Annotated in this window: 54 protein-coding genes (2 of these 54 cut by a window edge); 18 read left to right on the top strand and 36 right to left on the bottom strand. The window is 58.8% G+C overall.

Annotated features, from left to right (window positions below; genetic code table 11):
- From glmS to rpmH, 21 genes are all read right to left on the bottom strand, one after another.
- Positions 1-1,670 carry the 5' portion of a glutamine--fructose-6-phosphate transaminase (isomerizing) gene (gene glmS / locus IH404_RS00775; protein WP_005792598.1) on the bottom strand. The gene continues 163 nt to the left of window position 1, outside the view, so only the first 1,670 of its 1,833 coding nucleotides appear in the window; it begins with the start codon at positions 1,668-1,670; the stop codon falls past the left edge of the window.
- Between the two features lie 10 nt (positions 1,671-1,680).
- Positions 1,681-2,448, bottom strand: a complete 768-nt coding sequence (locus tag IH404_RS00780) for a DeoR family transcriptional regulator (RefSeq protein ID WP_065886690.1) — start codon at positions 2,446-2,448, stop codon at positions 1,681-1,683.
- A gap of 168 nt (positions 2,449-2,616) precedes the next feature.
- Positions 2,617-3,984, bottom strand: a complete 1,368-nt coding sequence (glmU, locus tag IH404_RS00785; RefSeq protein ID WP_005792600.1) for a bifunctional UDP-N-acetylglucosamine diphosphorylase/glucosamine-1-phosphate N-acetyltransferase GlmU — start codon at positions 3,982-3,984, stop codon at positions 2,617-2,619.
- Between the two features lie 123 nt (positions 3,985-4,107).
- Positions 4,108-4,524, bottom strand: a complete 417-nt coding sequence (locus IH404_RS00790; protein WP_005792601.1) for a F0F1 ATP synthase subunit epsilon — start codon at positions 4,522-4,524, stop codon at positions 4,108-4,110.
- Positions 4,525-4,568: 44 nt separating this feature from the next.
- Positions 4,569-5,945: a F0F1 ATP synthase subunit beta gene (gene atpD, locus IH404_RS00795; protein WP_003195827.1), complete on the bottom strand. Its 1,377-nt coding sequence runs from the start codon at positions 5,943-5,945 to the stop codon at positions 4,569-4,571.
- 27 nt (positions 5,946-5,972) lie between these two features.
- Entirely contained in the window at positions 5,973-6,833 is an 861-nt protein-coding gene (gene atpG, locus IH404_RS00800) for a F0F1 ATP synthase subunit gamma (protein WP_005792602.1), read from the bottom strand.
- Between the two features lie 50 nt (positions 6,834-6,883).
- Positions 6,884-8,428: a F0F1 ATP synthase subunit alpha gene (gene atpA, locus IH404_RS00805; RefSeq protein ID WP_003195831.1), complete on the bottom strand. Its 1,545-nt coding sequence runs from the start codon at positions 8,426-8,428 to the stop codon at positions 6,884-6,886.
- Between the two features lie 21 nt (positions 8,429-8,449).
- Positions 8,450-8,986 (bottom strand): F0F1 ATP synthase subunit delta, encoded by a 537-nt coding sequence (locus tag IH404_RS00810; protein WP_003195833.1) that lies wholly within the window; start codon positions 8,984-8,986, stop codon positions 8,450-8,452.
- 12 nt (positions 8,987-8,998) lie between these two features.
- Positions 8,999-9,469 carry a F0F1 ATP synthase subunit B gene (locus IH404_RS00815; protein ID WP_003195835.1) on the bottom strand — a complete coding sequence of 157 codons (471 nt, stop codon included), beginning with the start codon at positions 9,467-9,469 and terminating at the stop codon, positions 8,999-9,001.
- Between the two features lie 56 nt (positions 9,470-9,525).
- Positions 9,526-9,783, bottom strand: a complete 258-nt coding sequence (gene atpE, locus IH404_RS00820) for a F0F1 ATP synthase subunit C (RefSeq protein ID WP_002555987.1) — start codon at positions 9,781-9,783, stop codon at positions 9,526-9,528.
- Positions 9,784-9,916: 133 nt separating this feature from the next.
- Positions 9,917-10,786 carry a F0F1 ATP synthase subunit A gene (gene atpB / locus IH404_RS00825; RefSeq protein ID WP_003195886.1) on the bottom strand — a complete coding sequence of 290 codons (870 nt, stop codon included), beginning with the start codon at positions 10,784-10,786 and terminating at the stop codon, positions 9,917-9,919.
- Positions 10,787-10,802: 16 nt separating this feature from the next.
- Positions 10,803-11,210, bottom strand: a complete 408-nt coding sequence (locus IH404_RS00830) for a F0F1 ATP synthase subunit I (RefSeq protein WP_010565865.1) — start codon at positions 11,208-11,210, stop codon at positions 10,803-10,805.
- 148 nt (positions 11,211-11,358) lie between these two features.
- The gene (locus IH404_RS00835; protein ID WP_005792604.1) at positions 11,359-12,231 is read right to left on the bottom strand and encodes a ParB/RepB/Spo0J family partition protein; all 873 of its coding nucleotides are present in this window, start codon (positions 12,229-12,231) and stop codon (positions 11,359-11,361) included.
- A gap of 9 nt (positions 12,232-12,240) precedes the next feature.
- Positions 12,241-13,038: a ParA family protein gene (locus IH404_RS00840; protein WP_005792605.1), complete on the bottom strand. Its 798-nt coding sequence runs from the start codon at positions 13,036-13,038 to the stop codon at positions 12,241-12,243.
- A gap of 18 nt (positions 13,039-13,056) precedes the next feature.
- Positions 13,057-13,701 (bottom strand): 16S rRNA (guanine(527)-N(7))-methyltransferase RsmG, encoded by a 645-nt coding sequence (gene rsmG / locus IH404_RS00845; protein ID WP_005792606.1) that lies wholly within the window; start codon positions 13,699-13,701, stop codon positions 13,057-13,059.
- The gene (gene mnmG / locus IH404_RS00850) at positions 13,698-15,590 is read right to left on the bottom strand and encodes a tRNA uridine-5-carboxymethylaminomethyl(34) synthesis enzyme MnmG (protein ID WP_194439648.1); all 1,893 of its coding nucleotides are present in this window, start codon (positions 15,588-15,590) and stop codon (positions 13,698-13,700) included. Before mnmG ends, rsmG begins: the two co-directional genes overlap by 4 nt.
- A 550-nt stretch (positions 15,591-16,140) precedes the next feature.
- A complete protein-coding gene (gene mnmE, locus IH404_RS00855; protein WP_005792608.1) occupies positions 16,141-17,511 on the bottom strand; it encodes a tRNA uridine-5-carboxymethylaminomethyl(34) synthesis GTPase MnmE in 1,371 nt (456 codons plus the stop codon).
- Between the two features lie 79 nt (positions 17,512-17,590).
- The gene (gene yidC / locus IH404_RS00860; protein ID WP_005792609.1) at positions 17,591-19,273 is read right to left on the bottom strand and encodes a membrane protein insertase YidC; all 1,683 of its coding nucleotides are present in this window, start codon (positions 19,271-19,273) and stop codon (positions 17,591-17,593) included.
- A gap of 2 nt (positions 19,274-19,275) precedes the next feature.
- Complete coding sequence (gene yidD, locus IH404_RS00865) at positions 19,276-19,521, bottom strand: membrane protein insertion efficiency factor YidD (RefSeq protein ID WP_019816912.1); 246 nt, start codon at positions 19,519-19,521, stop codon at positions 19,276-19,278.
- Positions 19,514-19,918, bottom strand: a complete 405-nt coding sequence (gene rnpA, locus IH404_RS00870) for a ribonuclease P protein component (protein WP_003177079.1) — start codon at positions 19,916-19,918, stop codon at positions 19,514-19,516. Before rnpA ends, yidD begins: the two co-directional genes overlap by 8 nt.
- A gap of 16 nt (positions 19,919-19,934) precedes the next feature.
- On the bottom strand, positions 19,935-20,069 hold the full coding sequence (gene rpmH, locus IH404_RS00875) for a 50S ribosomal protein L34 (protein ID WP_003213577.1): 135 nt from the start codon (positions 20,067-20,069) through the stop codon (positions 19,935-19,937).
- A gap of 575 nt (positions 20,070-20,644) precedes the next feature.
- Between rpmH and dnaA the strand changes: the two genes are divergently transcribed.
- Genes dnaA through gyrB form a run of 4 tightly spaced genes read left to right on the top strand, consistent with a single transcriptional unit; the run spans position 20,645 to position 26,850 of the window.
- Entirely contained in the window at positions 20,645-22,162 is a 1,518-nt protein-coding gene (gene dnaA, locus IH404_RS00880; protein ID WP_005783344.1) for a chromosomal replication initiator protein DnaA, read from the top strand.
- A gap of 38 nt (positions 22,163-22,200) precedes the next feature.
- Entirely contained in the window at positions 22,201-23,304 is a 1,104-nt protein-coding gene (dnaN, locus tag IH404_RS00885) for a DNA polymerase III subunit beta (RefSeq protein WP_005783345.1), read from the top strand.
- A gap of 20 nt (positions 23,305-23,324) precedes the next feature.
- Positions 23,325-24,428, top strand: a complete 1,104-nt coding sequence (gene recF, locus IH404_RS00890) for a DNA replication/repair protein RecF (protein WP_032878606.1) — start codon at positions 23,325-23,327, stop codon at positions 24,426-24,428.
- Positions 24,429-24,432: 4 nt separating this feature from the next.
- Positions 24,433-26,850 carry a DNA topoisomerase (ATP-hydrolyzing) subunit B gene (gyrB, locus tag IH404_RS00895; protein ID WP_005783347.1) on the top strand — a complete coding sequence of 806 codons (2,418 nt, stop codon included), beginning with the start codon at positions 24,433-24,435 and terminating at the stop codon, positions 26,848-26,850.
- 104 nt (positions 26,851-26,954) lie between these two features.
- On the opposite strand, the gene IH404_RS00900 is transcribed toward gyrB, so the two are convergent.
- Positions 26,955-27,677, bottom strand: a complete 723-nt coding sequence (locus tag IH404_RS00900) for a response regulator transcription factor (RefSeq protein ID WP_005783372.1) — start codon at positions 27,675-27,677, stop codon at positions 26,955-26,957.
- 372 nt (positions 27,678-28,049) lie between these two features.
- Here IH404_RS00900 and IH404_RS00905 point away from each other — a divergent pair, with 372 nt between their 5' ends.
- Positions 28,050-30,329: a CHASE2 domain-containing protein gene (locus IH404_RS00905; protein ID WP_194440638.1), complete on the top strand. Its 2,280-nt coding sequence runs from the start codon at positions 28,050-28,052 to the stop codon at positions 30,327-30,329.
- A gap of 179 nt (positions 30,330-30,508) precedes the next feature.
- Here IH404_RS00905 and IH404_RS00910 read toward each other — a convergent pair whose 3' ends face one another.
- From IH404_RS00910 to glyQ, 4 genes are all read right to left on the bottom strand, one after another.
- Positions 30,509-31,279, bottom strand: a complete 771-nt coding sequence (locus tag IH404_RS00910; RefSeq protein WP_122732741.1) for a lysophospholipid acyltransferase family protein — start codon at positions 31,277-31,279, stop codon at positions 30,509-30,511.
- Between the two features lie 82 nt (positions 31,280-31,361).
- Positions 31,362-31,901, bottom strand: coding sequence for a D-glycero-beta-D-manno-heptose 1,7-bisphosphate 7-phosphatase (gene gmhB / locus IH404_RS00915; protein WP_186559191.1), 540 nt, complete (start codon positions 31,899-31,901; stop codon positions 31,362-31,364).
- Positions 31,901-33,955, bottom strand: coding sequence for a glycine--tRNA ligase subunit beta (gene glyS / locus IH404_RS00920; RefSeq protein ID WP_194439650.1), 2,055 nt, complete (start codon positions 33,953-33,955; stop codon positions 31,901-31,903). The genes gmhB and glyS overlap by 1 nt, the downstream gene beginning before the upstream one ends.
- Positions 33,952-34,905, bottom strand: a complete 954-nt coding sequence (glyQ, locus tag IH404_RS00925; RefSeq protein ID WP_003187265.1) for a glycine--tRNA ligase subunit alpha — start codon at positions 34,903-34,905, stop codon at positions 33,952-33,954. The genes glyS and glyQ overlap by 4 nt, the downstream gene beginning before the upstream one ends.
- Positions 34,906-34,986: 81 nt before the next feature.
- Between glyQ and tag the strand changes: the two genes are divergently transcribed.
- The gene (gene tag / locus IH404_RS00930) at positions 34,987-35,544 is read left to right on the top strand and encodes a DNA-3-methyladenine glycosylase I (protein WP_005783377.1); all 558 of its coding nucleotides are present in this window, start codon (positions 34,987-34,989) and stop codon (positions 35,542-35,544) included.
- A gap of 40 nt (positions 35,545-35,584) precedes the next feature.
- Positions 35,585-36,472, top strand: coding sequence for a lysophospholipid acyltransferase (locus tag IH404_RS00935; protein WP_005783378.1), 888 nt, complete (start codon positions 35,585-35,587; stop codon positions 36,470-36,472).
- 134 nt (positions 36,473-36,606) lie between these two features.
- On the opposite strand, the gene IH404_RS00940 is transcribed toward IH404_RS00935, so the two are convergent.
- The 5 genes from IH404_RS00940 to def all read right to left on the bottom strand — a co-directional run bounded on the left by IH404_RS00940 (position 36,607) and on the right by def (position 41,169).
- The gene (locus IH404_RS00940) at positions 36,607-36,918 is read right to left on the bottom strand and encodes a tetratricopeptide repeat protein (protein ID WP_005783379.1); all 312 of its coding nucleotides are present in this window, start codon (positions 36,916-36,918) and stop codon (positions 36,607-36,609) included.
- Between the two features lie 18 nt (positions 36,919-36,936).
- Positions 36,937-38,310 carry a Trk system potassium transporter TrkA gene (gene trkA / locus IH404_RS00945; RefSeq protein ID WP_005783380.1) on the bottom strand — a complete coding sequence of 458 codons (1,374 nt, stop codon included), beginning with the start codon at positions 38,308-38,310 and terminating at the stop codon, positions 36,937-36,939.
- Positions 38,311-38,332: 22 nt separating this feature from the next.
- Positions 38,333-39,643: a 16S rRNA (cytosine(967)-C(5))-methyltransferase RsmB gene (rsmB, locus tag IH404_RS00950; protein WP_005783381.1), complete on the bottom strand. Its 1,311-nt coding sequence runs from the start codon at positions 39,641-39,643 to the stop codon at positions 38,333-38,335.
- Positions 39,640-40,593, bottom strand: coding sequence for a methionyl-tRNA formyltransferase (gene fmt, locus IH404_RS00955; RefSeq protein ID WP_194439652.1), 954 nt, complete (start codon positions 40,591-40,593; stop codon positions 39,640-39,642). The genes rsmB and fmt overlap by 4 nt, the downstream gene beginning before the upstream one ends.
- Positions 40,594-40,662: 69 nt before the next feature.
- Complete coding sequence (gene def / locus IH404_RS00960; protein ID WP_005783383.1) at positions 40,663-41,169, bottom strand: peptide deformylase; 507 nt, start codon at positions 41,167-41,169, stop codon at positions 40,663-40,665.
- Between the two features lie 135 nt (positions 41,170-41,304).
- Between def and IH404_RS00965 the strand changes: the two genes are divergently transcribed.
- The 3 genes from IH404_RS00965 to IH404_RS00975 all read left to right on the top strand — a co-directional run bounded on the left by IH404_RS00965 (position 41,305) and on the right by IH404_RS00975 (position 43,880).
- Positions 41,305-42,081: a peptidoglycan-binding protein gene (locus IH404_RS00965; protein ID WP_194439654.1), complete on the top strand. Its 777-nt coding sequence runs from the start codon at positions 41,305-41,307 to the stop codon at positions 42,079-42,081.
- 63 nt (positions 42,082-42,144) lie between these two features.
- Complete coding sequence (gene dprA, locus IH404_RS00970; RefSeq protein ID WP_194439656.1) at positions 42,145-43,245, top strand: DNA-processing protein DprA; 1,101 nt, start codon at positions 42,145-42,147, stop codon at positions 43,243-43,245.
- Positions 43,246-43,322: 77 nt separating this feature from the next.
- The gene (locus IH404_RS00975) at positions 43,323-43,880 is read left to right on the top strand and encodes an L-threonylcarbamoyladenylate synthase (RefSeq protein ID WP_005783386.1); all 558 of its coding nucleotides are present in this window, start codon (positions 43,323-43,325) and stop codon (positions 43,878-43,880) included.
- A gap of 94 nt (positions 43,881-43,974) precedes the next feature.
- Here IH404_RS00975 and IH404_RS00980 read toward each other — a convergent pair whose 3' ends face one another.
- Positions 43,975-44,952 (bottom strand): quinone oxidoreductase, encoded by a 978-nt coding sequence (locus IH404_RS00980; protein WP_194439658.1) that lies wholly within the window; start codon positions 44,950-44,952, stop codon positions 43,975-43,977.
- Positions 44,953-45,129: 177 nt separating this feature from the next.
- Here IH404_RS00980 and hemF point away from each other — a divergent pair, with 177 nt between their 5' ends.
- Together hemF and aroE are read left to right on the top strand one after the other, a co-directional pair.
- Positions 45,130-46,062, top strand: a complete 933-nt coding sequence (hemF, locus tag IH404_RS00985; RefSeq protein WP_194439660.1) for an oxygen-dependent coproporphyrinogen oxidase — start codon at positions 45,130-45,132, stop codon at positions 46,060-46,062.
- Positions 46,062-46,880, top strand: a complete 819-nt coding sequence (aroE, locus tag IH404_RS00990) for a shikimate dehydrogenase (RefSeq protein ID WP_194439662.1) — start codon at positions 46,062-46,064, stop codon at positions 46,878-46,880. Before hemF ends, aroE begins: the two co-directional genes overlap by 1 nt.
- Positions 46,881-46,886: 6 nt before the next feature.
- Here the strand turns inward: aroE and IH404_RS00995 are convergent, their stop codons facing one another.
- From IH404_RS00995 to betC, 3 genes are all read right to left on the bottom strand, one after another.
- Positions 46,887-48,455: a SulP family inorganic anion transporter gene (locus IH404_RS00995; protein ID WP_194439664.1), complete on the bottom strand. Its 1,569-nt coding sequence runs from the start codon at positions 48,453-48,455 to the stop codon at positions 46,887-46,889.
- 159 nt (positions 48,456-48,614) lie between these two features.
- Positions 48,615-49,529: a choline ABC transporter substrate-binding protein gene (gene choX, locus IH404_RS01000; RefSeq protein ID WP_194439666.1), complete on the bottom strand. Its 915-nt coding sequence runs from the start codon at positions 49,527-49,529 to the stop codon at positions 48,615-48,617.
- 18 nt (positions 49,530-49,547) lie between these two features.
- A complete protein-coding gene (betC, locus tag IH404_RS01005) occupies positions 49,548-51,062 on the bottom strand; it encodes a choline-sulfatase (RefSeq protein WP_194439668.1) in 1,515 nt (504 codons plus the stop codon).
- A 103-nt stretch (positions 51,063-51,165) separates the two neighbouring features.
- Between betC and IH404_RS01010 the strand changes: the two genes are divergently transcribed.
- The 6 genes from IH404_RS01010 to IH404_RS01035 all read left to right on the top strand — a co-directional run bounded on the left by IH404_RS01010 (position 51,166) and on the right by IH404_RS01035 (position 56,895).
- A complete protein-coding gene (locus tag IH404_RS01010) occupies positions 51,166-52,116 on the top strand; it encodes a LysR family transcriptional regulator (RefSeq protein ID WP_194439671.1) in 951 nt (316 codons plus the stop codon).
- 30 nt (positions 52,117-52,146) lie between these two features.
- Positions 52,147-52,473, top strand: a complete 327-nt coding sequence (locus IH404_RS01015; RefSeq protein WP_122732751.1) for a DOPA 4,5-dioxygenase family protein — start codon at positions 52,147-52,149, stop codon at positions 52,471-52,473.
- Between the two features lie 176 nt (positions 52,474-52,649).
- Positions 52,650-53,609 (top strand): 2-dehydro-3-deoxygalactonokinase, encoded by a 960-nt coding sequence (locus tag IH404_RS01020; RefSeq protein WP_194439673.1) that lies wholly within the window; start codon positions 52,650-52,652, stop codon positions 53,607-53,609.
- 1 nt (position 53,610) lies between these two features.
- Positions 53,611-54,231 (top strand): 2-dehydro-3-deoxy-6-phosphogalactonate aldolase, encoded by a 621-nt coding sequence (locus IH404_RS01025; RefSeq protein ID WP_194439674.1) that lies wholly within the window; start codon positions 53,611-53,613, stop codon positions 54,229-54,231.
- A gap of 48 nt (positions 54,232-54,279) precedes the next feature.
- The gene (gene dgoD / locus IH404_RS01030; protein ID WP_005783400.1) at positions 54,280-55,428 is read left to right on the top strand and encodes a galactonate dehydratase; all 1,149 of its coding nucleotides are present in this window, start codon (positions 54,280-54,282) and stop codon (positions 55,426-55,428) included.
- Positions 55,429-55,590: 162 nt separating this feature from the next.
- Complete coding sequence (locus IH404_RS01035) at positions 55,591-56,895, top strand: MFS transporter (RefSeq protein ID WP_005783401.1); 1,305 nt, start codon at positions 55,591-55,593, stop codon at positions 56,893-56,895.
- A gap of 35 nt (positions 56,896-56,930) precedes the next feature.
- Here the strand turns inward: IH404_RS01035 and IH404_RS01040 are convergent, their stop codons facing one another.
- A protein-coding gene (locus tag IH404_RS01040; protein ID WP_005783402.1) for a BBE domain-containing protein crosses the window boundary here: on the bottom strand, positions 56,931-57,327 show its 3' portion. 1,262 nt of this gene lie beyond the right edge of the window; the window shows 397 of its 1,659 coding nt (coding positions 1,263-1,659); its start codon lies beyond the right edge, outside the window — the gene reads right to left on this strand; its stop codon occupies positions 56,931-56,933.

Raw genomic sequence — 57,327 nt, forward strand, 5'->3', positions numbered from 1 at the left:
TTGGTCATGCCCGCCTTCTCGTCTGCGAAGACGATCAGTTGGCCACCACGGGCGCGTACTTCCTGCAGGTTGGACTTGAGCTTCTCCAGCAGTTCGTTGTTCGGCGCGACGGTGACCACCGGCATGTCGTCATCCACCAAGGCCAGTGGGCCGTGCTTCAGCTCGCCGGCCGGGTAGGCTTCGGCGTGGATGTACGAGATTTCCTTGAGTTTCAGCGAGCCTTCCATTGCCACCGGGTATTGCGCGCCACGGCCGAGGAACAGGGTGTGGTTCTTGTCGGCGAACAGCTCGGCGACTTTTTCCACGGTGCTGTCCATGGCCAGGGCTTCACCCAGGCGGGTCGGCAGACGACGCAGTTCTTCCACCAGAGTGGCTTCGACGCCCTCGGCGAGGGTGCCGCGTACTTGACCCAGGGACAGGGTCAGCAACAACAGGCCTACCAATTGGGTAGTGAAGGCCTTGGTGGAGGCCACGCCGATTTCGCGACCAGCCTGGGTCAGCAGGGTCAGGTCGGATTCACGCACCAGGGAGCTGATGCTGACGTTGCAGATGGCCAGGCTGCCGAGGAAGCCCAGCTCCTTGGCATTGCGCAGGGCCGCCAGGGTGTCGGCGGTTTCGCCGGACTGGGAGATGGTCACGAACAGGGTGTCTGGCTGCACTACCACTTTGCGATAGCGGAACTCGCTGGCAACTTCGACTTGGCACGGGATGCCGGCCAATTCTTCCAGCCAATAACGCGCGACCATACCGGCGTGGTAGCTGGTGCCGCAGGCGACGATTTGTACATTGCGCACTTTGGCGAACAGTTCGGCGGCTTGCGGGCCGAAGGCGTTGACCAGCACCTGGTTCTGGCTCAGCCGACCTTCCAGGGTGCGTTGCACCACGGATGGCTGCTCGTGGATTTCCTTGAGCATGAAGTGGCGGAACTCGCCTTTGTCGGCGGCTTCGGCCCCGTCGCGGTATTGCACGGCTTCACGCTCGACCGACTGACCGTCAACGTCCCAGATCTGTACGCTTTCACGGCGGATGTCGGCAATATCGCCTTCTTCCAGGTACATGAAACGGTCGGTCACCTGGCGCAGGGCCAGTTGGTCGGAGGCAAGGAAGTTCTCGCCCAGGCCCAGGCCGATTACCAATGGGCTGCCACTGCGCGCGGCAACCAAGCGGTCAGGTTGGCTGGCACTGATCACGGCCAGGCCGTAGGCGCCGTGCAGCTCTTTGACTGTGGCCTTGAGGGCTGTGGTCAGGTCACTGTGGTCTTTGAGCTTGTGGTTGAGCAGGTGGGCGATCACTTCGGTGTCGGTGTCCGAGGTGAACACGTAGCCCAGGCCCTTGAGTTGCTCACGCAGCACTTCGTGGTTTTCGATGATGCCGTTGTGCACCACCGCCAGGTCACCGGAAAAATGCGGGTGGGCGTTGCGTTCGCACGGCGCGCCGTGGGTGGCCCAACGGGTGTGGGCGATACCCAGGCGACCCGCCAGAGGCTCGCCGGCCAGAGCCTGGTCCAACTCGCTGACCTTGCCCGGGCGGCGCATACGCTCCAGCTTGCCGGCGTTGGTGAAGACGGCCACGCCTGCGCTGTCATAGCCGCGGTATTCCAGGCGCTTGAGGCCTTCGATCAGGATGGCAGTTACGTTACGTTCGGCGACTGCGCCAACAATTCCACACATGGTGTTTCTCCTAGATGACTGCCGCGCATATCAGCGTAATGCCGCGGGCTTGGATCTGGTCGCGGGCCTCAAGTGGCAGGCGATCATCGGTAATAAGGGTATGGACACTGCTCCAGGGCAGCTCCAGGTTGGGAATCTTGCGGCCAATCTTGTCGGACTCGACCATCACCACCACTTCACGGGCGACCTCAGCCATCACACGGCTCAGGCCCAGCAGTTCGTTGAAGGTGGTGGTGCCGCGCTGCAAGTCGATGCCGTCGGCGCCGATGAACAACTGATCAAAATCGTAGGAACGCAGCACCTGCTCGGCGACCTGCCCCTGGAACGAGTCCGAATGCGGGTCCCAGGTACCGCCGGTCATTAACAGCACCGGTTCATGTTCCAGTTCGCTCAGGGCGCGGGCCACATTCAAGGAATTGGTCATAACCACCAGCCCGGGTTGATGACCGAGTTCCGGAATCATGGCGGCGGTGGTGCTGCCGCTGTCGATGATGATGCGCGCATGTTCACGCAAGCGCACCACGGCCGCACGCGCGATGGCACGCTTGTAGGCCGAGACGGGCTGGGCGGCGTCGCCTACCAGCTCTTGGGGCATGGTGATTGCGCCACCGTAGCGACGCAGGAGCAGGCCGTTACTTTCGAGGGCGGCCAAGTCCTTGCGGATGGTGACTTCCGAAGTTTCGAAACGCTTGGCCAGTTCGTCCACACTGACTTCGCCCTGTTCATTGAGCAAGGTCAGGATATTGTGGCGTCGCTGGGGAGTATTTCGTTTCGACATGGTAATGATAAGTTTCGTTTCGAAAGATAACGAAGGCAATCAAAACCTATTAGCGAAAGATCGTCAAGCGGGGGCGATAACTATTTTTCGAAACAACACCGGCAAATTTGGGAGGGGGCTTGCCCCCTCCCACATTGGAGTTTTGACGCTGCCAAGGCTGTGGATAACTCAGGTCTTCTTGATTTTGACCGGGCGTTTCCAACCGTCGATATTGCGTTGACGGGCGCGGGCTACCGCCAGCTGGGACTTATCCACATCCTGGTTGATGGTCGAGCCTGCCGCTGTATTTGAACCATCGCCAATGGTGACGGGAGCAATCAGCGAGTTATTGGAGCCAATGAATACATCTTCACCAATCGTCGTCTGGTACTTGTTGGCGCCGTCATAGTTGCAGGTGATGGTGCCGGCACCAATGTTAGTGCGAGCGCCGATGACGGCATCGCCCAGGTAAGTCAGGTGACCGACTTTTGCACCTTCGCCGAGGTGTGCGTTTTTCAGTTCGACAAAGTTGCCTACATGGGCCTTGGCCCCCAGCTCGCTACCTGGACGCAAGCGCGCAAACGGCCCCGCATCGCTGCCCTCACCCATCACGGCACCGTCGACATGGCTGTTGGCCTTGACGACCACGCCTTTGCGCAAGGTGCTGTCCTTGATCACGCAGTTCGGGCCGATGACCACATTGTCTTCAATGATCACCCGGCCTTCGAGGATCACGTTGATATCGATCAGCACGTCGCGGCCTACTGTTACGTCGCCACGCACATCGAAACGCGCCGGATCACGCAGGGTCACTCCCTGGGCCATCAGACGCAGGCCTTCACGCAACTGGTAGTGACGCTCCAGCTCTGCAAGCTGCTTGCGGTCGTTGGCGCCCTGCACTTCCATCGGGTCGTGGGGCTGCTCAGTGGCGACCACCAGGCCATCGCTGACGGCCATCTCAATGACGTCGGTGAGGTAGTACTCGCCCTGGGCATTGTTGTTGGACAGACGGCTCATCCAGTCGCCCAGCTTATCGGCAGGTACGGCAAGAATGCCGGTGTTGCCTTCGGTAATGGCGCGCTGGGCTTCACTGGCGTCCTTGTGCTCGACGATCGCGGCAACCTTGCCGTCGGCATTGCGCACGATGCGGCCATAGCCGGTAGGGTCGTCCAACTCAACAGTCAGCAAGCCCATCTGGCCAGGCACAACGTGCTTGAGCAGACGTTGCAGGGTTTCTACTTCAATCAGCGGTACATCGCCATAGAGGATCAGCACCGTGTCGGCGGCAATGAAGGGTACGGCTTGCGCGGTAGCGTGGCCGGTGCCCAGTTGCTTGTCTTGCAATACGAAATTCAAGTCGTCCGCTGCCAAGCGCTCGCGGACCACATCGGCACCGTGGCCGATCACCACATGAATACGCTGCGGGTCCAATTGCCGGGCGCTGTGGATAACATGACCCAGCATGGAGTTACCCGCGACCGGGTGCAGCACCTTGGGCAGGGCTGAACGCATACGGGTGCCCTGGCCTGCGGCGAGAATGACGATTTCAAGAGACATGAATGGCTACCAATCCTGGGCGGTCCGGGTTCAGACCAAAGAAGTGTTTTGCAAAAAAAGAAAAAGGGTAGCCGAGGCCACCCTTTTTAATCAATCACGCATGAAGTGTAACGGCAAGGCCGCTTACTTCTTGCGGATCTGCTGGAGCGTACGCAGCTGAGCTGCAGCCTCGGCCAGACGAACTGCAGCAGCGCTGTAGTCGAAGTCTGCGCCTTTTTCGTTCAGGGCCTTCTCGGCAGCCTTGACGGCTTCCTGAGCGGAGGCTTCATCCAGGTCGCCAGCACGTTGCACGGTGTCGGCAAGTACCTTGACCATGTTCGGCTGAACCTCGAGGAAACCACCAGAGATGTAGAACACCTCCTTTTCCCCGCCTTGCTTGGTCAGAGTGATCGGACCTGGCTTCAAGCTTGTGATCAGCGGAGCGTGACCCATGGCGATACCAAGATCACCCAAGTCGCCGTGCGCTGTTACAAACTCGACCAGACCGGAGAAAATTTCCCCTTCCGCGCTGACGATATCGCAATGGACTGTCATAGCCATCTGATTGCCTCAACCTGATGAGCGCCCGTTGCCGGGCGCCTGGATTACAGTTTCTTGGCTTTCTCGATCGCTTCTTCGATGCCGCCGACCATGTAGAACGCTTGTTCTGGCAGGTGGTCGTAGTCACCGTTGAGGATGCCTTTGAAGCCAGCAATGGTGTCTTTCAGGGAAACGTATTTACCCGAGGCACCGGTGAAGACTTCAGCCACGAAGAACGGCTGCGACAAGAAACGCTGGATCTTACGAGCACGGTTTACCAACTGCTTGTCGGCTTCCGACAGCTCGTCCATACCCAGGATCGCAATGATGTCCTTCAGTTCTTTGTAACGCTGCAGCACGTACTGAACGCCGCGAGCGGTGTCGTAGTGCTCCTGGCCGATCACGTTCGGATCCAGCTGGCGCGAAGTCGAGTCGAGTGGATCGACCGCTGGGTAGATACCCAGGGAAGCGATGTCACGGGACAGAACGACGGTGGCGTCCAAGTGGGCGAAGGTGGTGGCTGGCGACGGGTCGGTCAAGTCATCCGCAGGTACGTATACCGCTTGGATCGAGGTGATCGAACCTTCCTTGGTCGAAGTGATACGTTCTTGCAGAACGCCCATCTCTTCAGCCAGGGTCGGCTGGTAACCTACTGCAGAAGGCATACGGCCCAGCAGTGCGGATACTTCAGTACCGGCCAGGGTGTAACGGTAGATGTTGTCGACGAACAACAGAACGTCGTTACCTTCGTCACGGAACTTCTCGGCCATGGTCAGGCCAGTCAGTGCTACGCGCAGACGGTTTCCCGGCGGCTCGTTCATCTGACCGTAAACCAGTGCCACTTTGTCCAGAACGTTGGAGTCCTTCATCTCGTGGTAGAAGTCGTTACCCTCACGAGTACGCTCACCCACACCTGCGAACACGGAATAACCGCTGTGCTCGATGGCGATGTTACGGATCAGTTCCATCATGTTTACGGTCTTGCCTACACCGGCACCACCGAACAGACCGACTTTACCGCCTTTGGCGAACGGGCAAACCAGGTCGATAACCTTGATGCCGGTTTCCAGCAGGTCGTTGCCGCCCGCTTGTTCTGCGAACGAAGGTGCTGCGCGGTGAATGCCCCAGCGCTCTTCGGTGGCAATCGGGCCAGCTTCGTCGATCGGGTTGCCCAGTACGTCCATGATCCGGCCCAGGGTCGCTTTACCGACCGGTACGGAGATGGCAGCGCCAGTGTCGACAACGTCCAGACCGCGCTTCAAGCCTTCGGTGGAACCCATCGCAATGGTACGAACTACGCCGTCGCCCAGCTGCTGCTGAACTTCCAGGGTAGTTTCCGCGCCTTGTACTTTCAGCGCGTTGTAGATGCTCGGTACGCTGTCGCGTGGAAATTCCACGTCGATAACGGCGCCGATGATTTGAACGATACGTCCGCTACTCATAGCTGGATCCTCTGAATATTTGAACCGTTAAACCGCGGCAGCGCCGCCGACGATTTCCGAGATCTCTTGGGTGATCGCAGCCTGACGCGCCTTGTTGTAGATCAGCTGCAAATCGCTGATCAGATCACCGGCGTTATCGGTAGCGTTTTTCATCGCGATCATCCGCGCCGCTTGTTCAGCTGCGTTGTTCTCGACCACCGCCTGGTACACCTGCGACTCCACGTAGCGCACCATCAAGCCGTCAAGCAGCTCTTTGGCGTCTGGTTCGTAGAGGTAGTCCCAGTGGTGCTTGAGTTCCTGATCCGGAGTCGCCACCAGTGGAATCAATTGCTCCACGGTTGGCTGCTGGGTCATGGTGTTGATGAACTTGTTGGATACCACGGAAAGGCGGTCAATACGGCCTTCCAGGTACGCATCCAGCATCACCTTCACACTGCCGATCAAATCATTGATCGACGGCTCTTCACCCAGATGGCTGATAGCTGCAACGACGTTACCGCCGAAGTTGCGGAAAAAGGCCGCACCCTTGCTACCCACCACACACAGATCGATCTCGACGCCGTTTTCGCGGTTTACCGCCATGTCCTTGACCAGGGCCTTGAACAGGTTGGTATTCAGACCACCGCACAAACCACGGTCACTGCTCACTACCACATAACCTGCACGCTTGACGGCGCGCTCGATCATGAACGGGTGGCGGTATTCCGGGTTGGCGTTGGCCAGATGCCCAATTACCTGGCGGATACGCTCCGCATAAGGACGGCTAGCAGCCATGCGCATTTGTGCCTTGCGCATTTTGCTGACCGCCACTTTTTCCATGGCGCTGGTAATTTTTTGCGTGCTTTTGATGCTCGCAATCTTACTGCGAATCTCTTTTGCGCCTGCCATGTAACACCTATCAGGTTAGCAAGCGGGAGCCTTGCGGCTCCCGCTGCGGCTTACCAGGTTTGGGTGGCCTTGAACTTCTCGATACCGGCTTTCATGCCAGCGTCGATATCGTCATTGAAGTCACCCTTCACGTTGATCTTCGCCATCAATTCGGCGTGATCGCGGTTGAAGTAAGCAATCAGCGCTTGTTCAAAGCTGCCGACCTTGGCGATTTCAACGTCGGTCAGGAACCCACGCTCAGCGGCATACAGCGACAACGCCATGTCAGCGATCGACATTGGGGCGTATTGCTTCTGCTTCATCAGCTCGGTAACGCGCTGACCATGCTCAAGTTGCTTACGGGTCGCTTCGTCCAGGTCAGAAGCGAACTGGGCGAATGCCGCCAGTTCACGGTACTGAGCCAGAGCGGTACGGATACCACCGGAAAGCTTCTTGATGATCTTGGTCTGAGCGGCACCACCCACACGGGATACCGAAACACCGGCGTTCACAGCAGGACGGATCCCGGAGTTGAACATGGCCGATTCCAGGAAGATCTGACCGTCAGTGATGGAAATCACGTTGGTCGGAACGAACGCGGAAACGTCGCCAGCCTGGGTTTCGATGATCGGCAGTGCGGTCAGGGAACCGGTTTTGCCGGTCACTGCGCCGTTGGTGAACTTCTCTACGTATTCTTCCGAAACGCGGGAAGCGCGCTCCAGCAGACGGGAGTGGAGATAGAACACGTCGCCTGGGTAGGCTTCACGGCCTGGTGGACGGCGCAGCAGCAGGGAAATCTGGCGGTAAGCCACTGCTTGCTTGGACAGATCGTCATAAACGATCAGCGCGTCTTCACCGCGGTCGCGGAAGAATTCACCCATGGTGCAACCGGAGTACGGTGCCAGGAATTGCAGCGCAGGAGATTCCGAAGCACTGGCAGCCACGATGATCGTGTTGGCCAGGGCGCCGTTTTCTTCCAGCTTGCGAACCACGTTGGCGATGGTCGATTGCTTCTGACCGATGGCTACGTAGACGCAGAAAATGCCGCTGTCTTTCTGGTTGATGATCGCGTCGATCGCCAGAGCGGTTTTACCGATCTGACGGTCACCGATGATCAGCTCACGCTGGCCACGGCCGACCGGGATCATGGCATCGACAGCCTTGTAGCCAGTCTGTACAGGCTGGTCTACCGACTTACGCCAGATCACGCCTGGAGCAACTTTCTCGACCGCGTCGGTCTCGGTGTTGCCCAGTGGACCTTTACCGTCAACAGGGTTACCCAGTGCGTCGACTACGCGACCCAGCAGTTCCTTACCAACCGGAACTTCCAGGATGCGGCCTGTGCACTTGGCGCTCATGCCTTCAGCCAGACTGGTGTACGCGCCCAATACAACGGCACCTACGGAGTCTTGCTCCAGGTTGAGGGCCATACCGTAGACGCCGCCCGGAAACTCGATCATCTCGCCGTACATTACGTCGGCCAGACCGTGAATCCGCACGATGCCGTCAGATACGCTGACGACAGTGCCTTCGTTACGGGCTTGGGAGGTCACATCGAGCTTGTCGATGCGGCCCTTGATAATTTCACTTATTTCGGAAGGATTGAGTTGCTGCATTGCTCTGCTGCCCCTTCAAACTCAAGATTTCAATGCTTCGGCAAGTTTCGCGATTTTGCCGCGAATCGAGCCATCGATAACCAGGTCGCCGGCACGGATAACAACACCACCAATCAGGGATGCGTCCTCCGAAGCTTGCAGGCGCACTTCCCGATTGAGTCGTGCACTGAGAACCTTGGCGAGTTTGTCTTGCTGTTCTTGGTTCAATGCGAAAGCACTGGTCACTTCAACGTCTACCGATTTCTCTGCTTCGGCCTTGTACAGGTCGAACAGAGCGGCGATCTCCGGCAATAGCGGGAGACGGTCGTTTTCGGCAATGACGTGGATGAAGTTCTGCACCTTCACATCAAACTTGTCGCCGCACACTTCAATAAAAGTGGCGGCCTTGTCTGCGCTCGTCAGGCGCGGGGCCTTGAGCACGCGCTGCATGGTGTCGTCTTGCGACACTGCTGCAGCCAGGCCGAGCATGGCTGACCAAGAGGCCAGCTGCTGGTGGGCCTGGGCGTGCTCGAAGGCTGCCTTAGCGTAAGGTCGGGCCAACGTGGTCAGTTCTGCCATGATCGCCCTCGCTTAAATTTCAGCAGCCAGTTTGTTAACCAGCTCCGCGTGCGCGTTTTGATCGATTGTGGCACCGAGGATCTTCTCAGCACCGCCGACCGCCAGAGCACCCAGTTGGGCACGCAGCGCGTCTTTGACGCCGTTCAGTTCCTGTTCGATCTCGGCATGAGCCGAAGCCTTCACACGGTCAGCTTCGACGCGGGCTTTTTCAACAGCCTCTTCGACGATCTGGTTACCGCGTTTCTTGGCTTGCTCAATGATCTCGGCTGCCTGTGCTTTAGCTTCGCGCAGTTGCTGACCCACTTTCTCGTGGGCCAACTCCAGGTCGCGAGCTGCACGGCTGGCAGCGTCCAAACCATCCGCGATCTTCTTCTGACGTTCGTGCAAAGCCGCGATGACCGGAGGCCACACGAACTTCATGCAAAACACTACAAAAATGAAGAACGCAACGGATTGGCCAATCAGGGTTGCATTAATGTTCACGCCAACACCTCGCTCATTCGTTGTCCATCACCCCAATCACTCGAAAATTCGAGTGATTAGCCAGCGAGTTGACCAACGAAGGGGTTCGCGAAGGTGAAGAACAGTGCGATACCAACGCCGATCATGGTCACGGCGTCGAGCAGGCCGGCGACGATGAACATTTTAACTTGCAGCATTGGGACCATTTCTGGCTGACGCGCTGCGCCTTCCAGGAATTTGCCGCCCAGCAGGCCGAAACCAATGGCAGTACCCAGGGCGCCCAGGCCGATCAACAGTGCAACAGCGATAGCGGTTAGACCAACTACAGTTTCCATCTTTCCTCCCGACTTTTACGTCGTATGGTTTAGGTTTTTTAGATTTTAAAGCGGTAAAACAAATCGTTTCATAGCCCTGTTGGGCCACCTTCCCGTTTGACCGGGAAGGACATCAGACTAGTCGAGACTGGTCTTAATGGTTCTCTTCGTGCGCCATCGACAGATAGACGATGGTCAGCATCATGAAGATGAAGGCCTGCAGGGTAATGATCAGGATGTGGAACACAGCCCACGCCCACTGCAGTACTACGCCCAGGCCGCTAAGCCAGAGCAGACCGCTGCCGAACATCACAGCGATCAGAATGAACACCAGCTCGCCGGCATACATGTTGCCGAACAGTCGCAGAGCCAGGGAAATCGGCTTGGCGATCAGGGTCACGAATTCCAGCAGGAAGTTCACCGGGATCAGCAGGGCTTGAACGAAGATGTTCTTGCTGCCGAACGGGTGCAGGGTCAGTTCGCCGATGAAGCCACCGATGCCCTTGACCTTGATGCTGTAGAAAATGATCAACGCGAACACCGACAGGGCCATGCCCAGGGTAGCGTTCGGGTCAGTGGTGGATACGGCACGGAATGGGATGTGCGGATCGCCGGAGATCGCCATGGCCAACTGAGGAATCCAGTCCACCGGGATCAGGTCGACGGCGTTCATCAGGAACACCCAGACGAAGATGGTCAGTGCCAACGGTGCAATCACCGGGCTACGGCCATGGAAGCTGTCTTTCACGCTGCCATCGACGAATTCGACCAATACTTCAACGAAGTTCTGCAAAGCACCTGGCTGACCGGAAGTCGCCTTCTTTGCCGCCATGCGGAAAATCAGGACGAAGATCAGACCCAATGCGACCGACCAACCCAGAGTATCCAGGTGGAAAGCCCAGAAACCCATTTCTTTGGCTTCTGCTGCGGTGTGGGCAAAGCCCCAGCCGCCATTAGGAAGCTGACCGAAGGTCAGGTTCTGCAAGTGGTGCTGGATATAGCCCGAAGCGGTTGTTTCTGCCATGGTTGCCTCAAACGCCCTAAGGTTTCGAAAGTCTTGTTTTCATTAGCAGGGGAGCGAACCAGCTGACCAGTTGGGTCAACACGAAGACGCCGAATACAGCCAGCGGCGCCAATGGCTTCACACCTGCAAAGGTCAGTGCAAACAGCACTGCCGTCAAAATCAGTTTCCCTGCTTCGCCGGCATAAAAAGACCGCACGATAGCCTGGGCTGCTCGGGCGCCGGAAAACCGAAAGGCCCTGTGAGCAAAATACATATTGGGCAGCAAGGCTATCAGGCCTCCGCAGAGTCCTGAATATCCGGCTACGACTCCATGCCAGTACCAAAGCGCCAAAGCGGCGATCAGCAAAATGACAAATTGAGCCAACAAAACCGGAAAAACAGCCAAGCGATGGAACGGCAACGTGTTTGGCGTGCGGGTTTCCATCACTCTTGCTCCTCAATGGTCGGCTGCCGGAAATCAATAACTTGGCATAATTTGTGCCGACAAAATGCGCGCAGAGTATAGGGGCGGTTCTGCCCCTATTCAACTGTCGGGTAGTGATTTCCGATCACGCGCTACATAAGCAAATGTTTCAGCGGATGTGGGCAAGGACGCCCTGAAGCTCATCGAGGGAGTTATATCCGATGACCAGTTGCCCTTTGCCCTTCTTGCCGTGGCGAATTTGCACCGCAGAGCCTAGCCGCTCGGCCAGGCGCTGCTCGAGGCGCGCGATATCCGGATCAGGTTTGGCGGTTTCAACCGGTGCAGGTTTACCGCTGAGCCACTGGCGAACCAGGGCCTCGGTCTGACGAACGGTGAGCCCTCGTGCGACAACGTGTCGCGCCCCTTCAACCTGTTGATTTTCCGGCAAACCCAGCAAAGCACGAGCGTGGCCCATTTCCAGGTCGCCATGGGACAACATGGTCTTGATGACTTCCGGCAAGGCGATCAGACGCAGCAAGTTGGAAACCGTGACACGGGATTTTCCCACCGCCTCGGCCACTTGTTGCTGGGTAAGCTGAAATTCCTGCTGCAAACGCTGCAATGCGATCGCTTCTTCGATCGGGTTGAGGTCTTCGCGCTGAATGTTTTCGATCAAGGCCATGGCGATGGCGGTTTCATCCGGCACATCGCGCACCATCGCCGGGATGGTGTCCTTGCCGGCCTGTTGGCTGGCGCGCCAGCGACGTTCACCGGCGATGATCTCAAAGCGGCCAGCGCCAATCGGGCGCACCACAATCGGTTGCATCACGCCCTGGGCCTTGATCGAGTTGGCCAGTTCTTCCAGCGCCTGGGGATCCATGTCCCGCCGTGGCTGGTATTTGCCGCGCTGGATCAAATCCAGGGGCAAGTGCTGCAGCTCGCGCTCGTCGGCCTGCACCGCTTGTTCTTCAAGCGATGTGACGGTAGGACCACTCAGCAGTGCATCCAGTCCACGTCCGAGACCTCGTTTCTTGACGGCCATGGGGATTCCTTAAGTTGGCTGGGCGGCAGCGGTGCGTGAATTGCGGCGTTGACGGCGAACCATCTCGCCGGCGAGCGCCAGGTAGGCAATGGCACCACGCGAGGACTTGTCGTACGCCAGCGCAGGCATGCCATAGCTTGGCGCTTCAGCCAGGCGGATGTTGCGTGGGATGACGGTGTCGTACAACTGGTCGCCAAAATGTTCCTTGAGCTGCGCCGACACATCGTTCATCAGGCTCAGACGCGGATCGTACATGGTCCGCAGCAGGCCTTCGACTTTCAGGTTCGGGTTGAGCAACTCGGCGATACGCTTGATGTTATCCACAAGGTCGCTCAAGCCTTCGAGGGCGAAGTACTCGCACTGCATTGGGATAATCACCCCATCAGCGGCCACCAGGGCGTTGAGCGTGAGCATCGACAGCGACGGTGGGCAGTCGATCAGAATGTAGTCGTAATTCTCTCGAATGGGCGCCAGGGCGCTACGCAGACGGCTTTCTTTCATCTGCATTTCCAGCAGCACCACTTCCGCCGCGGTCAAATCGCGGTTGGCTGGCAGCAGTTGGTAACCACCATGCTCGGAATAGTGCATGGCCTGCGCCAGGTCGCATTCGCCAATCAGCAAATCATAGACCGAGTTTTCCAGGCCGTGTTTATCCACACCGCTACCCATGGTGGCGTTGCCCTGTGGATCGAGATCGATCAACAGCACCCGACGCTTGGTGGCGACCAGGGATGCTGCGAGGTTGATACAGGTGGTGGTCTTACCCACGCCACCTTTCTGGTTCGCAATCGCGAATACCTTAGCCATTCTTGCTTGTGTTCCCAATCATGCCGTGCGGCGCAGTATCAGCAGATGGCGTTGGCCTTGGCAACCGGGTACGGCCAAGGCGTGTTCGCTATCGAGGTGGAAGTCTGCCGGCAATGCTAACAGCTCGTCGCTTGGATGGACGCCCTTCATTGCCAGCCAGCGGGTGTCACGGTCGCCGAGATGGCGGGTCCAGTTGCTGAAATTCTCCATGCTGCTGAACGCCCGGGACACAATGCCGTTGAAAGGCTGTTCAGGCGTGAAGGCCTCCACGCGGCTGTGGATAACCTGCAGGTTATCCAGCTTGAGTTCGAGTTTGACCTGGGTCAGGAAGCGGGTTTTCTTGCCGTTGCTGTCCAGGCAGGTCACTTGAGACTCGGGAAACAGGATCGCCAATGGAATGCCAGGCATCCCGCCGCCACTGCCGACGTCGAGCCAGCGGCCGTTTTCGATGAACGGCATCACGCTGAGGCTGTCGAGCAGATGCCGTGACACCATCTCATCTGGATCACGCACAGCGGTGAGGTTGTAAGCCTTGTTCCATTTGATCAACAGGGCCAGATAGCTCAGCAATAACTCTTGCTGGGCTTCGGTGAGGGCCACACCCAACTGGCGCGCTCCTGTGGATAACTCTTCGGCGTGTTGCGAGGTGACCAACGAACTCAAGCGCTTTGCTCCAACTGACGGCCCGCGCCGCGTTTTTTCAAATGAATCATCAACAGCGAAATGGCTGCAGGAGTGACGCCTGGAATGCGTGAAGCCTGGCCAAGTGTTTCCGGCCGAGTTATCCCCAGCTTGCTTTGAATTTCTTTCGACAGCCCGGAAATCCCGGTGTAGTCGATATCCACAGGCAGCTTGGTATCTTCACTGGCGCGCAGGCGAGCGATTTCGTCCTGCTGGCGATCAATGTAACCGGCGTACTTGGTCTTGATCTCGACCTGTTCGGCAACCTGTGGATCTTCCGCGCTCTGGCCTGTTACTTCGACCAAGCCAGCGTAGTCGATTTCCGGACGGGACAGCAGGTTCAGCAGGTTGTACTCATGGGTCAGAGGCGTGCCGAATTTTTCCGCAATCGCATCGCCTTGTTCGGTGCCCGGGCGAACCCAGGTACTTTTCAGGCGTTGCTCTTCAAGCGCAATGCTTTCACGTTTTTTGCAGAAGGCAGCCCAGCGCGCGTCATCGACCAGGCCCAGCTCGCGACCTTTTTCAGTCAGGCGTAGATCGGCGTTGTCTTCGCGCAGGATCAGACGGTATTCCGCGCGGGAAGTGAACATGCGGTACGGTTCCTGGGTGCCCAGGGTGATCAGGTCATCGACCAATACGCCGATGTACGCTTCATCACGACGCGGGCACCAGCTGTCTTTGCCTTGTGCACGCAATGCCGCGTTGGTTCCGGCCAGCAAACCTTGGGCGCCGGCTTCTTCGTAACCGGTGGTCCCGTTGATTTGGCCAGCAAAGAACAAACCGCCGATTACCTTGGTTTCCAGGCTGTATTTCAGATCACGCGGGTCGAAGTAGTCGTACTCGATGGCGTAGCCGGGACGCACGATGTGCGCATTTTCCATACCACGAATCGATTGCACGATCTGGATCTGCACGTCGAACGGCAGCGAGGTGGAAATCCCGTTGGGATACAGCTCGTGAGTGGTCAAGCCTTCGGGTTCGATAAAGACCTGGTGGCTTTCCTTGTCGGCAAAGCGGTGGATCTTGTCTTCGATCGACGGGCAATACCGCGGGCCAATGCCTTCGATTACCCCGGAATACATCGGCGAACGATCAAGGTTCGCGGCAATGATTTCGTGGGTACGGGCGTTGGTGTGGGTAATCCAGCAACTGACCTGTTTGGGGTGCTGCTCTTTGGAACCCATGAACGACATCACCGGGATCGGCGTATCGCCGGCTTGCTCGGTCATCACCGAGAAATCCACAGAGCGCCCGTCAATGCGTGGCGGGGTACCGGTTTTCAAGCGGCCGACGCGCAGCGGCAGTTCACGCAGACGTTTTGCCAGGGCAATCGACGGCGGATCACCGGCGCGACCACCGGAATAATTTTGCATACCAATGTGGATAAGTCCGCCGAGGAACGTCCCTGTGGTCAGTACTACCGAGTCTGCGTGAAAACGCAGACCCATTTGCGTAACGACGCCGCGTACCTGGTCTTGCTCGACGATCAGGTCATCGGCAGCCTGCTGAAATATCCACAGGTTCGGCTGGTTTTCCAGGGTTTCGCGCACCGCTGCCTTGTACAGGATGCGGTCGGCCTGGGCTCGGGTAGCCCTTACGGCCGGGCCTTTACGGCTGTTTAGCACGCGAAATTGAATACCACCTTTGTCGGTGGCCATCGCCATTACACCGCCAAGGGCATCGATTTCCTTGACCAGATGGCTTTTGCCAATCCCGCCAATAGCGGGGTTGCAACTCATGGCACCGAGGGTTTCCACGTTGTGCGTAAGCAACAGGGTTTTTACGCCCATGCGTGCTGACGCCAGTGCTGCCTCGGTACCGGCATGACCGCCGCCGATGACGATCACTTCAAAACGGGAAGGGAAATCCACCACGCACCTCGTGCCTGCTTATGTAGGTAATCAGGAATTGTCTGTTGAAAGAGTTTTGGAACTATGGCGGCAAGTATAGGGACTTCGCCCTTCCTAAAGAACCCTTTGCACAAAATTTAACCAGCTGTGGATGAATCACAGACAATAGAAATTAAAAGAGAGAAATTTATTAAATCTTTGTTTTTATGTTTATTTCTACTGAGCAACGTTTCTGTGGATAGATCTCTACAGCCCTTTATATTCAATGTGTACAGCGATTCAAAAGTCTGTGGTCATGTGCCAATGAGGCCCTTGGATAAGTGCTTTAAGCCTGTGGATTAAAGTGATGGTTATCCACAGACGGGTTTTTACTCAGGTTTCAAGCCCTGTTATCAACTGGGCACAGGTGCGGTTACTCACAGGGTTTAATCCACAGAAAAGTACCAGCCGAGGCGAATAGCGCGCACGGAAAAACACCGATTGCTCGGCGAGTCAGTCAAAAAATGATTGGGTTGCCCTGAAACGGGCTGAACAGACAGGCGCGAATGGCCTGTCTGTGGACAACGAAGGTCTATTTACCGATGCAGAAGCTGGAGAAGATCCTGCCCAGCAAATCGTCCGAGCTGAACGCGCCGGTAATTTCTCCCAGCAGTTGCTGTGCTTGACGTAAATCTTCAGCCAGCAGCTCCCCAGCACCCGCCAAGGTCAGCTGCGCCCGGCCGTGCTCCAAGGCGGCACTGGCATGGCGCAGTGCCTCAAGATGCCTGCGACGTGCACTGAAGCTGCTTTCCGAGGTCTGTTCATAGCCCATGCAGGCCTTGAGATGCTCACGCAGCAATTCCAGGCCGTCACCTGCCGCTTTGGCGCTCAGGCTGATAGTGACATGGCCATCCTCACTGGTTTGCAGGGCAATCGCTTCACCCGTCAGGTCGGCCTTGTTACGAATCAAGGTGACTTTGGCCGGGTCAGGCCGTTGCTCAAGGAATTCTGGCCACAGCGCAAAAGGATCCACAGCTTCCGGTGCCGTGGCATCGACAACCAACAACACACGATCGGCTTCCCCGATAGCCTTGAGCGCGCGTTCCACACCAATTTTTTCCACCTGGTCGTCGGTGTCGCGCAGCCCGGCGGTGTCGACGACGTGAAGCGGCATGCCGTCGATGTGGATATGTTCGCGCAAGATATCCCGGGTAGTGCCGGCAATCTCGGTGACGATCGCCGCCTCGCGCCCTGCCAGGGCGTTGAGCAGGCTGGATTTTCCGGCATTGGGCCGGCCGGCAATCACTACGGTCATGCCATCGCGTAGCAACGCGCCCTGCCCGGCTTCACGCAGGACTGTGGATAATTCCTCACGGACCTTATCCAACATCGCCAGCACATGGCCATCCGCGAGGAAGTCGATTTCTTCTTCGGGAAAATCGATCGCCGCTTCAACGTAGATACGCAGGCTGATCAATTGCTCGGTCAAGTTATGCACACGCAGGGAAAAAGCCCCCTGCAATGAGCGCAAAGCGTTACGCGCAGCCTGTGCAGAACTGGCTTCGATCAAATCCGCAATCGCTTCGGCTTGAGCCAAATCTAGCTTGTCGTTCAGAAATGCCCGTTCACTGAATTCCCCTGGCCGTGCCAGGCGGCAACCCAGTTGCAAACAACGCTGCAGGAGCATATCCAGGACCACAGGACCACCGTGCCCCTGTAATTCCAGGACATCTTCACCGGTGAAAGAGTTTGGTCCCGGAAAATAGATCGCCAAACCCTCGTCCAATACGCTTTGGTCGGCATCCAGAAACTGGCCGTAATGGGCATAACGGGGTTTCAGCTCTCGGCCACTGATTGCCTTGGCCGCAACGCCCGCCAAGGGCCCGGAAATTCGAACGATACCGACTCCGCCTCGGCCCTGAGCGGTGGCGACAGCAGCGATGGTTTCACGAGGAGCGCTCATCAGCAGGTTCCAGAACAAAAGTGACGGAAAGCAAAACGCCCCACTAGGGGGCGTCTTGAGTGGTTATCCACAGAGTAAATTACGCCTCGGCTTTTTTGGTAGCCGCTTCGATCTTACGTGTGATGTACCACTGTTGAGAGATCGACAACACGTTGTTGACCACCCAGTACAGTACCAAGCCAGCAGGGAACCACAGGAAGAAGAAGGTGAAGATGATTGGCATCATTTTCATTACCTTGGCCTGCATCGGATCCGGCGGGGTTGGGTTCAGACGCTGCTGGATAAACATGGTCGCGCCCATGATGATCGGCAGGATAAAGAACGGGTCCTTGATCGACAGGTCAGTTATCCACAGCATGAACGGCGCTTGGCGCATTTCCACGCTTTCCAGCAGTACCCAGTACAGCGACAGGAACACCGGCATCTGTACCAGAATAGGCAAGCATCCACCCAGCGGGTTGATCTTCTCTTTCTTGTACAGCTCCATCATGGCCTGCGACATTTTCTGCCGGTCATCGCCATGTTGTTCTTTCAGTGCCGCCAGTTTCGGGGCAACAGCACGCATACGCGCCATCGACTTGTAGCTGGCTGCCGACAGTGGGAAGAAGATCCCCTTGATCAGCATGGTCAGGAAGATGATCGACCAGCCCCAGTTACCGACGATGCTGTGGATATGTTGCAACAGCCAGAAGATCGGCTGGGCAATGAACCACAGGAAGCCGTAATCCACAGTCAGTTCCAGACCTGGGGACAACTCTTTCAATACGGCCTGGCTTTTAGGGCCGGCGTACAGCGTAGCGCTGGTTTCAGCCTTGGCACCTGGAGCGACGGTCAACGCCGGGCCAGTGAAGCCAATGATGTAGTTGCCCTGGCTGTCCTTGCGGGTTTGAACCAGGTTCGCGTCGCCCTTGTTCGGAATCCAGGCGGTTACGAAGTAGTGCTGCAGCCACGCTACCCAGCCACCCTGGACGGTTTCTTTCAGCGTGCCCTTGTCGATATCTTTCATCGACACTTTTTTGTACGGCTCGTTACTTGTCCACAGGGCGGCGCCCAGGTAAGTCGCGGTGCCGGTGGCGGTGCTGGAAGACGGATCGGAGCTGGCGTCACGCTTGAGCTGGGCAAACAGGTTGCCGCTCCAGGCTTTGTCGCTGGTGTTGTCGATCAGGTAAGTGACCTTCAAATCGTACAAACCACGGGTAAAGCTGAAACGCTTGATGTAGTTGACGCCGTCGAGGCTGAATTTCAGGTCGACGTTCAACTGGTTCTGGCCGTCTGCCAGTTGATAAGTCTTTTGCTCGGTCGAATAAACCGGACGACCGGTAGCACGTGCATCCGGACCATTGGTGCCGGTCAGGCCGCTTTGCGCCAGATAAGTACGTTCACCGCCGTTATCGAACAGCTGGAACGGAACATCCGGATGATCCTGGCGACGTGGATAAAGCGGCAGCTTCAGCTGTGCGATATCACCACCTTGTGGGTCGATAGCCAGGTCGAGCACATCCGTTTTCACGTGGATGAGGTCTTTGTTGGTGACCACTGGCGTTTCTAACGGGGCACTTGTCTCGCCATTCGCGCTGGGAACATCGGCACTCGCGGACGCATTGTTACCCAGCGGGGTGTCCGGAATAGCCGGCGCAGCCTGATTGGTAGCAACATTCTGAGTCGGCAGGGCAGCCTGGCCGTAGTCCTGGTTCCATTTAAGGACCATGACATAGGACACGATTGCCAGGGCGACGATCAGGATTGTGCGTTTAATATCCATGATTACTCGGCCATCGAAGAAGAACGGGAGGTAGGGATAGGTGGAACCGGGTCATAACCACCGGGATTCCACGGATGACAGCGACCTAAACGACGAAAGGTCAGCCAGCCACCGCGCAGAAGACCATGATTTTCTATGGCCTCTAACGCGTAGCAGGAACAACTGGGGTAGAAACGACAGTGGCTGGCCATCAGAGGACTAATGGCATAGCGATAAAACTGGATCGGAACGATTGCCAGTTTACGCATCAAGGCTGTCTACCCCTACAGTTTCGGTGCTGACTGCTGGTGCTGGCTTGTGGGTACGAGCCAAACGTTTCCAGAGCTTGCCGAAATGCTGAATCAATTCGGGGTTTTCTACATCACCCAAGCCTTTGCGCGCGACGATAACAATATCCCAACCAACCAGAGTGTCCTGGTGGAGGCGAAACGATTCGCGCATCAGACGCTTGAGGCGATTGCGCTCAACGGAGAGCTTGACGCTCTTCTTGCCAATCACCAGCCCGAGACGGGGGTGATCAAGATCGTTGTTACGCGCAAGGAGCAGGAGATTTTTCCCCGGAACCTTGCCGGTGGGGGAGTCAAAGACTGCCTTGAAATGCCGGGGGGTAAGCAGACGCTTTTCCCGACTGAAGTCCTGACTCACCACCAGTACCGGATTATCAAACTGCCAGACGCGCACGACCTTTGGCGCGGCGACGCGACAGGACAGCACGGCCGTTCTTGGTAGCCATGCGAGCACGGAAGCCGTGAGTACGGGCGCGTTTGATGGTGCTTGGTTGGAAAGTACGTTTCATGGCGTTGTTACCTGGTTCGTCCACAACGGGCCGGAATGGCCCCCGTTTTAAGAGACCGGCGATTCTAGAGAAAGCAAGCCTCTAGGTCAATTTCCAACCAGCTTTTCCTTCAATTAGATCTTTGTTGCCTTCCGAGCCGTTCTGCTTTCATCCGCCATGCCATAGATATAAAAATAAAGAAGGAAGTTATTTAAAGCTTTTCTGTAAAGCTTATAAAAGCTAGCCAGGCGATCATCTGTGGATAACTGCCTTTAGCCCTTATTCTGCGTGCTGTACAGAGAATGACAACACGGGGGAGAAGCAGTGCTCTGCCTGTGCTGCGCTATCGGATAAGCTGTGCGTGGAATGGGTTGTTATCCACAGGCCAGTTACCCACAGACTTTTGCCCCCACTTGTGCAACGAGCTCAGGGTGGCTTATCCACAGAGCTTATGCACAGACCATTGGTCGCCTTTTCTGCGGTTAACACATTGATTTTGGGTGCCCTGTGAGCAACCTACATGTGGATAAGTGGGCGGCTGGTCGCTACAATGGCGGCTGTTTTTGCCTCACCGGCTTTCAACTTAGGGGATATCCGTGTCAGTGGAACTTTGGCAGCAGTGCGTGGAGCTTTTGCGCGATGAGCTGCCTGCCCAGCAATTCAACACCTGGATCCGTCCGCTACAGGTCGAAGCCGAAGGCGACGAGTTGCGTGTCTACGCACCCAATCGTTTTGTTCTCGACTGGGTCAATGAGAAGTACCTGAGCCGCGTTCTCGAATTGCTCGACGAACATGGCAATGGCCTCGCGCCCGTGCTCTCCTTATTAATAGGCAGCAAACGTAGCTCGGCACCCCGTGCTGCGCCGAACGCGCCTTTGGCTGCAGCGGCATCGCAAGCTCAGGCGGCAGCGGCACCGGTTGCTGCTTCTGCTGCGCCTGCTGCAACGCCGTCCAAATCCTCTGCGCAAAAAAATGCGCCGGAGCATGAAGAACCGTCTCGCGACAGCTTCGATCCGATGGCAGGCGCCAGCTCCCAGCAGGCTCCCGTTCGTGCCGAACAGCGCACTGTGCAGGTTGAGGGTGGGCTCAAGCACACCAGTTATCTGAACCGCACCTTCACCTTCGAGAACTTCGTCGAGGGCAAGTCCAACCAGCTGGCCCGTGCAGCTGCCTGGCAAGTCGCCGATAACCCCAAGCACGGTTACAACCCGCTCTTCCTTTATGGCGGCGTTGGCTTGGGTAAGACGCACTTGATGCACGCCGTGGGTAACCACCTATTAAAGAAGAACCCGAACGCCAAGGTTGTGTACCTGCATTCGGAGCGCTTCGTGGCTGACATGGTCAAGGCCTTGCAGCTCAATGCGATCAACGAGTTCAAGCGTTTCTACCGCTCCGTTGATGCTTTGCTGATCGATGACATTCAATTCTTTGCTCGCAAGGAACGTTCCCAGGAAGAGTTTTTCCACACCTTCAACGCCTTGCTCGAAGGTGGCCAGCAGGTCATCTTGACCAGTGACCGTTACCCGAAAGAAATTGAAGGCTTGGAAGAGCGCCTGAAGTCGCGTTTCGGCTGGGGCCTGACCGTTGCGGTAGAACCGCCGGAGCTGGAAACCCGGGTCGCGATCCTGATGAAGAAGGCCGATCAGGCAAAGGTTGATCTGCCTCACGACGCTGCCTTCTTTATTGCCCAACGCATTCGCTCCAACGTGCGTGAGCTGGAGGGCGCGCTCAAGCGGGTCATCGCTCACTCGCACTTCATGGGCCGTGATATCACCATCGAGTTGATTCGCGAATCCCTGAAAGACTTGTTGGCCCTGCAGGACAAGTTGGTGAGTGTGGATAACATCCAGCGCACCGTGGCCGAGTACTACAAGATCAAGATTTCCGACCTGCTTTCCAAGCGCCGTTCGCGCTCGGTTGCACGCCCGCGTCAGGTGGCCATGGCTCTCTCCAAGGAGCTGACCAACCACAGCCTGCCGGAAATCGGCGATGTGTTTGGCGGTCGCGACCACACCACGGTCTTGCACGCCTGCCGCAAAATCAACGAACTTAAGGAATCCGACGCGGATATTCGCGAGGACTACAAGAACCTGCTGCGTACACTGACTACGTGATGACACCAGCGCAGCTTATTAAGGCAAGGGACTAGACCATGCATTTCACCATTCAACGCGAAGCCCTGTTGAAACCCCTGCAACTGGTCGCAGGCGTCGTCGAGCGCCGACAGACCTTGCCGGTGCTTTCCAACGTATTACTGGTGGTCGAAGGCCAGCAGTTGTCCTTGACCGGTACCGACCTGGAAGTCGAGCTGGTTGGTCGTGTGCAGCTTGAAGAGCCCGCCGAACCCGGCGAAATCACTGTGCCGGCGCGCAAGCTGATGGACATCTGCAAAAGCCTGCCCAACGATGCGCTGATTGACATCAAGGTCGATGAGCAAAAATTGGTGGTCAAGGCTGGCCGTAGCCGGTTCACTCTGTCGACCTTGCCGGCCAATGACTTCCCTACCGTGGAAGAAGGGCCAGGCTCGCTGACGTGCAGCCTGGAGCAAAGCAAGCTGCGCCGCTTGATCGAGCGCACCAGCTTCGCCATGGCCCAGCAGGACGTGCGCTACTACCTTAACGGCATGTTGCTGGAAGTATCCGAAGGCATCATTCGTGCGGTTGCCACTGACGGTCACCGTCTGGCGATGTGCTCGATGCGTGCCGATATCGGCCAGCCTGATCGTCACCAGGTGATCGTCCCCCGCAAAGGTATCCTTGAGTTGGCGCGCTTGCTCACCGAGCCGGACGGCAATGTCAGCATCGTGTTGGGTCAGCACCATATCCGCGCGACCACTGGTGAGTTCACCTTCACCTCCAAATTGGTTGACGGCAAGTTCCCGGATTACGAGCGTGTGTTGCCTAAAGGTGGCGACAAGCTGGTGATTGGCGATCGCCAGGCCTTGCGTGAAGCGTTCAGTCGTACTGCGATTCTGTCGAACGAAAAGTACCGTGGTATTCGCCTGCAATTGGCCAACGGCCAATTGAAAATCCAGGCCAACAACCCGGAGCAGGAAGAGGCAGAAGAAGAAGTGGGCGTCGACTACAACGGCGGCTCTCTGGAAATCGGCTTTAACGTGAGCTACCTGTTGGACGTGTTGGGCGTCATGACTACCGAACAGGTTCGCCTGATCCTGTCGGACTCCAACAGCAGCGCCCTGGTGCAAGAATCCGATAACGACGACTCGGCTTATGTTGTCATGCCGATGCGCCTGTAATCATGCTCAGCAGAAGCTAGATGTCCCTTAGTCGCGTCTCTGTCACCGCGGTGCGCAATCTGCACCCGGTGACCTTCTCCCCTTCCCCCCGCATCAATATCCTCCATGGCGCCAACGGCAGTGGCAAAACCAGTGTGCTGGAAGCTATCCACTTGCTGGGGCTGGCTCGGTCCTTTCGCAGTGCCCGCCTGTTGCCGGTGATTCAGTACGAACAGTTGGCGTGTACAGTGTTTGGCCAAGTCGAGTTGGCGGAAGGTGGTCAAAGCGCACTGGGGATATCCCGCGATCGCGGCGGGGAATTTCAGATTCGTATCGACGGGCAAAATGCGCGCAGTGCCGCACAACTTGCAGAAATTCTGCCGTTGCAGTTGATCAACCCCGACAGCTTCCGTCTGTTGGAAGGTGCACCGAAAATCCGCCGCCAATTCCTCGATTGGGGTGTGTTCCACGTGGAACCCCGCTTCATGGCCACTTGGCAGCGCCTGCAGAAGGCCCTGCGGCAGCGGAACTCATGGCTGCGGCATGGTACACTTGACGCCGCTTCGCAAGCAGCCTGGGACCGAGAGCTGTGCCTGGCCAGCGACGAAATAGATGAATACCGTCGTGCCTATATCAAAGCCTTGAAACCAGTCTTTGAGCAGACCTTGAGCGAGTTGCTGGATCTCGAGGGGCTGACGCTGAGTTACTACCGAGGTTGGGACAAAGACCGTGAGCTCAGTGCTGTGCTTGCGACGTCCCTGCAGCGGGATCAGCAAATCGGACACACCCAGGCCGGCCCCCAACGCGCTGATTTGCGCCTTAGATTAGGTGCACATAATGCTGCGGATATTTTGTCCCGCGGCCAGCAGAAGTTGGTGGTGTGTGCGCTGCGTATTGCGCAAGGGCACTTGGTTAGCCAGGCCAGGCGCGGTCAGTGTATTTATCTGGTGGATGACTTGCCGTCGGAGCTCGACGAGCAGCACCGCCGTTCGCTATGCCGCTTGTTGGAAGACTTACGCTGCCAGGTATTCATTACCTGTGTAGACCACGAATTATTGAGGGAAGGCTGGCAGACGGAAACGCCAGTCGCTTTGTTCCACGTGGAACAAGGCCGTATCACCCAGACCCACGACCATCGGGAGTGAAGGCATGAGCGAAGAAAACACGTACGACTCGACCAGCATTAAAGTGCTGAAAGGTTTGGATGCCGTACGCAAACGTCCCGGTATGTACATTGGCGACACCGATGATGGTAGCGGTCTGCACCACATGGTGTTCGAGGTGGTCGATAACTCCATCGACGAAGCTCTGGCCGGTCACTGCGACGACATCAGCATCATTATCCACCCGGATGAATCCATTACCGTGCGTGACAACGGTCGTGGCATCCCGGTAGACGTGCACAAAGAAGAAGGCGTTTCGGCGGCAGAGGTCATCATGACCGTGCTCCACGCCGGCGGTAAGTTCGACGACAACTCCTATAAAGTATCCGGCGGGTTGCACGGTGTAGGTGTGTCGGTAGTGAACGCGCTGTCCGAAGAGTTGATTCTCACCGTTCGCCGTAGCGGCAAGATCTGGGAACAAACTTACGTCCACGGTGTGCCACAGGAGCCGATGAAAATCGTTGGTGACAGTGAAACCACCGGTACCCAGATCCACTTCAAGCCATCGGCTGAGACCTTCAAGAATATCCACTTCAGCTGGGACATCCTGGCCAAGCGCATTCGTGAACTGTCCTTCCTCAACTCCGGTGTTGGCATCGTCCTCAAGGATGAGCGCAGCGGCAAGGAAGAGTTGTTCAAGTACGAAGGCGGCCTGCGTGCTTTTGTTGAATACCTGAACACCAACAAGACTGCGGTCAACCAGGTGTTCCATTTCAACATCCAGCGTGAAGACGGCATCGGCGTGGAAATCGCCCTGCAGTGGAACGACAGCTTCAACGAGAACCTGTTGTGCTTCACCAACAACATTCCCCAGCGCGATGGCGGTACTCACCTGGTAGGTTTCCGTTCTGCGCTGACGCGTAACCTGAACACCTACATCGAAGCGGAAGGTTTGGCGAAGAAGCATAAAGTCGCCACCACCGGTGACGATGCCCGTGAAGGCCTGACGGCGATTATCTCGGTCAAGGTGCCGGATCCGAAGTTCAGCTCCCAGACCAAAGACAAGCTGGTGTCTTCCGAAGTGAAGACCGCGGTTGAACAGGAAATGGGCAAGTACTTCTCCGACTTCCTGTTGGAAAACCCCAACGAGGCCAAGCTGGTTGTCGGCAAGATGATCGATGCTGCCCGCGCCCGTGAAGCCGCGCGTAAAGCCCGTGAGATGACCCGTCGTAAAGGCGCGCTGGATATCGCCGGCTTGCCTGGCAAACTGGCTGACTGCCAGGAGAAGGACCCTGCCCTCTCCGAACTGTACCTGGTGGAAGGTGACTCTGCTGGCGGTTCCGCCAAGCAGGGTCGTAACCGTCGCACCCAGGCCATCCTGCCGTTGAAGGGCAAGATCCTCAACGTTGAGAAGGCGCGCTTCGACAAGATGATTTCCTCTCAGGAAGTCGGCACCTTGATCACTGCACTTGGCTGCGGTATTGGCCGTGATGAGTACAACATCGACAAGCTGCGTTACCACAACATCATCATCATGACCGATGCTGACGTCGACGGTTCGCACATTCGTACCCTGCTGCTGACGTTCTTCTTTCGTCAGTTGCCAGAGCTGATCGAGCGTGGCTACATCTACATTGCCCAGCCGCCGTTGTACAAGGTGAAAAAAGGCAAGCAAGAGCAATACATCAAAGACGACGACGCCATGGAAGAATACATGACACAGTCGGCCCTGGAAGATGCCAGCCTGCACCTGAACGACGAAGCCCCGGGCATCTCCGGTGAGGCGCTGGAGCGTCTGGTCAACGACTTCCGTATGGTCATGAAGACGCTCAAGCGTTTGTCGCGCCTGTATCCTCAGGAGTTGACCGAGCACTTCATCTACCTGCCGGCCGTGAGCCTGGAGCAGTTGGGCGATCACGCCGCCATGCAGGATTGGCTGGCCCAGTATGAAGTGCGTCTGCGTACCGTCGAGAAGTCTGGCCTGGTGTACAAAGCCAGCCTGCGCGAAGACCGTGAACGTAACGTGTGGCTGCCGGAGGTCGAACTGATCTCCCACGGTTTGTCCAACTACGTCACCTTCAACCGCGACTTCTTCGGCAGCAACGATTACAAAACGGTCGTTACCCTCGGTGCGCAACTGAGCACCCTGCTGGACGATGGTGCTTACATTCAGCGTGGCGAGCGCAAGAAAGCGGTCAAAGAGTTCAAGGAAGCCCTGGACTGGCTGATGGCTGAAAGCACCAAGCGCCATACCATCCAGCGATACAAAGGTCTTGGCGAGATGAACCCGGACCAGCTGTGGGAAACCACCATGGACCCGGCTCAGCGTCGTATGTTGCGTGTGACTATCGAAGACGCCATTGGCGCAGACCAGATCTTCAACACCCTGATGGGTGATGCGGTCGAGCCTCGTCGTGACTTCATCGAGAGCAACGCTTTGGCGGTGTCTAACCTGGATTTCTGATCAGGTAAACCCGCTTGAATAAAAAGGCCAACGCTTAGCGTTGGCCTTTTTTATTGGGTGATGGTTAAGCGTTTTAAAATGCTCCACGTGGAACATCGTGATTTTCAACTTTGAGCCGTTGTCGCCACACTCTCCAAACGATACCCATATCCATAGATCGTCAACAGCTGCCAACCGCGATCCGCCGTCAGCCCGAGCTTGTTACGCAGTCGGTAGATATGGGTATCCAAAGGCCGTGACGAGACCATTTCTTCATGGCTCCAAAACCGCTCATACAGGTACTCGCGGGACAGCGGCCGGGCCAGGTTGGCAAACAGGCAGCTGGCCAGGCGGTATTCCCGCTCTGTCAGGTTAATGGGTTTGCCTGCGCGGGTGACGGTCAGTTCGGCATCGTCGAAGGTTAGATCATTAAAGCTCTGTACTTCCTGGGTAGCTGACTTCTGCAAGCCGTGACGTCGCAGGACGGCACTGACGCGTGCTTTGAGCTCGTTGGGGCGAAAGGGTTTGCTGACGTAATCATCTGCTCCGCTGTTCAATGCCGTGACGATATCGCTCTCGGCATCGCGACTGGTGAGCATGATTACCGCGGGGGGCGATTCCATGTGTTCGCGGGTCCAGCGCAACAAGGCAATGCCCGAGATATCCGGCAGTTGCCAGTCCAGGATCAGCAGGTCAAAGGTTTCCCGCCGCAGTTGGCGCAGCAGGTCTTCGCCGCGCTCAAAGAAATGCAGCGACCATGGCTGTTCTGCAGTGCTGGGAATCTGTCGCAGTGTCTGTTCCACCCGTCGCAACTCGGCGGGCTCGTCATCCAGTATTGCGACTCGCATGGGGGTCCTTCCTACAAAAAATACGACTGCTTTAATGAGAGGCGACTGTGCAAAGCCAGCCTCTGAATCTGAACAATTATGGGCGGATTCTACGATCCTTGTATCTCTCGATACGCTGATAAGATCCCGTGATGCTCAAAGCAAAGATACCGGCTCCTGTCTGTGAGGAAAAGGACTCGCTCATACCCCTGCCCTGCAACAAGGTGAGGTATGGTTTGTTGCACGGTTCTGGGTAAAGTCCTCAACTGAGACCGAAATAAGCTTCACTGGTTTCAGAACACTGTTGAACGTCACCACATGGAGAGGGAGCGGGCCTATGACACCTTTACCCGATGACCATCAATGCCTTCGCATACTTTCGGCGGTAGCCCTGTGAAACTATGGCGCAAAGCCGAGAAACGCCAACCCACCCAGGCACAGCTGTTGTTCCACGGGTTGGTCCGTGAATGGTTGTTGATCGGGCTGGTGTTACTGCCCTTTACCGTTTACCTGTCCTTGAGCCCGGGCCTGGCACTGAATAACCCTCTCTATGACAGCCTGCGCCGACTGACACCTTTACCGGTGGATCCACGGATTCTGCTGGTCACCATTGATGCGCCCAGCCTGGAAGTACTCGGCCCATGGCCGTGGCCGCGCAGCGTGCATGCAGATCTGATTGAACGCCTTAGCGCCGCCCAGCCGGCGGGCATTCTGTTTGACGTAGTCTTCAGTGAACCTAGCAAGGGGGCCGATGGACGACGCTTGGCCGATGCGGTCTGCAATGCCGGCAATGTACTGCTGCCCATCGTCGGTGATAGCAGTGTAAGGCCCAGCCTGCCAGGAGAGCCGCTGTCACCCTTGCTCAAGTGCGCCAAGGGCGTGGGGCATATCAACGTCGAAGCGGATAGCGACGGCATCGTACGCAGCGTGTATCTGCGTGAAGGCCCGCCGGGAAGCACGCTCCCTCAATTGGCATGGCTGGCGTACGCGCTGAGTGAGCAAGCACCGGTAATGCCTGGCCTGGCCCAGGAGCCCAGCAGCCAGCAGTGGCATCAGGAGCATGAAATCCGCGTGCCTTTCACCTCGGAAGATGACCACTTTCCCAGCGTGTCCTACCTCAGCGTATTACGCGGCGAGGTACCTCCCGAGACACTGCGTGGCCGGCTGATTCTGATAGGTGCCACGGCGTATGGAATGGCTGATCGTTTTGTGACACCGCTCTCCTCCACCGTCGGCACGACGGCAGGAGTGGAGATCCAGGCCGATATCCTCAATGGTCTGTTGCAGGGACGCAGCATTGTCGACCTGCCCGGATGGCTTGCAGCCCTGTTGGCGACATCTCTGGTGACCTTGCTGCTGGGCCTTCTGCTGTATCGCCCTCGCTACGCCCTGTGGATGACCCTGGGTGGCATGACCGCGGCGCTGCTGGGCTCATGGGCATTGCTGCGCCTTGGGCATTGGTGGTCCCCCGCCGCGTGCTTAATCGGGCTGTTACTCAGCTACCTCATCTGGAACTGGCGGCGCCTGAGCGTCATCCTGGCCTACTTTGGTTGGGAACTGGCGCGGCTGGACAACGAACCCAAGGTACTCCCGGAGCGTCGTCGTGCGCCCGCCAGCAAGGGTGATGTGTTGCAGGGGCGGATCTTTGCCCTTGAGCAGGCAGTCAGTCGTACGCGTGATACGCGGCGCTTTATGGCTGACGGGTTGGAGTGCCTGCCGGTGGCTACGCTGATAACCGACCCACAGGGCAATATTCTGTTGGCCAACCGCGTCGCCCGTGATGTGTTCGGTAACGACCTGGTCAATTCAAACCTCATCGAACAACTCGCCGATTTGGGTTATCCCCCGCTGCACAATGGCGTACGCCCTGCCCTGTCGGCACTGGAATTGGTCGAGTTCCGCGATATCCACCAGCGCAGTCTGCGGATGGAGCTTGCGCCCTTGCTTCCGGCCGAAGGTGACTTCGCCCTCGGCTGGCTGTTGAGCCTGACGGACCTGAGCAAGGAGCGAGAAGCCCAGCAGCATCGCGAGACCATGCTGCGTTTCCTCTCCCACGACCTACGCGCACCCCATTCGGCGATCCTCGCCCTGCTGGATGTGCATAACGGCGAATCGCCAGTCTTTGCCCAGGTCGAGCAACAGGTCAGACGGGCCTTGAGCCTTACCGAATCCTTTGTGCAATTGGCCAAGGCCGAGGCTGACGGTTACCAGTTCCAGCCTACCTTGTTCGCCATGCTGGTGATGGACGCCTTTGATCAAGTGGCGGTGATTGCGCAACTCAAGGGCATCCACCTGGTCCACGACCTGGATGAAGCGGATGAAGCCATGATCCATGCCGATCAATCACTGCTCACCCGTGCGTTGTTCAACGTGCTGGAGAATGCGATCAAATACTCCCCATCCGGCACTACCGTCAGGTTAAGACACGGCAGTGCACAGGGTTGGTTGGAATGCCGCATCAGCGATCAGGGGCCGGGGATTGCCCCCGAGGATTTACCGGAACTGTTCAGCCAATACCGGCGTTTCGATTCGGCCCAGGGCAGTGATGGTCTTGGACTGGGGCTGACGATGGTTAAGGCCGTGGTGGAACGGCACGGTGGACGCATCGTTTGTGAAAGTGAGCTGGGCAAGGGCTCGACATTCATTCTGTTATTGCCGCAGCTGGAAGACTAAAAACCGACTTTTCTGCTGTGCATAAAAAACCGGTCACAAGGACCGGTTTTTTATGAAGAAAAAACTTATGCACGTTTTTCGAGATTTTATGACCTTCAGAAATATGCAGCTAAATCAGAAGGTTAGGAATCAAAAAAGCCAATTCGCCAACAAAGCGTGCACAGGTTATCCACAGATCCTCAAATCGCCGGAGTCTCGACCACCACAGGCTCAGGAGGCAGGGAACCCATGGCTCGCTGCTGCGCTTCATTCCACGCTGCTGCGCGGTCGTTCAGTGCAGCAATCGCACGCGGCCCCTCGCCTTCTGCGTACATCGGCTCGCCTATAACCACGGTGATGGTGCCAGCGCGTTTGGCCCAGCCGGTCTTCGGCCAGAACTTGCCGGCATTGTGGGCAATGGGCAGCACCGGCAGGTTGGCGTTGACCGCCAATGCGGTACCGCCCCGCGAAAACTTGCCTACGGTGCCGTAGGGCACACGCGTACCCTCGGGGAAGATCAGTACCCAGACGCCGTCCTTGAGCAACTCGTCGCCCTTCTTGGCCACGTGCTTGAGCGCCGCCTTGGGGTTGTCACGGTCAATGGCGATCGGGCGCAACATGGCCATGGCCCAGCCAAAGAACGGCACGTACAACAGTTCACGCTTAAGCACCTGGCTCAGGGGCGAGAAGTACGCGGAGAGAAAGAAGGTTTCCCAAGTGCTTTGGTGGTTCGACAAAATCACGCAGGGTTGGTCCGGGACGTTTTCTGCGCCCTTGACCTCGAAACGGATGTTCAGGAACACCTTGCTCAGCCACAACGCGCAACGGCACCAATAAACGTTGATGAAGCGATAACGCGCCTTGAACGGCAGGAAGGGGGCAATAAAAAAGCTCAGGGTGCACCAGAGAAACGAACTGGTGCCCAGCAGCAGGTAAAAGAAAAAGGTTCTGATGGCCTGCAAGATCGACATGGCGGCATTTACCGTTGCGGGACACGGCCCGCCTGTTAAAAGCGCACTCCCGAACAGTCCTTGGTCAGGAAGTCGAGGGCGGCTAGTTGTTAATAAGTTCTGCGGCAACCGCCGCCAGATCGTCAAAAATCAAAGTGCCTACCGGCAGGTTTTTCGCCTGGGTCTTTTCGCCTTTTCCGGTCTTTACCAAAACTGGCTGAGAGTCGACGGCTTTGGCCGCCTCCAGGTCACCGAGGCTGTCCCCGACGAACCATATCCCAGCCAAGGGCACCTTGTAATGTTCTGCAATAATTTTCAACATGCCAGGCTTGGGCTTGCGGCAATCGCAGCCCTCATCCGGCCCGTGAGGGCAGTAAACCACCAGCCCCACCTCACCGCCCTGTTCGGCCACCAACGTGCGCAAGCGCGCGTGCATGGCGTCCAGGGTAGCGATGTCGTAGTAACCGCGGGCGATACCGGACTGGTTGGTGGCGATGGCCACCGTCCAGCCGGCTTTGCTCAACTGCGCGATGGCCTCGATCGAGCCGGGCAAGGGGATCCACTCCTGTACCGACTTGATGTAAGCGTCGGAGTCGTAGTTGATCACCCCGTCCCGATCGAGAATCAGCAGTTTCAACATGATCAACCCAATACGGAAATGTCAGCGATATTGATGAACAGGCCACGCAGACGCGCGAGCATGGCGTAACGGTTTTTCCGCACGCCGGCATCGTCGGCATTGATCATCACCGCTTCGAAGAAGGCGTCTACCGGTTCACGCAGAGACGCCAGGCGCGCCAACGCTTCAGCGTAGTTACGCTCGGCGATCAGCGGTTTCACGGCGTTCTCGGCCTTGGCGATGGCCGAGTTCAGAGAGAACTCCTTGGCATCGGCAAACAGGCTTGGGTCAACGTCGGCATTGCCGAGGGTGTCGGCCTTGCTCAGCAGGTTCGACACGCGCTTGTTCACGGCGGCCAGGGCATCAGCTTCCGGCAGCTTGCGGAATGCCTGTACGGCTTGTACACGCTGGTCGAAGTCCAAGGCAGAACCCGGTTGCAGGGCACGCACCGACAGGTAGACCGAAACGTCCACGCCTTCGTCTTCATAACGCGCACGCAGGCGGTCGAACACGAACTCCAGCACTTGCTCGGCCAGGCCGGCTTGCTTGACCTTGGCGCCGAACTGGCCGACGGCGAACACCACGGCCTGGGTCAGGTCGAGGTCCAGCTTCTTGTCGATCAGGATGCGCAACACGCCCAAGGCCGCACGACGTAGGGCATAGGGGTCTTTACTGCCGGTGGGCAGCATGCCGATGCCGAAGATGCCAACCAACGTATCCAGCTTGTCGGCGATGGCCACTGCCGCACCGGTCAGGGTGGTCGGCAGCTCTGCACCGGCACCGCGCGGCATGTACTGCTCGTTCAGGGCCAGGGCGACTTCTTGCGGCTCACCGTCGTTGAGGGCGTAGTAATAACCGGCAACGCCTTGCATCTCGGGGAACTCGCCGACCATCTCGGTGGCCAGGTCGCACTTGGACAGCAAGCCGGCACGTGCGGCCCAAGCTGCGTCGCCACCAATACGCGGGGCGATGTAGGCCGCCAGCTTGGAAACCCGTGCGGCCTTGTCATAGACACTGCCGAGTTTTTCCTGGAACACCACGTTTTGCAGGCGCAGGTTGAAGTCTTCGAGCTTCTGCTTCTTGTCTTGTTTGAAGAAGAACTCGGCATCGGTCAGGCGCGGGCGAACGACTTTCTCGTTACCGGCGATGATCTGCTGCGGGTCCTTGCTCTCGATGTTGGCCACAGTGATAAAACGCGGCAGCAACTTACCCTCTGCGTCCAGCAGGCAGAAATACTTCTGGTTGTCCTGCATGGTGGTGATCAAGGCTTCTTGTGGCACGTCGAGGAAACGCTCTTCGAACGAGCACACCAGCGGCACCGGCCATTCCACCAGAGCGGTAACTTCGTCCAGCAGGCTTGGCGGCACGATGGCGGTGCCTTCCTGCAGGCGGGCCAATTCTTCGGTGCGCTTGCTGATCAGCTCGCGCCGCTCATTGGCATCGGCCAATACGTAAGCGGCGCGCAGGTCGTTGAGGTAGTTGGCCGGCGAAGTGATGCGCACGCTTTCGGGATGATGGAAGCGGTGACCACGGGAATCACGACCAGCCTTCTGGGCGAGGATGGTGCAATCAATGACCTGGTCACCGAGCAGCATTACCAGCCATTGGGTCGGACGTACGAACTCTTCCTTGCGCGCACCCCAGCGCATGCGCTTGGGGATAGGCAGGTCGTTCAGGGAGTCTTCAACGATGGTCGGCAGCAGGCTGGCGGTCGGCTTGCCGGTGATGACCTGGCTGAAACGCAGTTTCGGACCGCTCTGGTCGATCTCGCTCAGCTCTACGCCACATTTCTTGGCAAAGCCAAGGGCGGCTTGTGTCGGGTTGCCGTCGGCATCGAAAGCTGCCTGGCGCGGTGGGCCGTCCAGGTTGATGTTGCGGTCCGGCTGCTGGGTTTCCAGCGCGGTCAGCAGCACAGCCAGGCGGCGCGGCGCGGCGTAGACTTTTTTGGCTTCAAACTTCAGGCCGGCAGTCTGCAGGCCTTTTTCGATACCGGCCAGGAATGCATCGGCCAGGGTATTGAGTGCCTTGGGTGGCAGCTCTTCGGTGCCCAGTTCAACCAGGAAATCTTGAGCACTCATTGTGCAGCCTCCAGCTTAGCCAACACTTCATCACGCAGGTCAGGGGTTGCCATCGGGAAGCCCAGCTTGGCGCGAGCCAGCAAATAGGCTTGGGCGACGGAACGTGCCAGCGTGCGCACACGCAGGATGTATTGCTGGCGCGCAGTTACCGAGATGGCACGGCGGGCGTCCAGCAGGTTGAAGGTATGGGACGCCTTCAACACCATTTCATAGCTTGGCAACGGCAGCGGCTGGTCGAGTTCGATCAGCCGCTTGGCTTCGCTTTCATAGAAGTCGAACAGTTCGAACAGCTTGTCGACGTTGGCGTGTTCGAAGTTGTAGGTGGACTGCTCCACTTCGTTCTGGTGGAACACATCGCCGTAGGTCACCTTGCCGAATGGGCCATCAGCCCATACCAGGTCGTAGACCGAATCCACGCCTTGCAGGTACATGGCCAGACGCTCCAGGCCATAGGTGATCTCGCCGGTGACCGGGTAGCATTCGATGCCGCCCGCTTGCTGGAAGTAAGTGAACTGCGTCACTTCCATGCCATTGAGCCAGACTTCCCAGCCCAGGCCCCAGGCGCCCAGGGTTGGCGATTCCCAGTTGTCTTCGACGAAACGGATGTCGTGCACCAGTGGGTCCAGGCCCACATGCTTGAGCGAGCCCAGGTAGAGTTCCTGGAAGTTGTCCGGGTTGGGCTTCAATACCACCTGGAACTGGTAGTAATGCTGCAGACGGTTCGGGTTTTCGCCGTAGCGGCCGTCAGTCGGGCGGCGACTGGGCTGCACATAAGCGGCGTTCCAGGTTTCCGGGCCGATGGCCCGCAGGAATGTAGCGGTGTGGAAAGTGCCGGCGCCTACTTCCATATCGTAGGGCTGAAGTACCACACAACCTTGCTCGGCCCAGTACTGCTGGAGGGCGAGGATCAAGTCTTGGAAGGTACGCACGGCTGGCGTAGGCTGGCTCACGAAATTCACCTGTTACTTGGGCTGCGATTTAAAGAGCGGGAGTATACCCGATTCGGCCCCGCCACCACTCCCTGGAGCCTTATGCCACGCTGCTTTTGGTGTTCTGAAGATCCGCTGTACATGGCTTATCACGATCAAGAGTGGGGAACGCCGCTGCGCGATGCGCAGGGTTTGTTCGAGTTGCTTTTGCTCGAAGGGTTCCAGGCGGGTCTGTCCTGGATCACTGTTTTACGCAAACGCGAGCATTATCGAAAGGTCTTGTTCGGCTTTGATGCGCAGCGTCTGGCGCGGTTAAGCGATGAAGAAATCGAGGCGCTGATGCAGGATCCGGGCATCGTGCGCAATCGCTTGAAGCTCAATGCTACACGGCGCAACGCGGCGGCCTGGCTGGCGCTGGAAGACCCGGTGGGGTTGCTGTGGTCATTTGTCGGCGGCAAACCCAAGGTCAATCACTTCAAGGATCGCAGCGACGTCCCGGCCATTACACCCGAGGCTGAAGCCATGAGCCGCGCCTTGAAAAAAGCCGGTTTCACCTTCGTCGGGCCGACCATCTGCTACGCCTTCATGCAGGCCTCGGGCATGGTCATGGACCACACCCAGGACTGTGACCGTTACGCGGACTTGGTCAACGCCGGTTAGAATGCCGGTTTTGCGCACCACACACGATCAGGAGTGACCTGTGGAAAAGTTTAAAGGCGCCTTGCTGGTAGGCGCTCTCCGGTTGTTTGCCCTGCTGCCCTGGCGCGCTGTACAAGCCGTCGGCACGGGCATCGGCTGGATCATGTGGAAAACCCCCAACCGCTCCCGCGACACCGTGCGGATCAACCTCTCCAAGTGCTTCCCGGACATGGACCCGGCCGAGCGCGAGCGCCTGGTGGGCCGCAGCCTGATGGACATCGGCAAGTCTCTCACCGAAAGCGCCTGCGCGTGGATCTGGCCAGCCCAGCGTTCCATCGACCTGGTGCGGGAAGTCGAGGGCCTGGAAGTGCTGCACCAAGCCCTGGCCTCGGGCAAAGGCGTGGTGGGTATCACCAGTCACCTGGGCAACTGGGAAGTGCTGAACCACTTCTATTGCAGCCAGTGCAAACCGATCATTTTCTATCGCCCGCCCAAGCTCAAGGCGGTGGACGAACTGCTGCGCAAACAACGCGTGCAATTGGGCAACCGCGTGGCGGCGTCGACCAAGGAAGGCATTCTCAGCGTGATCAAGGAGGTGCGCAAAGGCGGCCAGGTAGGCATTCCTGCCGACCCGGAACCAGCCGAGTCCGCCGGCATCTTCGTACCGTTTTTCGCCACCCAGGCCCTCACCAGCAAATTCGTGCCGAACATGCTCGCGGGCCACAAGGCTGTTGGCGTATTCCTGCACGCGTTGCGCCTGCCGGACGGCTCAGGCTACAAAGTGATCCTGGAAGCGGCGCCGGAAGACATGTACAGCACCGACACCGCCACCTCCTGCGCGGCGATGAGCAAAGTGGTGGAGCGCTATGTCGGCGCCTACCCGAGCCAGTACATGTGGAGCATGAAGCGCTTCAAGAAGCGCCCGCCGGGTGAGGCGCGGTGGTACTGATTCACACCTGACTCAAGACCGATATAGAAACAATGTGGGAGGGGGCTTGCTCCCGATAGCGGTGGTTCAGTCAAATATGCATTGGCTGACACACTGCCATCGGGAGCAAGCCCCCTCCCACATTTAGTCCTGTATCAAGCCTGGCGATCGAGTTTCTTCAGGAACACGGTCATCTCTTTTTCGGCCTGCTTGTCGCCGTGGGCCTGGGCCGCTTCAATGCCTTTTTCCCACGCCTGTCGTGCTGCGGCACTGTCACCTTGGGCCTGGTGTGCCTTGCCCAACAGCTTCCACGCCGCCGAATACTTCGGATCGAACTCGACACACTTGCCCAGATGCTCGGCGGCTTTGGCGTTGTCCTTCAAGTCCATATAACCCTTGCCCAAGCCGAAGCGCAGCAGCGAATTATCCACACCCTTGGCGAGCATTTTTTCCAGGGATTCGAGCATGTCGGTCACTCCGTTTGATCAGAAAAAGCTCAAGCCCACGTGGAACAGCTTCTCTACATCGCGGATATGTTTTTTATCCACAAGGAACAGAATCACATGGTCTCCGGTGGCGATCACCGTGTCGTCGTGGGCGATGATCACTTCTTCATCGCGGATGATTGCACCAATGGTGGTACCCGGCGGCAGGCCGATATCGCGGATGGCCTTGCCAATCACCTTGCTCGACTTCGAATCACCGTGGGCAATCGCCTCGATGGCTTCCGCCGCACCCCGGCGCAGGGAGTGCACGCTGACAATATCGCCACGCCGCACGTGGGCGAGCAAGGTACCGATGGTCGCCAGTTGCGGGCTGATGGCGATGTCGATATCGCCGCCCTGGATCAGGTCCACATAGGCCGGGTTGTTGATGATGGTCATCACCTTCTTCGCTCCCAACCGCTTGGCCAGCAACGACGACATGATGTTGGCTTCGTCATCGTTGGTCAGGGCGAGGAAGATATCGGCGTCGGCGATGTTCTCTTCCATCAGCAGGTCGCGGTCCGAGGCGCTGCCTTGCAGCACGACGGTGCTGTCGAGGGTGTCGGACAAATGCCGGCAACGCGCCGGACTCATCTCGATGATCTTCACCTGGTAGCGGCTTTCGATGGCTTCGGCCAGACGTTCGCCAATCTGCCCACCGCCAGCGATGACAATGCGTTTGTAGCTTTCATCGAGCCTGCGCATCTCGCTCATGACGGCGCGAATATTCGCTTTGGCGGCGATGAAAAACACTTCGTCGTCGGCTTCAATCACCGTATCGCCCTGGGGCAGGATCGGCCGGTCACGACGGAAAATTGCTGCTACGCGGGTTTCTACATTTGGCATGTGTTCACGCAGCTGGCGCAGTTGCTGGCCCACCAACGGCCCGCCGTAGTACGCCTTTACCGCCACCAGTTGCGCCTTGCCCTCGGCGAAGTCGATCACCTGCAAGGCGCCAGGGATTTCGATCAGGCGCTTGATGTAGTGGGTGACCACCTGTTCCGGGCTGATCAATACGTCCACCGGAATGGCGTCGTTATCGAACAGGCCGGCGCGAGTCAGGTAGGCCGCTTCGCGCACCCGGGCTATCTTGGTCGGGGTGTGGAACAACGTATGAGCGACCTGGCACGCGACCATGTTGGTCTCGTCGCTGTTGGTCACCGCCACCAGCATGTCGGCATCGTCGGCACCCGCCTGACGCAGCACCGTTGGAAACGACGCCCGGCCTTGTACCGTGCGGATGTCCAGGCGGTCGCCGAGGTTGCGCAGGCGCTCGGCATCGGTGTCGACCACGGTGATGTCGTTGGCTTCGCCGGCCAAGTGTTCGGCCAGCGTGCCTCCGACCTGCCCTGCCCCAAGGATGATGATTTTCATCCGGTCACTCCCTTAAAACCATTCAGCCGCGTGCGGCGGCGATCTTGATCAGTTTGGCGTAGTAGAAGCCATCGTGCCCGCCTTCCTGCGCGAGCAGTTGGCGGCCGTGGGGCTGCTTGATGCCGGCGCTGGTAGCGAGGTCCAGTTCGCGCGCGCCGCTGGTGCGGGCGAGGAAGGCTTGGATGACCTCAGTATTTTCGGTGGGTAGCGTGGAGCAGGTGGCGTACAGCAGGATGCCGCCGACTTCCAGGGTTGGCCACAGGGCGTCAAGCAATTCGCCTTGCAGCACCGCGAGGGCGGCGATGTCGTCGGGCTGGCGGGTCAGCTTGATGTCCGGGTGCCGACGGATTACGCCGGTGGCAGAGCAAGGTGCGTCCAGCAGGATGCGCTGGAATGGCTTGCCGTCCCACCAGGTCGCGGTGTTGCGGCCGTCGGCGGCGATCAGGTCGGCGCTGAGGCCCAGGCGTGCAAGGTTTTCCCGCACGCGCACCAGGCGTTTGGCTTCAAGATCCACAGCCACTACACCGGCCAGGTCTTTTTCAACTTCAAGGATGTGACAGGTCTTACCGCCAGGGGCGCAGCAGGCGTCGAGTACGCGCTGGCCGGGGGCCAAATCGAGCAGGTCGGCCGCCAATTGCGCGGCCTCGTCCTGCACGCTGATCCAGCCTTCGGCAAAGCCCGGCAGGCTGCGCACATCGGTGGCGGCTTCCAGCACGATGCCGTCGGTGCTGTACACGCACGGGGTGGCGTTGATGGCCGCGTCGGCCAGTAATTGCAGATACGCATCACGGCTATGGTGGCGACGGTTGACCCGCAGGATCATCGGCGGGTGCGCATTGTTGGCCGCGCAGATAGCTTCCCATTGCTCGGGCCAGAACGCTTTCAGGGATTTTTGCAGCCAGCGCGGGTGGGCGGTGCGCACCACCGGATCATGTTCCAACTCGGCCAGCAGCGCTTCGCTTTCACGCTGGGCCCGGCGCAGTACGGCATTGAGCAGGGCCTTGGCCCAAGGCTTTTTCAGCTTGTCGGCGCAACCGACGGTTTCACCGATGGCGGCGTGGGCCGGTACGCGGGTGTAGAGCAATTGATAGAGGCCCACCAGCAACAGCGCCTCGACATCAGCGTCTGCCGCCTTGAACGGTTTTTGCAGCAGCTTGGCTGCCAGTGCCGACAACCTTGGCTGCCAGCGGGCGGTGCCAAAGGCCAGGTCCTGGGTGAAACCGCGATCCCGGTCTTCGACCTTGTCCAATTGCGTGGGCAATGAACTGTTCAGCGAAGCCTTGCCGTTGAGCACGGCAGCGAGAGCCTTGGCGGCGGCCAGACGTGGGTTCATTGAGCGGCCACCCCGAGGATCGTGCCCAAGGCAAATTTCTCACGGCGGCTATTGAACACATCGCTGAAGTTCAGCGCTTTGCCGCCGGGCAATTGCAGACGTGTCAGGCACAGCGCCTGTTCACCGCAAGCGACCAACAGCCCGTCTTTGCTGGCGCCGATAATCTCGCCGGGGGCGCCTTTGCCATTGGCCAGGGTCGCGGCCAACACCTTCAAGGCTTCGCCGTTCAGGGTGCTATGGCAGATTGGCCATGGGTTGAAGGCACGTACCAGGCGCTCCAGCTCCACGGCCGGGCGGCTCCAGTCGATGCGCGCTTCGTCTTTGTTCAATTTGTGCGCGTAGGTGGCCAGGCTGTCGTCCTGTACCTCGCCTTCCAGGGTGCCTGCTGCGAGGCCGGCGATGGCCTGGATCACGGCAGGTGGGCCCATTTCGGCAAGGCGGTCGTGCAGGCTGCCGCCGGTGTCTTGCGCGGTGATCGGGGTGGTGACCTTGAGCAGCATCGGCCCGGTGTCCAGGCCCGCCTCCATGCGCATCACGGTCACGCCGCTTTCGCTGTCGCCCGCTTCCACGGCGCGCTGGATCGGCGCCGCACCACGCCAGCGAGGCAGCAGCGAAGCATGGCTGTTGATGCAACCCAGGCGCGGGATATCCAGCACCGCCTGGGGCAGGATCAAACCGTAGGCCACCACCACCAGCAGGTCCGGTTTCAGCGCGGCCAGTTCGGCCTGGGCTTCGGCGTTACGCAGGGTCGGCGGTTGCAGCACCGCTATGTTGTGTTCAAGCGCCAATAGCTTGACCGGGCTCGGCATCAGTTTTTGCCCGCGACCGGCCGGGCGATCCGGCTGGGTGTACACCGCGACGATGTCATAAGGGCTGGCAAGCAGCGCCTTGAGGTGTTCGGCGGCGAATTCAGGGGTGCCGGCAAAAACAATGCGCAATGGCTCGGTCATGGGAGTTCTCGGTTAAAAACAGTCACAAAAGAAAAAGGCTTGCCGCAGCAAGCCTTTGGAAGAAGGGCATCAAGCTTGCTGGCGATGCTTTTTTTCCAGCTTCTTCTTGATCCGGTCCCGCTTGAGCGTGGACAGGTAGTCGACAAACAGCTTGCCGTTAAGGTGGTCGCATTCATGTTGGATGCACACTGCCAACAGGCCTTCGGCAATCAGCTCAAACGGTTTGCCATCACGGTCCAGGGCCTTGATCTTCACGCGCAACGGGCGTTCGACGTTCTCGTAGAACTCCGGCACCGACAGGCAGCCTTCCTGGTATTCGCCCATCTCATCGGTCAGCGGTTCGAACTCGGGGTTGATGTACACCCGGGGTTCGCTGCGATCTTCCGACAGGTCCATGACCACGACACGCAGATGCACGTTGACCTGGGTAGCGGCGAGGCCGATGCCCGGAGCTTCATACATTGTTTCAAACATGTCATCGACCAACTGACGAACCTTGTCGTCCACTACGGCCACCGGCTTGGCGATCGTGCGCAGGCGCGAGTCGGGAAATTCGAGGATGTTCAAAATAGCCATAAGCGTAATTGCTGCACATGTGAGGTAAAGACCAATCGGCGGTGGGATGGACCCACACGGCCGGTGTGAAACGCTCAGAAGCCACGAGGGCCAAGGCATTTCACGCGAACGCACATAATAAAGGAGATTCACCCCATGAGGAAATCGCTACTCGTCTTGCTGCTGTGGGCCCCCGTCACCATGGCGTTGATTCCCAAGCCCGCTGAACGCCTGGATCACGCGACGCAACAGGCCATCCAGCATTTTTTACTGCATAACCGGATTGTCGATACGCCCCAGGACCTGGACAACGCGCCTTATATCGTCGCAGCGCAAGGCGGTCGTGTGCTGGGGGCCAATGGTGAGCGCGTGCATGCTCGCGGTCATCTGGACCCGGCCCAGCCAAGCTACGGAATCTTTCGTCGAGGCAAGGTCTACACCGACCCAGGCACCCAGGAGCTACTAGGCATCAATGCCGACGATATCGGCACCGCACGCTTTGTGCTCGCCGACGACCTCACCACCCTGGTGGTGCAGCGGGTTACCCAGGAAATCCGCCCAGGTGACTGCTTGCTTGGTGCCCAACGTCCAGTCGCGCTGAACACCCTGGAGTCAGCCAAATCAACGGCTTTTATCGCAGGGCACATCATCGACATCCCCAGGGGCGTCACTCAGATTGGTGTGCTGGACGCCGTGACTCTGAACAAGGGCCGCCGCGATGGATTGATCGAAGGCCAGTTACTGACGGTGATCAAGGCGGGTGCCACGGTGCGAGACGTCCTTACCGGCACGCCAACACAGCTCCCGGAAGAACCGGCCGGCACCCTTCTGGTGTTTCGCACCTATGAAAAACTCAGTTACGCCTTGGTGCTCAGTGCTTCACGCGCGCTGGCTGTAAAGGATCGGTTCGAGACCCGTCAACAAGCGCAATAAATAGCCTGCTAAATAAGTTACCAACAGAGTTATCCACAGCTTGTTCCGGTCAAGGATGATCAAATGAATCCGATAAACAGTAGCGAAATTTCTCCGGCAGAGCTGGAAGCCCGACTACGCTTGCACAGGCTGCCAGAACTGGGTCCCAAGCGTTTTCACGTATTGATCCAAGCGTTCGGCTGCGCCTCCAAGGCCCTCAGTGCCCCTGCCAGTGCCTGGCGTTCCCTCGGGGTGCCCGCCATCAGCGCAGATGCTCGGCGTAGCCCGCAAATCCGTGATGGCGCCAGTGCGGCATTGGCCTGGTTAGAGCGTCCGGCCCAGCATTTGCTGATGTGGGACCAACCTGAGTACCCGGCCTTGCTCGCTCAGATCGACGACGCACCGCCGCTGTTATTCGTTGCGGGCGACCCGGACATTCTGGAAAAACCACAGTTGGCCATGGTCGGTAGCCGGCGTGCTTCCCGCCCCGGCATGGACACGGCCGCCGCCTTTTCCCGCAGCCTGGCGAGCGCCGGTTTTGTCATCACCAGTGGTTTGGCGCTGGGCATTGACGGCGCAGCACACCAGGCAGCGCTGGAGGTGGGCGGTCGTACAGTCGGGGTGCTTGGCACCGGGCTGGAAAATTTTTATCCACAGCGCCACCGCAAGCTCGCTGCCGCGATGATTGCCCAAGGCAGCGCGGTGATTTCTGAGTTTCCGTTGGACGCGGGGCCCCAGGCCGGTAATTTTCCACGGCGCAATCGGATTATCAGCGGGCTCTCGCTGGGGGTTCTGGTGGTGGAAGCCAGCATGGCCAGCGGTTCGCTGATCACCGCACGGCTGGCCGCAGAGCAAGGGCGCGAGGTGTATGCGATCCCGGGCTCCATTCACCATCCCGGTGCCAAGGGTTGCCATCAACTGATCCGTGATGGCGCGGTGCTGGTGGAAACCATCGAACACATCCTTGAGGCGCTGCGCGGTTGGCAGGCGTTATCGCGCCCTGCGCCGGTGCCGATCACCCACCCACTGGTGGCACTGCTGCATGCTGCGCCGCATACCAGTGAAGCCCTGGCGATTGCCAGTGGTCGGCCGTTGTCCCAGGTGCTGGCGACTCTTACGGAGCTGGAGCTGGAAGGCAAGGTCATCTGCGAAAGCGGGCGCTGGCTGGCGCGTTGCCAGGTTTAGGTGCTGCCGGTTTTTGGCGCTGGGTTTTGTAACGAAGATCGGTAAACTGCCCAGAGCTTTAGTCCGGAGATTAAATAATGGTCAACAGGTGGCGTGTGCTGCAAGCCGCACGGGAAATTCGCGCAGGCGCGGTGATTGCCTATCCGACCGAGGCAGTCTGGGGCCTGGGTTGCGACCCGTGGAATGAAGAAGCGGTGGATCGGCTATTGGCGATCAAGAACCGCTCGGTGGACAAGGGCCTGATTCTGGTGGCGGACAACATTCGTCAATTCGACTTCCTGTTCGAAGACTTCCCGGACACCTGGATCGATCGCATGGCCAGCACCTGGCCCGGGCCGAATACCTGGCTGGTGCCCCACCAGGACTTGTTGCCCGAATGGGTCACGGGTATGCATGACACCGTGGCGTTGCGGGTTACTGATCACCCATTGGTGAGAGATTTGTGCGCCCAGGTCGGGCCGTTGATCTCCACGTCGGCCAACCCTCAGGGGCGCCCGGCGGCACGCACGCGTATTCGCGTGGAGCAGTATTTCCGCGGGCAAGTGGACTTGGTGTTGGGTGGCGCGCTGGGTGGGCGCAAGAACCCAAGCCTGATTCGGGACCTGGCGACAGGTGAGGTCGTGCGCCCCTCCTGAGACCGAGGCGCGGCCATCGCGGGCAAGCCCGGCTCCCATATTTGATCAGTCACCGCGGTCAAATGTGGGAGCTGGCTTGCCTGCGATGACGCACTCAAGGCAACAGAATGGTTGAGCCAGTCGTGCGTCGCGCCGACAACTCGGTCTGCGCTTTGGCCGCATCCGCCAGCGGGTAGCGCTGGTTGATATCAATGCGCACCTTGCCGCTCTTGATCATCGAAAACAGATCGTCCGCCATCGCCTGCAAGTTCGCCGGATTGTTGGCGTAGGTTGCCAGCGTCGGGCGGGTCACGTACAGCGAGCCCTTGGCCGACAGAATGCCCAGGTTCACCCCGTCCACCGCGCCCGACGCGTTGCCAAAGCTTACGACCAAACCCCGTGGCGCCACGCTGTCCAGAGAGGTCAGCCAGGTGTCCTTGCCGACGCCGTCGTACACCACCGGCACCTTTTTACCGTCAGTCAATTCCAGCACACGTTGTGCGACATTCTCCTTGCTGTAGTCGATGGTTTCCCAGGCACCCAGGGATTTGGCCAGGGCGGCCTTTTCCGGCGAACTCACGGTGCCGATCAGCTTCACGCCCAGAGCCTTGGCCCATTGGCAGGCCAGGGAGCCCACGCCACCGGCAGCAGCGTGGAACAGGATGGTTTCGCCGCCTTTCAATTCGTAGGTCTGGCGCAACAGGTATTGCACGGTCAGGCCCTTGAGCATGGCCCCGGCGGCCTGCTCGAAACTGATGTCATCCGGCAGGTGCACCAGGTTGGCGGCGGGCAACACATGCAACTCGCTGTAGGCACCCAGCGGGCCGCTGCCGTAGGCCACGCGGTCGCCGACTTTGAACTGGGCGACTTCACTGCCCACGGCATCGACGACACCAGCGCCTTCAGCGCCCAGGCCCGATGGCAGCGCGGGCGGTGCGTAGAGGCCACTGCGAAAATAGGTGTCGATGAAGTTCAGACCGATGGCCTCGTTACGCACCCGCACCTGTTGTGGGCCAGGCTCCGCTGGCGTGTAGTCCACATACTCAAGTACTTCGGGGCCGCCGTGGGCGCTGAACTGGATACGTTTGGCCATCTGCACTTCTCCTTGGGTTCGAATCTGCGTAGCCCCCTATCGGACTCCTAAGCTTGATCTTCGTCAACTGCCGCGCACCTAAGTGCAGTGGCATGTGGGCGCAGTGGTATCCTGTGCGCCCATTTGCCGCCGACGCCCAATGGCCTCGCGTAGCTTTGCCCGATTCAAGGTGATGCCATGACTACCCGCACCGAGGCCGTTAAAGCCTACCTGCTTGACCTGCAAGATCGCATTTGCAACGCCCTGGAAACCTTCGAGACGGACGCTCGCTTTATCGAAGACGCTTGGACCCGGCCTGCCGGTGGTGGCGGTCGCACCCGTGTGATCGAGAACGGTTCGGTGATCGAAAAAGGCGGCGTTAACTTTTCCCACGTGTTTGGCAGTGGTTTGCCACCGTCCGCCAGTGCCCATCGGCCTGAGCTGGCTGGTCGGGGGTTTGAAGCCTTGGGCGTGTCACTGGTGATTCATCCGCATAACCCGCATGTGCCGACATCCCACGCCAATGTGCGCTTTTTCATCGCTGAAAAAGAAGGCGAAGAGCCGGTGTGGTGGTTCGGGGGCGGCTTTGACTTGACCCCGTATTACGGCAACGAAGAAGACTGCGTCCACTGGCACCGTGTGGCCGAGCAAGCTTGTGCGCCCTTTGGCCCGGACGTGTACGCACGCTATAAAGCCTGGTGCGACGCCTATTTCCACATCAAGCATCGCAATGAACCTCGCGGTATCGGTGGCCTGTTCTTCGATGACTTGAACGAATGGGGCTTCGACACCTGTTTCGCCTTTATCCGTGCCATCGGCGATGCCTATATCGATGCCTACCTGCCGATTGTGCAACGTCGCAAGGCCATGGCGTATACCGAGCAGCAGCGTCAGTTTCAGGAGTTCCGCCGGGGCCGCTACGTCGAGTTCAACCTGGTCTATGACCGTGGCACCCTGTTCGGCTTGCAGTCGGGCGGGCGTACGGAGTCGATCCTGATGTCGCTGCCGCCCCAGGTCCGTTGGAGCTACGACTGGAAGGCCGAGGCCGGTAGCGAGGAGGCGCGCCTCACCGATTATTTCCTGCAAGACCGCGACTGGCTCGGCGTCGTTGCACCCAAGGCGGCGGTGTGATGGACCGTTATGTCGTGTTCGGCAACCCCATCGGCCACAGTAAATCGCCGCTGATCCACCGCATGTTCGCCGAGCAGACCGGCGAACAACTGGACTACAGCACGTTGCTCGCGCCGTTGGAGGATTTCACCCACTGCGCCCGTGAGTTTTTTCGCCATGGCCGTGGCGCCAACGTGACCGTGCCGTTCAAGGAAGACGCCTATCGTTTGGCCGATACCTTGACCGAACGTGCCCAGCGCGCTGGAGCCGTGAACACCCTGAGCAAACTGGCGGACGGTACGTTGTTGGGCGACAACACCGACGGCGCCGGCCTGGTGCGCGACCTGACGGTCAACGCCGGGCTGAACCTGCAAGGCAAACGCATTCTGTTGTTGGGAGCCGGTGGCGCGGTGCGCGGTGCACTTGAGCCGTTGCTGGCACAGCAACCCTCTTCGTTGATCATCGCCAACCGCACCGTGGAAAAGGCCGAGCTGCTCGCTGAGCTGTTCGACGACCTGGGCCCGGTGTCTGCCAGTGGTTTCGATTGGCTACGTGAGCCGGTGGACGTGATCATCAATGCCACGTCCGCAAGCCTGTCAGGCGATGTACCGCCGATTGCCGGCAGCCTGATCGAGCCGGGCAAGACGTTCTGCTACGACATGATGTACGCCAAGGAACCTACCGCGTTCTGCCGCTGGGCTGCGGAACACGGCGCTGTGGTGGCGATGGATGGTTTGGGGATGCTGGTGGAGCAGGCAGCGGAAGCCTTCTTCCTGTGGCGTGGTGTGCGCCCTGATTCAGCGCCGGTGTTAGCCGAACTACGCCGTCAATTGGCCTGATCGTGTTCAATCTTGGAAATGGAGGGGGCAACTCTTGGCCCCTTCCAGTTTTCTTAACTCTTCGATTACTTGCGGCCTGGCCCCACGCAAGGTCAGGCTACGCCCCAACCGCGCCAACCGCCGTGCCTCCTGATGCAGCATCTCCACCCCGGAGTAGTCGATAAAATTGATCTGCTGCGCTTCGATCACCACCCGCGTGCCCTGCAGACTTTGCAGGCGTACTTGCAGGTAATGGCTGGCGCCAAAAAAGATCGAGCCACCCACGCGTAATACATCCTCGTCCCCATCGCGCCATTGCTGAACCCGTGGTTGCGAGGTGCGCTTGAGGTAGAAAAACAGCGATGCCAACACCCCGGCATAAATCGCCGTTTGTAGCTCCAGCAGCAAGGTGGCGACACACGTCAGGCCCATCACCACGAATTCGGCGCGGCTGACACGAAACAAAGCACGAATCCCTCGATGATCCACCAAACCCCAGCAAATCAGCAGGATGCTGGCGGCCATGCTGGGGATGGGAATATGCGCGATCAACGTCGCGCCGAACAACGCAAATAACGCCACCCACAGCGCGGAAAACACCCCAGCCAGGGGCGAACAAGCACCCGCCTCGTAACTGAGGCCCGAACGGGTGAACGAACCGGCTGACAGGTAGCCGGAGAAAAATCCGCCAACGATGTTGGATAAACCCTGGGCGCGCACTTCCTGGTTGGCGTCGAGTAATTGTTGCGAGCGAGCCGACAGTGAGCGTGCAATCGACAGGCTGGTCACCAACCCCAGCATCCCCACCGCCACCGCGCTGGGCAACAGGCGCAGTACCAGGTCCAGGTCCATCGGCAATGGGCTGAACGGCGGCAACTGGCCGATAAACGAACTGACCAGCGCCACATGCCCGAACATCGTCGGCCACAGCCATGCCGTCAGGCTACCCAAGACTAAAGCGATCAACAGCGTCGGCCAGCGTGGCACCAGCGACTTGAGCAGTGCGCCCACCAGCAAAGTGCCGAGCCCGAGGATCACGGACGCACGATCCCACTCACCGCCATGGTCGACCAGCGCCAGCAGGCTGTTGAGGGCGGTGGCCTGGCTCGGCAAGTCCAGCCCCAGCAGGTTCGGCAACTGCCCCAGGGCAATCACCACCGCGGCGCCCAGGGTGAAACCCAGCACCACCGAATGGGAGACAAAATTCACCAGCGCGCCAAAGCGCAGAAGGCCGAGCAACCACTGGAACACCCCGGCGAGGAAGGTCAGCAACAGGATGAGGGTGATGTAGTCCTGGGAACCTGGTACCGCCAATGGGCTGATACTGGCGTAAAGCACGATGGAAATCGCCGCTGTGGGGCCGCAGATCAGGTGCCAGGAAGAGCCCCACAGGCAAGCGATCAATACCGGGAGGATGGCGGCATATAGTCCGTACTCCGGCGGGAGCCCGGCGATCAGTGCGTAAGCAATCGACTGTGGCAGGGCCAGTACGGCGCCACTGAAGCCGACGATGGCATCCCGGCCGACGCTGGCGCGGGTTTGGCGCGGGAGCCAGCTGAGGAAGGGGAAGAGTGTGTGGCGGTTGGGCCGGGGCATCGCAGGCTCGGGTAGAAGGTTTGGCTTAGAGTATCAGTACACACCGGCTCCCTGTGGGAGGGGGCTTGCTCCCGATAGCGGTGTTTCAGCCAATACATTCATAGCTGATAGGCCGTCATCGGGGGCAAGCCCCCTCCTACATTTGGATCGAGGCGCATCTTAGAGTTGGGCTTTGACCGCGGGCAACGCATCCTGGCCATCCAGGGTTTTCACGCCGTCGAGCCACTTGTCCAGCACCGCGGGGTTGGCCTTGATCCACGCCTTGGCCGCCTCGGCATTGCTGACCTTGTTGTTGGCCACCTGCGCCATGATGCCGTTCTCCATCTCCTGGGTGAAACTCAGGTTGGTCAGCAGTTTGGCGACATTCGGGCAGGCTTGGGCGTAACCCTTGCGGGTCAAGGTATACACGCTACCGGTGGCGCCAAAATACTGCTCGCCGCCCTTGAGGTAATGCATTTTCAACTGCACGTTCATCGGGTGCGGCGTCCAGCCGAGGAAGGTGACGAAGCGCTGTTTCTTCACCGCTCGCGACACCTCGGCGAGCATCGCCTGCTCGCTGGATTCGATCAGCTTCCACTGGCCCAGGTTGAAGTCATTCTTCTTGATGATCTCCTGCAACGAGATATTCGCCGGCGCGCCGGAGCCGATGCCGTAGATTTTCTTGTCGAACTTGTCGGCAAACGTGTTCAGGTCGGCAAAGTCACGTACGCCGGCGTCCCATACGTAGTCCGGCACCGCGAGGGTGAACTCGGTGCCGTCGAGGTTCTTCGCCAGTTGCACCACATCGCCGTTGGCCACGAACTTGTCATAAAAACCTTGTTGCGCCGGCATCCAGTTGCCGAGAAACACATCCACCTGGCCGTCCTTGAGCCCGCCAAAAGTGATCGGCACCGCCAGGGTATCGACCTTGGCTTTGTAGCCCATGCCCGTCAGCAAAAAACCGGTAATGGCATTGGTGGCGGCAATGTCGCTCCAGCCTGGATCGGCCATCTTTACCGTTTCACAGCGAGCGTCTGCGTACACATTGGCGCTGCCCAGCGCCAATATGCTCAGTACCACGGTCAACTTTTGCATGGCCTTCCCTCTGTCTGTTTATTGGTTTTGGCAGGGTTGTGGATAACGTGCCTTGCGCTCCAGGTCGTCGAGGTCGATATGGTTGCGCATGTACTGCTGACTGGCATCCACCTGTGGCTGGTGATCCCAGCTCTTGAGCGTGCCTTGAGTCAGTGCCTCAAACACCAGACGGCGGCGACGCTGGCTGGCAAGCACTTGCTGATGGATCGCCGGGATGTCCCATTTGGCCCGCGCCTCATGCAAAAAGGCCTCGAACAGCGAGCGATGCTCTGCTGACAGGCTGAGGTTTTCCCGCTCGTGCGGGTCGTTGCGCACATCAAACAGTAGGCAAGGGTCGTCTTCGCTGTAGATAAATTTGTAGGCGCCCCGGCGAATCATCATCAATGGGCTGATGGTGCCTTCGGCCATGTATTCGCCAAACACTTCGTCATGCCCGCCCTGCCCTTGCAAGTGCGGGACCAGAGAGCGACCGTCCAACGGCAAGTGCGGGTCCAGCTCGCCGCCGGCCAGCTCCACCAGGGTCGGCAGCAGGTCGGCGGTGGACACGGCCTGAGTGACCCGCCCAGCCGCGAATTGGCCCGGCGCACTGATCAGCAGCGGCACGCGGGCGGCCATTTCAAACCAGTGCATTTTGTACCAGAGGCCGTGCTCGCCGAGCATGTCACCGTGGTCGCCGGAGAAGATGATCAGGGTGTCGTCAGCCAGGCCGGTGTCTTCCAGGGTTTGCAGGAGTTTGCCGACATTGCTGTCGATGTAACTGCACGCACCGAAGTAGGCGCGACGGGCATCGCGGATCTTGTCCACAGGCAGCGGTTTATCCCACAAGTCATAAACCTTGAGCAGACGCTGGGAGTGTGGGTCCAGCTCTGCTTGGGCCGGCGTTGCAGGCAAAGGGATGTCGGCGTCGTCGTACAGGTCCCAGAACGGCTTGGGAATGGTGTAAGGGTCGTGGGGATGGGTCATCGATACGGTCAGGCAGAACGGTCGGTCGCCGTCCTCGCGGATATGGTCGAACAGGTATTGCTGCGCCTTGAACACCACCTCCTCGTCGAAGTCCAGCTGGTTGGTGCGCACGCACGGGCCCGCTTGCAGCACCGAAGACATGTTGTGGTACCAGGTGGGGCGTACGTCGGGCTCATCCCAATTCACCGCCCAGCCATAGTCCGCGGGGTAGATATCGCTGGTCAGGCGTTCTTCATAGCCGTGCAACTGGTCGGGGCCACAGAAATGCATCTTGCCCGACAACGCGGTGCGGTAGCCGAGGCGACGCAGGTAGTGGGCATAGGTCGGCACATCGGCGGGGAAATCGGCTGCGTTGTCGTAGGCGCCGATCTTGCTCGGCAACTGGCCGCTGACCAGGGTGAAGCGCGACGGCGCACACAACGGACTGTTGCAATAGGCGGCGTCGAATACCACGCCTTGGGCGGCGAGGCGGCTGAGGTTGGGCAGCTTGATCGAGGAAGGCCCGTAGAACGGCAGCATGGGCGCGGCCATTTGATCGGCCATGATGAAAAGAATGTTCTTGCGCTTCATGGTTTCTCGGCATTCCATAGTCAGTGTTTATGCCAATGAGAATGCAGCCCATGGAAATCAGGGTAAAGCCCATGACAAGCAATGCCTAGGATAACGACAGCTTATGTATGAAGCGCTGGGTAACCTCTCTCTCGATCTGCTGCGTGCCTTCGAAGCGGCGGCGCGCCACCGCAGTTTTACTGCCGCGGCGATGGAGCTTGGCACCACCCAGCCGGCGGTCAGCCAGCAGATCAAGCGGCTTGAAGAACAACTGGCAATCCGCCTGTTTGACCGAATCTATCGCGGTATCGAACTGACCGACGCCGGCGTCCTGCTGTTCGAGCACGTACAGGGCGGCCTGCAAAGCATCAACCAGGGGCTCAGCACCATCACCCAACAGGATCAGCACGAAGTGCTGCAAGTGGCTACCGACTTCGCCTTCGCCGCCTATTGGCTGATGCCGCGCCTGCATCGCTTTCACCAGGCCAACCCGCAGGTGGATGTGAGTCTGGTTACCAGTGAGCGCAACCATGCCAGCCTGCGCAGCGATATCGATGTGGCGGTGCTGTTCGGCGATGGCCGTTTCAGGCAGGGCGACAGCCTGTGGTTGTTTAATGAGGAAGTGTTCCCGGTATGCAGCCCGCAGTGGCTCAAGGCTCAGGCCGCGCCAATGACGGTGCAATCCTTGCCCGAGTACCCGTTGCTGCACCTGCGCCAGGAAAACAACAGCCAATGGTTCGACTGGAGCGGGGTGTTTCGCGAATTGGGTATAACCGCTGCGCCAACTCCCGGACAATTGCGCTTCGACAACTACACCTTGCTGATTCAGGCTGCGATTGCCGGCCAGGGCGTTGCCATCGGCTGGCGCCACCTGGTGGATAACCTGCTGGAACAGAACTGGCTGTGCCGACCGATCAGCCCCACGGTGACCTCGCGTTTCGGTTATTACGTGGTGCAACCCCAGCGCAAACGCCGCGGGCAGTTGGTTGAGCGTTTTGTCCAATGGCTGATGGCGGAACAAGCCAGCAGTGCGCAGTCGTTGAGCGGGCTGGCCCTGCCTTCGATTGCGGTCTAGGATCGGCACATCGTGGATCCGGAGTCCGTCATGCAACGTATCAAGGGCTATCACGCCCATATCTACTTCGACGCCAGCACCATCAACCAGGCGCGCACGCTGTGTGAGGACGCCGCCAGGCTGTTCCCGTTGCGCATGGGCCGTGTGCATGAGCGGCCGGTGGGCCCGCATCCGGATTGGAGCTGCCAGCTGGCATTCGAGCCGGAATACATCGGCGTGGTGTTGCCGTGGCTGGCGCTGCACCGCGATGGCTTGGTGGTCTTCCTGCATCCTGAAACCGGCGATGACCTGAAGGATCACACCGACTACGCGATCTGGATGGGTGCTATGCGCGAGCTAAATCTGTCGGTTTTTTAACTTTCCTTATCAGATAAAACCTTGCCTTTCCCTAAGTAAAAACAGGGAGCGGCGTAGGATTAATCTTGCTTCGTCTCATTATATGGGATTGATATTTATATATTGAGATATTCCAGCGCGTAGGTTTATATTCGCCCATCTGCTTTTTTCAGCACCCACTCATTTCAGGTGAAGCGATGCAGGCGCAATTGATCGCGCTCGATTGGGGGACCAGCTCCCTTCGTGCTTACAAACTCGGCTCGGCGGGCGTTGTGCTGGAACAGCGCGCGCAAGCCTGGGGCATCATGCATTTGCCCAGCGAGCCACGGGACATCAACGGTATTCATTGCACTGACGGCTTCGAGTTGGCGTTCGATAGCGCCTGCGGCGATTGGCTCGACGCCCAGCCTGAATTGCCAGTGATTGCCTGCGGTATGGTCGGCAGCGCACAGGGCTGGAGCGAGGCGGCTTATTGCGCCACGCCTGTGGATGTCGCCAGCCTGGGCTTGGCGTTGCACCGCGTGCGCAGCCTGCGCGGGGTGGATGTGCATATTGTGCCGGGGGTGATCGAGCACGCGGGTTTACCCAATGTGATGCGCGGCGAAGAAACCCAGGTACTCGGCGTGCTGCAGGGGCTTGGGGCCCAAGTGTTGATCGGGTTGCCCGGCAGCCACTCCAAATGGGTCGAGGTGAGTGAAGGCCGCATTACGCATTTCGACACCTTCATGACCGGCGAACTGTTCGCGGTGTTGAGTAAACACAGCATCCTGGGTCGCACTCAACAGCCGAGCGAACAACTCCAGGCCGAGGCCTTTGATCGTGGCGTGCACGTGGCGCTTTCAAAGGATGGCAGGCGTGGCGTGCTGTCGACCTTGTTCAGTGCCCGTACCCTGGGCCTGACGGCTGAGCTTGCGCCCAACCAGCAGCCCGACTACCTGTCCGGCCTGTTGATCGGCCACGAACTCGCCGGTTTGCCAGACAGCGCCAAAACCAAACCGATCATCCTGGTTGGCGCCGCCCCACTCTGCGCCCGCTATCAACGCGCTCTCGCCCTTTGCGGCTTCGCCCACGTCAGCCTGGCGCAGGAAGCCACCGAGCGCGGCCTGTGGCAATTGGCCGTGGCGGCTGGGCTCACTCAACCTGTAACGGAGGCCTGACATGCTCAAGCAAGCACTCGCGCAAAACGGTTTGATCGCAATCCTGCGTGGCGTACGCCCGGACGAAGCCCAGGCCATCGGCCAGGTGTTGTACGACGCGGGTTTTCGTGTGATCGAAGTCCCGCTCAATTCGCCGGAGCCATACACCAGCATTCGCACCCTGCGCGACAGCCTGCCCGCCGATTGCCTGATTGGCGCCGGCACGGTGTTGACGCCTGAACAGGTCGAGCAGGTGAAGGCGGCTGGCGGCCAGGTGATTGTCATGCCCCATAGCGATGCCAAAGTACTGCGCGCCGCCAAGGCCGCAGGCCTGTACTTGTCGCCTGGTGTGGCGACACCAACCGAAGCGTTTGCCGCACTGGCCGAAGGCGCCGACGTATTGAAGCTGTTCCCGGCCGAGCAGATCGGCCCTTCGGTGATCAAGGCGTGGCTGGCGGTATTGCCGGCGGGCACGCTACTGCTGCCGGTAGGCGGTGTTACGCCGGACAACATGCAGGTGTTTATCGACGCCGGCGCGAAAGGGTTCGGGTTGGGCTCCGGGTTGTTCAAGCCGGGAATGACAGTGGATCAGGTCGCGAGCCGTGCCCAGGCTTATGTCGCCGCCTGGAAAGCCCTGAGCTGATAGCAAGTTCCGCGCCCGCAGGCGCTGCATCCATAAGAGAGACAAGAGATGAAAATCACCAAATTGACGACCTTTATCGTCCCGCCGCGCTGGTGCTTCCTCAAGGTCGAAACCGACCAGGGCGTGACTGGCTGGGGTGAGCCCGTGGTCGAAGGCCGCGCTCACACAGTGGCCGCCGCCGTCGAAGAACTGTCCGACTACCTGATCGGCAAAGACCCACGCAATATCGAAGATATCTGGACGGTCCTCTATCGCGGCGGGTTCTATCGCGGCGGTGCCGTGCACATGAGCGCCCTCGCCGGTATCGACCAGGCGTTGTGGGACATCAAGGGCAAGGCGCTGGGCGTCTCGGTCAGCGATCTGCTGGGCGGCCAGGTGCGTGACAAGATTCGCGTGTACTCGTGGATCGGTGGCGACCGCCCCGCCGACACTGCCCGTGCAGCCAAAGAGGCCGTGGCTCGTGGCTTCACTGCGGTGAAAATGAACGGCACCGAAGAACTGCAGTTCCTCGACAGCTTCGACAAAGTCGACCTGGCACTGGCCAATGTCGCTGCCGTGCGCGATGCGGTGGGCCCTAACGTCGGTATCGGCGTCGACTTCCATGGCCGCGTGCACAAGCCCATGGCCAAGGTGCTGATGAAAGAGCTCGACCCTTACAAACTGATGTTCATTGAAGAACCGGTGCTCAGCGAAAACTACGAAGCATTGAAAGAGCTGGCGCCGCTGACCAGTACGCCGATTGCCCTGGGCGAGCGCCTGTTTTCGCGTTGGGATTTCAAGCGCGTGCTCAGCGAAGGCTACGTCGACATCATCCAGCCGGACGCCTCCCACGCGGGCGGGATTACCGAAACCCGCAAGATCGCCAACATGGCCGAAGCCTACGACGTGGCGCTGGCCCTGCACTGCCCACTGGGCCCGATTGCCCTGGCAGCGTGCCTGCAACTGGATGCGGCTTGCTACAACGCATTTATCCAGGAGCAAAGCCTGGGTATCCACTATAACGAAAGCAACGACCTGCTCGACTACGTGCGCGACCCGGGCGTGTTCGACTATGACCAGGGCTTTGTGAAGATCCCCAACGGCCCGGGCCTGGGCATCGAGATCAACGAGGAGTACGTGATTGAGCGTGCGGCTATCGGCCATCGCTGGCGCAATCCGATCTGGCGCCATGCCGATGGCAGTTTTGCCGAGTGGTGATTTCCACCTGATTGAAACGCGCTAAAAAGGTGGGAGCTGGCTTGCCTGCGATGGCGGTGGGCCAGTCACCGCAGCGGTGCCAGTCATGCCGCCATCGCAGGCAAGCCAGCTCCCACATTGAGCGCGTTCCTTCCTCAACAAATATAAAAAGAGGCACCCCCCATGCACCCTGAATCCCTCACCGGGCAGGCACCCTTAGTCACGCCCAGCCGAAAGCGTTTTTTCATCATGGTGCTGCTGTTCATCACCGTGGTGATCAACTACCTAGACCGCAGCAACCTGTCGATTGCCGCGCCTGCGCTGACCAGCGAGCTGGGTATCGACCCGGTGCAGGTCGGGCTTATTTTTTCCGCTTTCGGCTGGACTTACGCGGCCATGCAAATCCCCGGCGGCTGGCTGGTTGACCGCGTGCCGCCGCGCATTCTCTACACGGCCGCCCTGCTGCTGTGGTCGATTGCCACCGTGATGCTCGGTTTCGCCGCCAGCTTTATCGCGTTGTTCGTGTTGCGCATGGCCGTTGGCGCGTTGGAGGCGCCGGCCTATCCCATCAACAGCCGAGTGGTCACCACCTGGTTTCCCGAGCGCGAGCGCGCCACGGCTATCGGCGTCTACACCTCCGGGCAATTCGTCGGCCTGGCGTTCCTCACCCCGGTACTGGCGTGGCTGCAGCATCAGTACGGCTGGCACATGGTGTTTGTGGTGACCGGTGGCGTTGGCATCCTGTGGGCCGCGATCTGGTACGCGGTGTATCGCGAGCCCAAAGATTTCAAAGGCGCCAACGAAGCCGAAATCCAATTGATCCGCGACGGTGGCGGGCTGGTGGACATGCAGGCGAAAACCGTCAAGGCACCCTTCAGTTGGACCGACCTCGGCATCGTGCTGAGCAAGCGCAAGCTGTGGGGCATTTACCTGGGCCAGTTTTGCCTGAACTCCACGCTGTGGTTCTTCCTGACCTGGTTCCCGACGTACCTGGTGAAATACCGCGGCATGGACTTTATCCAGTCTGGTTTGTTGGCCTCCTTGCCGTTCCTGGCCGCTTTTGTGGGCGTGCTGTGTTCGGGGGTGTTTTCCGATTGGTTGATCCGTCGTGGCGCCTCGGTGGGCTTTGCCCGCAAGTTGCCGATCATCAGTGGGCTGCTGATTTCCACGGCGATCATCGGTGCCAATTACGTGGACTCCACGGCGTGGGTCATCGCGTTTCTGGCGGTGGCATTTTTCGGCAATGGCCTGGCGTCGATCACCTGGTCGCTGGTTTCGACCTTGGCGCCTGCGCGGTTGCTGGGGCTCACCGGAGGCGTGTTCAACTTCATCGGTAACCTGTCGGCAATCGCTACGCCCATCGTGATTGGCTTTCTGGCCAGTGGTTCATCGTTTGCACCGGCGATTACTTACATCGCGGTGCTGGCGTTGCTCGGCGCGCTTTCCTACATATTACTGGTAGGCAAGGTCGAGCGGATCGAGCTGTAAAAAAGGGCGACCTTGGAGTCGCCCTTCTTTCGCGATTACGGCACCGACATTTCGTTATGGAAAATGTTGTGTGGGTCCCAGCGCTGCTTGGTACGCCGCAGGCGGCTTTCGATGATCAGGTCGGGAAAGAAGATCTTGTACCACTGTGGGTTTTTGCCATTGGCCGGATTGCCACCGATGTAGGTCATATCGAGGTCGGGATAATTGATGTAACAACCTTCAAACTCGTCGTTGATCGGTACGCCCTGATCATCGGCGAACGCGTTGAAGTACAACCCTCGGATCCAGTCGGCATGGGCTTGATCCGAGGCGGCGCTGTCACCGCGCCAGTAACATTGTGGTTGCCACTTGAGGTATGACGAGCGCTGAGCGGCCGACGAATCCCGGCGCACCGGCCCGCTGGCGGCGTTGATCTGGCCGCCGAAAGACTGA

The sequence above is a fragment of the Pseudomonas sp. OST1909 genome, from assembly GCF_015277575.1.
In the GTDB taxonomy this organism is placed as follows: Bacteria; Pseudomonadota; Gammaproteobacteria; order Pseudomonadales; family Pseudomonadaceae; genus Aquipseudomonas; species Aquipseudomonas synxantha_A.

What these genes read in the sequence shown, in the direction of transcription:
- choX (WP_194439666.1), bottom strand. Translation starts at nt 49,529, where the DNA reads ATGCAAAAGTTGACCGTGGTACTGAGCATATTGGCGCTGGGCAGCGCC.
- rpmH (WP_003213577.1), bottom strand. Translation starts at nt 20,069, where the DNA reads ATGAAACGTACTTTCCAACCAAGCACCATCAAACGCGCCCGTACTCAC.
- IH404_RS00810 (WP_003195833.1), bottom strand. Translation starts at nt 8,986, where the DNA reads ATGGCAGAACTGACCACGTTGGCCCGACCTTACGCTAAGGCAGCCTTC.
- mnmE (WP_005792608.1), bottom strand. Translation starts at nt 17,511, where the DNA reads ATGAGCGCTCCTCGTGAAACCATCGCTGCTGTCGCCACCGCTCAGGGC.
- IH404_RS00840 (WP_005792605.1), bottom strand. Translation starts at nt 13,038, where the DNA reads ATGGCTAAGGTATTCGCGATTGCGAACCAGAAAGGTGGCGTGGGTAAG.
- IH404_RS00900 (WP_005783372.1), bottom strand. Translation starts at nt 27,677, where the DNA reads ATGCGAGTCGCAATACTGGATGACGAGCCCGCCGAGTTGCGACGGGTG.
- atpG (WP_005792602.1), bottom strand. Translation starts at nt 6,833, where the DNA reads ATGGCAGGCGCAAAAGAGATTCGCAGTAAGATTGCGAGCATCAAAAGC.
- IH404_RS00780 (WP_065886690.1), bottom strand. Translation starts at nt 2,448, where the DNA reads ATGTCGAAACGAAATACTCCCCAGCGACGCCACAATATCCTGACCTTG.
- tag (WP_005783377.1), top strand. Translation starts at nt 34,987, where the DNA reads ATGCCACGCTGCTTTTGGTGTTCTGAAGATCCGCTGTACATGGCTTAT.
- yidC (WP_005792609.1), bottom strand. Translation starts at nt 19,273, where the DNA reads ATGGATATTAAACGCACAATCCTGATCGTCGCCCTGGCAATCGTGTCC.
- glyS (WP_194439650.1), bottom strand. Translation starts at nt 33,955, where the DNA reads ATGAGTGCTCAAGATTTCCTGGTTGAACTGGGCACCGAAGAGCTGCCA.
- rsmB (WP_005783381.1), bottom strand. Translation starts at nt 39,643, where the DNA reads ATGAACCCACGTCTGGCCGCCGCCAAGGCTCTCGCTGCCGTGCTCAAC.
- IH404_RS01025 (WP_194439674.1), top strand. Translation starts at nt 53,611, where the DNA reads ATGCTCAAGCAAGCACTCGCGCAAAACGGTTTGATCGCAATCCTGCGT.
- IH404_RS01020 (WP_194439673.1), top strand. Translation starts at nt 52,650, where the DNA reads ATGCAGGCGCAATTGATCGCGCTCGATTGGGGGACCAGCTCCCTTCGT.
- IH404_RS00830 (WP_010565865.1), bottom strand. Translation starts at nt 11,210, where the DNA reads ATGGAAACCCGCACGCCAAACACGTTGCCGTTCCATCGCTTGGCTGTT.
- IH404_RS01010 (WP_194439671.1), top strand. Translation starts at nt 51,166, where the DNA reads ATGTATGAAGCGCTGGGTAACCTCTCTCTCGATCTGCTGCGTGCCTTC.
- IH404_RS00965 (WP_194439654.1), top strand. Translation starts at nt 41,305, where the DNA reads ATGAGGAAATCGCTACTCGTCTTGCTGCTGTGGGCCCCCGTCACCATG.
- gyrB (WP_005783347.1), top strand. Translation starts at nt 24,433, where the DNA reads ATGAGCGAAGAAAACACGTACGACTCGACCAGCATTAAAGTGCTGAAA.
- fmt (WP_194439652.1), bottom strand. Translation starts at nt 40,593, where the DNA reads ATGACCGAGCCATTGCGCATTGTTTTTGCCGGCACCCCTGAATTCGCC.
- yidD (WP_019816912.1), bottom strand. Translation starts at nt 19,521, where the DNA reads ATGCGTAAACTGGCAATCGTTCCGATCCAGTTTTATCGCTATGCCATT.
- IH404_RS00975 (WP_005783386.1), top strand. Translation starts at nt 43,323, where the DNA reads ATGGTCAACAGGTGGCGTGTGCTGCAAGCCGCACGGGAAATTCGCGCA.
- aroE (WP_194439662.1), top strand. Translation starts at nt 46,062, where the DNA reads ATGGACCGTTATGTCGTGTTCGGCAACCCCATCGGCCACAGTAAATCG.
- def (WP_005783383.1), bottom strand. Translation starts at nt 41,169, where the DNA reads ATGGCTATTTTGAACATCCTCGAATTTCCCGACTCGCGCCTGCGCACG.
- trkA (WP_005783380.1), bottom strand. Translation starts at nt 38,310, where the DNA reads ATGAAAATCATCATCCTTGGGGCAGGGCAGGTCGGAGGCACGCTGGCC.
- recF (WP_032878606.1), top strand. Translation starts at nt 23,325, where the DNA reads ATGTCCCTTAGTCGCGTCTCTGTCACCGCGGTGCGCAATCTGCACCCG.
- atpA (WP_003195831.1), bottom strand. Translation starts at nt 8,428, where the DNA reads ATGCAGCAACTCAATCCTTCCGAAATAAGTGAAATTATCAAGGGCCGC.
- hemF (WP_194439660.1), top strand. Translation starts at nt 45,130, where the DNA reads ATGACTACCCGCACCGAGGCCGTTAAAGCCTACCTGCTTGACCTGCAA.
- atpB (WP_003195886.1), bottom strand. Translation starts at nt 10,786, where the DNA reads ATGGCAGAAACAACCGCTTCGGGCTATATCCAGCACCACTTGCAGAAC.
- betC (WP_194439668.1), bottom strand. Translation starts at nt 51,062, where the DNA reads ATGAAGCGCAAGAACATTCTTTTCATCATGGCCGATCAAATGGCCGCG.
- IH404_RS00995 (WP_194439664.1), bottom strand. Translation starts at nt 48,455, where the DNA reads ATGCCCCGGCCCAACCGCCACACACTCTTCCCCTTCCTCAGCTGGCTC.
- IH404_RS00835 (WP_005792604.1), bottom strand. Translation starts at nt 12,231, where the DNA reads ATGGCCGTCAAGAAACGAGGTCTCGGACGTGGACTGGATGCACTGCTG.
- atpD (WP_003195827.1), bottom strand. Translation starts at nt 5,945, where the DNA reads ATGAGTAGCGGACGTATCGTTCAAATCATCGGCGCCGTTATCGACGTG.
- IH404_RS00790 (WP_005792601.1), bottom strand. Translation starts at nt 4,524, where the DNA reads ATGGCTATGACAGTCCATTGCGATATCGTCAGCGCGGAAGGGGAAATT.
- IH404_RS01035 (WP_005783401.1), top strand. Translation starts at nt 55,591, where the DNA reads ATGCACCCTGAATCCCTCACCGGGCAGGCACCCTTAGTCACGCCCAGC.
- IH404_RS01015 (WP_122732751.1), top strand. Translation starts at nt 52,147, where the DNA reads ATGCAACGTATCAAGGGCTATCACGCCCATATCTACTTCGACGCCAGC.
- dgoD (WP_005783400.1), top strand. Translation starts at nt 54,280, where the DNA reads ATGAAAATCACCAAATTGACGACCTTTATCGTCCCGCCGCGCTGGTGC.
- IH404_RS00980 (WP_194439658.1), bottom strand. Translation starts at nt 44,952, where the DNA reads ATGGCCAAACGTATCCAGTTCAGCGCCCACGGCGGCCCCGAAGTACTT.
- IH404_RS00910 (WP_122732741.1), bottom strand. Translation starts at nt 31,279, where the DNA reads ATGTCGATCTTGCAGGCCATCAGAACCTTTTTCTTTTACCTGCTGCTG.
- glmU (WP_005792600.1), bottom strand. Translation starts at nt 3,984, where the DNA reads ATGTCTCTTGAAATCGTCATTCTCGCCGCAGGCCAGGGCACCCGTATG.
- dnaN (WP_005783345.1), top strand. Translation starts at nt 22,201, where the DNA reads ATGCATTTCACCATTCAACGCGAAGCCCTGTTGAAACCCCTGCAACTG.
- dprA (WP_194439656.1), top strand. Translation starts at nt 42,145, where the DNA reads ATGAATCCGATAAACAGTAGCGAAATTTCTCCGGCAGAGCTGGAAGCC.
- IH404_RS00940 (WP_005783379.1), bottom strand. Translation starts at nt 36,918, where the DNA reads ATGCTCGAATCCCTGGAAAAAATGCTCGCCAAGGGTGTGGATAATTCG.
- atpE (WP_002555987.1), bottom strand. Translation starts at nt 9,783, where the DNA reads ATGGAAACTGTAGTTGGTCTAACCGCTATCGCTGTTGCACTGTTGATC.